General features: G+C 61.6%; 58 protein-coding genes (1 of these 58 running past the window's edge). 42 read left to right on the top strand and 16 right to left on the bottom strand.

Going from position 1 to position 55105, the window contains the following annotated elements:
• Positions 1–599 precede the first annotated feature (599 nt).
• The 3 genes from NKJ67_RS25570 to NKJ67_RS25560 are packed head-to-tail and all read left to right on the top strand — an operon-like array spanning position 600 to position 4800.
• Positions 600–4382, top strand: a complete 3783-nt coding sequence (locus NKJ67_RS25570) for a vitamin B12-dependent ribonucleotide reductase (RefSeq protein ID WP_352583868.1) — start codon at positions 600–602, stop codon at positions 4380–4382.
• A 6-nt stretch (positions 4383–4388) separates the two neighbouring features.
• The gene (locus NKJ67_RS25565; RefSeq protein ID WP_013532021.1) at positions 4389–4589 is read left to right on the top strand and encodes a type II toxin-antitoxin system HicA family toxin; all 201 of its coding nucleotides are present in this window, start codon (positions 4389–4391) and stop codon (positions 4587–4589) included.
• Between the two features lie 4 nt (positions 4590–4593).
• The gene (locus tag NKJ67_RS25560; RefSeq protein ID WP_027036892.1) at positions 4594–4800 is read left to right on the top strand and encodes a type II toxin-antitoxin system HicB family antitoxin; all 207 of its coding nucleotides are present in this window, start codon (positions 4594–4596) and stop codon (positions 4798–4800) included.
• Between the two features lie 329 nt (positions 4801–5129).
• Here NKJ67_RS25560 and fghA read toward each other — a convergent pair whose 3' ends face one another.
• The 6 genes from fghA to NKJ67_RS25530 form a co-directional block, all read right to left on the bottom strand.
• Complete coding sequence (fghA, locus tag NKJ67_RS25555; RefSeq protein WP_256748131.1) at positions 5130–5960, bottom strand: S-formylglutathione hydrolase; 831 nt, start codon at positions 5958–5960, stop codon at positions 5130–5132.
• Between the two features lie 102 nt (positions 5961–6062).
• The gene (locus NKJ67_RS25550) at positions 6063–6872 is read right to left on the bottom strand and encodes a formylmethanofuran dehydrogenase subunit C (protein WP_352583866.1); all 810 of its coding nucleotides are present in this window, start codon (positions 6870–6872) and stop codon (positions 6063–6065) included.
• Positions 6869–7777: a formylmethanofuran--tetrahydromethanopterin N-formyltransferase gene (fhcD, locus tag NKJ67_RS25545; RefSeq protein ID WP_352583864.1), complete on the bottom strand. Its 909-nt coding sequence runs from the start codon at positions 7775–7777 to the stop codon at positions 6869–6871. Before fhcD ends, NKJ67_RS25550 begins: the two co-directional genes overlap by 4 nt.
• Positions 7765–9396, bottom strand: coding sequence for a formylmethanofuran dehydrogenase subunit A (locus tag NKJ67_RS25540; protein WP_352583862.1), 1632 nt, complete (start codon positions 9394–9396; stop codon positions 7765–7767). Before NKJ67_RS25540 ends, fhcD begins: the two co-directional genes overlap by 13 nt.
• A complete protein-coding gene (locus NKJ67_RS25535) occupies positions 9390–10211 on the bottom strand; it encodes a tungsten formylmethanofuran dehydrogenase (RefSeq protein WP_352583860.1) in 822 nt (273 codons plus the stop codon). The genes NKJ67_RS25540 and NKJ67_RS25535 overlap by 7 nt, the downstream gene beginning before the upstream one ends.
• Before the next feature lie 385 nt (positions 10212–10596).
• A complete protein-coding gene (locus NKJ67_RS25530; RefSeq protein ID WP_027036898.1) occupies positions 10597–10977 on the bottom strand; it encodes a 4a-hydroxytetrahydrobiopterin dehydratase in 381 nt (126 codons plus the stop codon).
• A 156-nt stretch (positions 10978–11133) separates the two neighbouring features.
• Here NKJ67_RS25530 and NKJ67_RS25525 point away from each other — a divergent pair, with 156 nt between their 5' ends.
• The 7 genes from NKJ67_RS25525 to fae all read left to right on the top strand — a co-directional run bounded on the left by NKJ67_RS25525 (position 11134) and on the right by fae (position 17700).
• Positions 11134–12105: a beta-ribofuranosylaminobenzene 5'-phosphate synthase family protein gene (locus tag NKJ67_RS25525; RefSeq protein ID WP_292335070.1), complete on the top strand. Its 972-nt coding sequence runs from the start codon at positions 11134–11136 to the stop codon at positions 12103–12105.
• A gap of 29 nt (positions 12106–12134) precedes the next feature.
• Positions 12135–13028, top strand: a complete 894-nt coding sequence (locus NKJ67_RS25520) for an NAD(P)-dependent methylenetetrahydromethanopterin dehydrogenase (RefSeq protein ID WP_128369862.1) — start codon at positions 12135–12137, stop codon at positions 13026–13028.
• A gap of 13 nt (positions 13029–13041) precedes the next feature.
• A complete protein-coding gene (locus tag NKJ67_RS25515; RefSeq protein WP_352583857.1) occupies positions 13042–14136 on the top strand; it encodes an ATP-grasp domain-containing protein in 1095 nt (364 codons plus the stop codon).
• Positions 14133–15089 (top strand): methenyltetrahydromethanopterin cyclohydrolase, encoded by a 957-nt coding sequence (gene mch, locus NKJ67_RS25510; protein ID WP_352583855.1) that lies wholly within the window; start codon positions 14133–14135, stop codon positions 15087–15089. Before NKJ67_RS25515 ends, mch begins: the two co-directional genes overlap by 4 nt.
• Before the next feature lie 135 nt (positions 15090–15224).
• Entirely contained in the window at positions 15225–16172 is a 948-nt protein-coding gene (locus tag NKJ67_RS25505) for an ATP-grasp domain-containing protein (protein WP_352583853.1), read from the top strand.
• 11 nt (positions 16173–16183) lie between these two features.
• Entirely contained in the window at positions 16184–17044 is an 861-nt protein-coding gene (locus tag NKJ67_RS25500) for a triphosphoribosyl-dephospho-CoA synthase (protein ID WP_352583851.1), read from the top strand.
• Between the two features lie 149 nt (positions 17045–17193).
• A complete protein-coding gene (gene fae / locus NKJ67_RS25495) occupies positions 17194–17700 on the top strand; it encodes a formaldehyde-activating enzyme (protein ID WP_013532036.1) in 507 nt (168 codons plus the stop codon).
• Between the two features lie 137 nt (positions 17701–17837).
• Here the strand turns inward: fae and NKJ67_RS25490 are convergent, their stop codons facing one another.
• On the bottom strand, positions 17838–18536 hold the full coding sequence (locus NKJ67_RS25490) for a HisA/HisF-related TIM barrel protein (protein WP_164762571.1): 699 nt from the start codon (positions 18534–18536) through the stop codon (positions 17838–17840).
• A gap of 45 nt (positions 18537–18581) precedes the next feature.
• On the opposite strand from NKJ67_RS25490, the gene NKJ67_RS25485 reads away from it, so the two are divergent.
• Positions 18582–19619 carry a hydantoinase/oxoprolinase family protein gene (locus NKJ67_RS25485; protein ID WP_352583849.1) on the top strand — a complete coding sequence of 346 codons (1038 nt, stop codon included), beginning with the start codon at positions 18582–18584 and terminating at the stop codon, positions 19617–19619.
• Positions 19620–19638: 19 nt separating this feature from the next.
• Here NKJ67_RS25485 and NKJ67_RS25480 read toward each other — a convergent pair whose 3' ends face one another.
• The 4 genes from NKJ67_RS25480 to NKJ67_RS25465 are packed head-to-tail and all read right to left on the bottom strand — an operon-like array spanning position 19639 to position 24005.
• On the bottom strand, positions 19639–20229 hold the full coding sequence (locus tag NKJ67_RS25480; RefSeq protein WP_127268113.1) for a DUF447 domain-containing protein: 591 nt from the start codon (positions 20227–20229) through the stop codon (positions 19639–19641).
• Between the two features lie 4 nt (positions 20230–20233).
• Complete coding sequence (locus NKJ67_RS25475) at positions 20234–21628, bottom strand: DUF6513 domain-containing protein (protein WP_352583847.1); 1395 nt, start codon at positions 21626–21628, stop codon at positions 20234–20236.
• Positions 21621–22172, bottom strand: a complete 552-nt coding sequence (locus NKJ67_RS25470) for a flavoprotein (RefSeq protein ID WP_127412445.1) — start codon at positions 22170–22172, stop codon at positions 21621–21623. The genes NKJ67_RS25475 and NKJ67_RS25470 overlap by 8 nt, the downstream gene beginning before the upstream one ends.
• A 3-nt stretch (positions 22173–22175) precedes the next feature.
• Positions 22176–24005, bottom strand: coding sequence for a (5-formylfuran-3-yl)methyl phosphate synthase (locus NKJ67_RS25465; protein WP_256748118.1), 1830 nt, complete (start codon positions 24003–24005; stop codon positions 22176–22178).
• A 250-nt stretch (positions 24006–24255) separates the two neighbouring features.
• Here NKJ67_RS25465 and NKJ67_RS25460 point away from each other — a divergent pair, with 250 nt between their 5' ends.
• Genes NKJ67_RS25460 through NKJ67_RS25435 form a run of 6 tightly spaced genes read left to right on the top strand, consistent with a single transcriptional unit; the run spans position 24256 to position 29297 of the window.
• Positions 24256–25485, top strand: coding sequence for a lanthanide ABC transporter ABC transporter substrate-binding protein PedA1 (locus NKJ67_RS25460; RefSeq protein WP_127268108.1), 1230 nt, complete (start codon positions 24256–24258; stop codon positions 25483–25485).
• 21 nt (positions 25486–25506) lie between these two features.
• Positions 25507–26478, top strand: a complete 972-nt coding sequence (locus NKJ67_RS25455) for a YVTN family beta-propeller repeat protein (RefSeq protein ID WP_256748117.1) — start codon at positions 25507–25509, stop codon at positions 26476–26478.
• A 29-nt stretch (positions 26479–26507) separates the two neighbouring features.
• Positions 26508–26951, top strand: a complete 444-nt coding sequence (locus NKJ67_RS25450) for a hypothetical protein (RefSeq protein ID WP_127259695.1) — start codon at positions 26508–26510, stop codon at positions 26949–26951.
• Positions 26952–27007: 56 nt separating this feature from the next.
• On the top strand, positions 27008–27796 hold the full coding sequence (locus NKJ67_RS25445; RefSeq protein WP_352583843.1) for a lanthanide ABC transporter ATP-binding protein PedB/LutE: 789 nt from the start codon (positions 27008–27010) through the stop codon (positions 27794–27796).
• 35 nt (positions 27797–27831) lie between these two features.
• Positions 27832–28668, top strand: coding sequence for a lanthanide ABC transporter permease protein PedC (locus NKJ67_RS25440; RefSeq protein ID WP_050580490.1), 837 nt, complete (start codon positions 27832–27834; stop codon positions 28666–28668).
• Positions 28668–29297 (top strand): hypothetical protein, encoded by a 630-nt coding sequence (locus NKJ67_RS25435; protein WP_127269846.1) that lies wholly within the window; start codon positions 28668–28670, stop codon positions 29295–29297. The genes NKJ67_RS25440 and NKJ67_RS25435 overlap by 1 nt, the downstream gene beginning before the upstream one ends.
• Positions 29298–29313: 16 nt before the next feature.
• Here the strand turns inward: NKJ67_RS25435 and NKJ67_RS25430 are convergent, their stop codons facing one another.
• Together NKJ67_RS25430 and NKJ67_RS25425 are read right to left on the bottom strand one after the other, a co-directional pair.
• On the bottom strand, positions 29314–29514 hold the full coding sequence (locus NKJ67_RS25430; RefSeq protein WP_127269848.1) for a hypothetical protein: 201 nt from the start codon (positions 29512–29514) through the stop codon (positions 29314–29316).
• Between the two features lie 198 nt (positions 29515–29712).
• Positions 29713–30651, bottom strand: coding sequence for a LysR family transcriptional regulator (locus NKJ67_RS25425; protein WP_292679874.1), 939 nt, complete (start codon positions 30649–30651; stop codon positions 29713–29715).
• A gap of 124 nt (positions 30652–30775) precedes the next feature.
• Between NKJ67_RS25425 and NKJ67_RS25420 the strand changes: the two genes are divergently transcribed.
• Genes NKJ67_RS25420 through gph form a run of 10 tightly spaced genes read left to right on the top strand, consistent with a single transcriptional unit; the run spans position 30776 to position 40755 of the window.
• Entirely contained in the window at positions 30776–31822 is a 1047-nt protein-coding gene (locus NKJ67_RS25420; RefSeq protein ID WP_352583840.1) for a class 1 fructose-bisphosphatase, read from the top strand.
• 8 nt (positions 31823–31830) lie between these two features.
• Positions 31831–32703 carry a phosphoribulokinase gene (locus NKJ67_RS25415; RefSeq protein ID WP_027036917.1) on the top strand — a complete coding sequence of 291 codons (873 nt, stop codon included), beginning with the start codon at positions 31831–31833 and terminating at the stop codon, positions 32701–32703.
• Between the two features lie 10 nt (positions 32704–32713).
• Positions 32714–34726, top strand: coding sequence for a transketolase (gene tkt / locus NKJ67_RS25410; protein WP_352583838.1), 2013 nt, complete (start codon positions 32714–32716; stop codon positions 34724–34726).
• 11 nt (positions 34727–34737) lie between these two features.
• Complete coding sequence (fba, locus tag NKJ67_RS25405; protein ID WP_127267899.1) at positions 34738–35817, top strand: class II fructose-bisphosphate aldolase; 1080 nt, start codon at positions 34738–34740, stop codon at positions 35815–35817.
• A 21-nt stretch (positions 35818–35838) separates the two neighbouring features.
• Entirely contained in the window at positions 35839–37332 is a 1494-nt protein-coding gene (locus NKJ67_RS25400; RefSeq protein ID WP_013532056.1) for a ribulose-bisphosphate carboxylase large subunit, read from the top strand.
• Positions 37333–37350: 18 nt separating this feature from the next.
• Positions 37351–37785, top strand: a complete 435-nt coding sequence (locus NKJ67_RS25395; RefSeq protein WP_013532057.1) for a ribulose bisphosphate carboxylase small subunit — start codon at positions 37351–37353, stop codon at positions 37783–37785.
• Between the two features lie 7 nt (positions 37786–37792).
• Positions 37793–38731: a CbbX protein gene (gene cbbX / locus NKJ67_RS25390; protein ID WP_023810399.1), complete on the top strand. Its 939-nt coding sequence runs from the start codon at positions 37793–37795 to the stop codon at positions 38729–38731.
• Between the two features lie 60 nt (positions 38732–38791).
• Positions 38792–39478: a ribulose-phosphate 3-epimerase gene (gene rpe, locus NKJ67_RS25385; RefSeq protein ID WP_352583835.1), complete on the top strand. Its 687-nt coding sequence runs from the start codon at positions 38792–38794 to the stop codon at positions 39476–39478.
• Positions 39479–39499: 21 nt separating this feature from the next.
• Complete coding sequence (locus NKJ67_RS25380) at positions 39500–40057, top strand: thioredoxin family protein (RefSeq protein WP_352583833.1); 558 nt, start codon at positions 39500–39502, stop codon at positions 40055–40057.
• Entirely contained in the window at positions 40054–40755 is a 702-nt protein-coding gene (gene gph, locus NKJ67_RS25375; protein ID WP_352583831.1) for a phosphoglycolate phosphatase, read from the top strand. Before NKJ67_RS25380 ends, gph begins: the two co-directional genes overlap by 4 nt.
• Before the next feature lie 47 nt (positions 40756–40802).
• On the opposite strand, the gene NKJ67_RS25370 is transcribed toward gph, so the two are convergent.
• The gene (locus NKJ67_RS25370) at positions 40803–41183 is read right to left on the bottom strand and encodes a c-type cytochrome (RefSeq protein ID WP_127321093.1); all 381 of its coding nucleotides are present in this window, start codon (positions 41181–41183) and stop codon (positions 40803–40805) included.
• Positions 41184–41546: 363 nt separating this feature from the next.
• Here NKJ67_RS25370 and NKJ67_RS25365 point away from each other — a divergent pair, with 363 nt between their 5' ends.
• The 6 genes from NKJ67_RS25365 (at position 41547) to NKJ67_RS25340 (ending at position 46293) form a co-directional block, all read left to right on the top strand.
• Positions 41547–41756 (top strand): hypothetical protein, encoded by a 210-nt coding sequence (locus NKJ67_RS25365; RefSeq protein WP_127269602.1) that lies wholly within the window; start codon positions 41547–41549, stop codon positions 41754–41756.
• 33 nt (positions 41757–41789) lie between these two features.
• A complete protein-coding gene (locus NKJ67_RS25360) occupies positions 41790–42776 on the top strand; it encodes an ABC transporter substrate-binding protein (protein WP_352583829.1) in 987 nt (328 codons plus the stop codon).
• Complete coding sequence (locus NKJ67_RS25355; RefSeq protein ID WP_127269855.1) at positions 42773–43597, top strand: ABC transporter permease; 825 nt, start codon at positions 42773–42775, stop codon at positions 43595–43597. The genes NKJ67_RS25360 and NKJ67_RS25355 overlap by 4 nt, the downstream gene beginning before the upstream one ends.
• Positions 43566–44306, top strand: coding sequence for an ABC transporter ATP-binding protein (locus NKJ67_RS25350; RefSeq protein WP_032900692.1), 741 nt, complete (start codon positions 43566–43568; stop codon positions 44304–44306). Before NKJ67_RS25355 ends, NKJ67_RS25350 begins: the two co-directional genes overlap by 32 nt.
• Before the next feature lie 34 nt (positions 44307–44340).
• On the top strand, positions 44341–45312 hold the full coding sequence (locus tag NKJ67_RS25345) for a quinoprotein relay system zinc metallohydrolase 2 (protein WP_352583826.1): 972 nt from the start codon (positions 44341–44343) through the stop codon (positions 45310–45312).
• A 117-nt stretch (positions 45313–45429) separates the two neighbouring features.
• A complete protein-coding gene (locus NKJ67_RS25340) occupies positions 45430–46293 on the top strand; it encodes a quinoprotein dehydrogenase-associated SoxYZ-like carrier (protein ID WP_127269859.1) in 864 nt (287 codons plus the stop codon).
• A gap of 123 nt (positions 46294–46416) precedes the next feature.
• Here NKJ67_RS25340 and NKJ67_RS25335 read toward each other — a convergent pair whose 3' ends face one another.
• On the bottom strand, positions 46417–46770 hold the full coding sequence (locus tag NKJ67_RS25335; RefSeq protein WP_127269861.1) for a hypothetical protein: 354 nt from the start codon (positions 46768–46770) through the stop codon (positions 46417–46419).
• 686 nt (positions 46771–47456) lie between these two features.
• Between NKJ67_RS25335 and NKJ67_RS25330 the strand changes: the two genes are divergently transcribed.
• The 9 genes from NKJ67_RS25330 (at position 47457) to pqqE (ending at position 55000) form a co-directional block, all read left to right on the top strand.
• The gene (locus tag NKJ67_RS25330; RefSeq protein ID WP_127267400.1) at positions 47457–49358 is read left to right on the top strand and encodes a methanol/ethanol family PQQ-dependent dehydrogenase; all 1902 of its coding nucleotides are present in this window, start codon (positions 47457–47459) and stop codon (positions 49356–49358) included.
• Positions 49359–49534: 176 nt separating this feature from the next.
• The gene (locus NKJ67_RS25325) at positions 49535–50059 is read left to right on the top strand and encodes a c-type cytochrome, methanol metabolism-related (protein WP_127267401.1); all 525 of its coding nucleotides are present in this window, start codon (positions 49535–49537) and stop codon (positions 50057–50059) included.
• The gene (locus tag NKJ67_RS25320) at positions 50031–50924 is read left to right on the top strand and encodes a substrate-binding domain-containing protein (protein WP_352583823.1); all 894 of its coding nucleotides are present in this window, start codon (positions 50031–50033) and stop codon (positions 50922–50924) included. The genes NKJ67_RS25325 and NKJ67_RS25320 overlap by 29 nt, the downstream gene beginning before the upstream one ends.
• Positions 50921–51481 carry a PQQ-dependent catabolism-associated CXXCW motif protein gene (locus NKJ67_RS25315; protein ID WP_127267403.1) on the top strand — a complete coding sequence of 187 codons (561 nt, stop codon included), beginning with the start codon at positions 50921–50923 and terminating at the stop codon, positions 51479–51481. Before NKJ67_RS25320 ends, NKJ67_RS25315 begins: the two co-directional genes overlap by 4 nt.
• A gap of 166 nt (positions 51482–51647) precedes the next feature.
• Entirely contained in the window at positions 51648–51743 is a 96-nt protein-coding gene (locus NKJ67_RS35195; protein ID WP_013532074.1) for a coenzyme PQQ biosynthesis protein A, read from the top strand.
• Between the two features lie 152 nt (positions 51744–51895).
• Entirely contained in the window at positions 51896–52834 is a 939-nt protein-coding gene (pqqB, locus tag NKJ67_RS25310) for a pyrroloquinoline quinone biosynthesis protein PqqB (protein WP_352583820.1), read from the top strand.
• Positions 52831–53589 (top strand): pyrroloquinoline-quinone synthase PqqC, encoded by a 759-nt coding sequence (gene pqqC / locus NKJ67_RS25305; protein ID WP_127267405.1) that lies wholly within the window; start codon positions 52831–52833, stop codon positions 53587–53589. The genes pqqB and pqqC overlap by 4 nt, the downstream gene beginning before the upstream one ends.
• Positions 53586–53882, top strand: coding sequence for a pyrroloquinoline quinone biosynthesis peptide chaperone PqqD (gene pqqD / locus NKJ67_RS25300; RefSeq protein ID WP_352583818.1), 297 nt, complete (start codon positions 53586–53588; stop codon positions 53880–53882). The genes pqqC and pqqD overlap by 4 nt, the downstream gene beginning before the upstream one ends.
• Positions 53879–55000, top strand: coding sequence for a pyrroloquinoline quinone biosynthesis protein PqqE (gene pqqE, locus NKJ67_RS25295; RefSeq protein ID WP_352583816.1), 1122 nt, complete (start codon positions 53879–53881; stop codon positions 54998–55000). Before pqqD ends, pqqE begins: the two co-directional genes overlap by 4 nt.
• A 19-nt stretch (positions 55001–55019) precedes the next feature.
• Here the strand turns inward: pqqE and NKJ67_RS25290 are convergent, their stop codons facing one another.
• Positions 55020–55105, bottom strand: partial view of a hypothetical protein gene (locus tag NKJ67_RS25290; RefSeq protein ID WP_352583814.1) — the final stretch only. Its footprint extends 469 nt past the window's final position; the window shows 86 of its 555 coding nt (coding positions 470–555); the start codon falls outside the window, past its right edge; the stop codon is at positions 55020–55022.

The following is a 55105-nucleotide window of genomic DNA, read 5'->3' as shown; positions in this document are numbered from 1 at the left end:
GCCGGGGCAAGCTTGCGCGCGGAAAATCGTGATCCGCGCCTGCATTCTATCCCCGTTATCCACATATGTGACACACAAGATGTTGGGGTCACAAAAGCTACGCAAACGAATCCTTGACGGCGCAAAACGAGTCGCCTTTTATAGGCCATGTGCTCCTGTTGAGAGTGCGACCGGAAAGTTCTGAGCCCGGTCTTTTTCCCGGATTATGTGCGTTTTTGCTCGCATTTCCGCCCGTTTACGAGGCCGGCGGAAGCGTTGGGATTGTGGGGCGGTTGGGGACGATAGGGACAATTGTCGAGCTTGAATAAATTGTCTGTTAATACTATATTTAGTGTTTGCAGGTAGGTTCGACGCTAGATAGTGTGAATTTCCCTCGATCGGGGGAATCGGAAAAAAATCAGTTTTGAGGGACCCGCGGGTTCGTCGGCGCGTTGGACAGGTACTTCGCAAGGAGTTTGACCAGCAGGGCCGGCGGAGACCGCGAAAATGGAGAGCCGGCCGTTTTCGAACGCCCGGCAGACGGCGGACATGCGCGTTTCGCATCGGGGGCAGAAATCCCTGGAGGAAAGCGCTATATATAGACAAAAGGGACCGGACCAATGCGCATCGAGCGTCGTTTCACCAAGCCAGGACAATCTGCCTATGCGGAGATCGAATTCCGCAAGGCGCTTTCGGAGATCAAGAATCCGGATGGTTCGGTGGTGTTCCGCTTGGACAATATCGACGTGCCGGCGCAGTTCTCCCAGGTCGCAGCCGATATCCTGGCGCAGAAATATTTCCGCAAGGCCGGTGTGCCGGCGCGCCTGAAGAAGATCGAAGAGAACGACGTCCCCTCCTTCCTGTGGCGCTCCGTCGCCGATGAGGCGGAACTGGCGAAGCTGCCGGAAGCCGAGCGCTACGGTTCCGAGATCGACGCACGTCAGGTCTTCGACCGGCTTGCCGGCACCTGGACTTACTGGGGCTGGAAGGGCGGCTACTTCAAGGGGTCGGAGGAAGACGCGCGCGCCTTCCGCGACGAGCTTGCCTATATGCTGGCCACCCAGCGCGTCGCGCCGAACTCGCCGCAATGGTTCAACACCGGCCTGCACTGGGCCTATGGCATCGACGGCCCGAGCCAGGGCCACTTCTATGTCGACCCGTTCACCGGCAAGCTGACCAAGTCGAAATCCTCCTACGAGCATCCGCAGCCGCATGCCTGCTTCATCCAGGGCGTGCAGGACGATCTCGTCAACGAGGGCGGCATCATGGACCTGTGGGTGCGTGAAGCGCGCCTGTTCAAATACGGCTCCGGCACCGGCTCCAACTTCTCGCTGCTGCGCGGCGAAGGCGAAAAGCTGTCGGGCGGCGGCCGCTCGTCGGGCCTGATGAGCTTCCTCAAGATCGGCGACCGTGCGGCGGGCGCCATCAAGTCGGGCGGCACCACGCGCCGCGCCGCCAAAATGGTCATTGTCGACGCCGACCACCCCGATATCGAGGAATTCATCGACTGGAAGGTCAATGAAGAGCAGAAGGTTGCCTCGCTGGTGACCGGCTCGAAGATCGTCAAGAAACATCTCGAAGCGATCATGAAGGCCTGCGTCAACTGCGAAGGCAATGGCGACGACTGCTTCGACCCGGCCATCAACACCGCGCTGAAGCGCGAGATCAAGGCGGCCAAGAAGTCCGCCGTGCCGGAGAACTACATCTACCGCGTCATCCAGTTCGCCAAGCAGGGCTATAGCTCGATGTCGTTCAAGACCTACGACACAGACTGGGATTCGGATGCATACCTCACGGTTTCGGGCCAGAACTCCAACAATTCGGTGTCGCTGAAGGACAATTTCCTGCGCGCCGTCGAGGACGATGCCGACTGGCACCTGACCGCCCGCAAGGACGGCAAGGTGCTGAAGACGCTGAAGGCCAGGGATCTCTGGGAAAAGATCGGTTACGCCGCCTGGGCGTCGGCCGATCCGGGCCTGCATTTCAACACCACGATGAACGACTGGCACACCTGCGCATCGGCCGGTGCGATCCGGGCGTCCAACCCGTGCTCCGAATACATGTTCCTCGACGACACGGCCTGCAACCTCGCCTCGATCAATCTGTTGCCCTACCGCAACGCCGACGGCACGATCGACATCGCAGCCTACGAGCACACGGTGCGGCTGTGGACCATCGTTCTCGAAATCTCGGTGATGATGGCGCAGTTCCCGTCGAAGGAGATCGCCAAGCAGTCCTACGAATACCGCACGCTCGGCCTCGGCTATGCCAATATCGGCGGCCTGCTGATGACATCAGGCATTCCCTACGACTCCGATGAAGGCCGCGCCATCTGCGCCGCACTCACCGCAATCATGACCGGTGTCGCCTATGCCACCTCGGCCGAGATGGCCGGCGAACTCGGCGCCTTCGCCGACTACGACCGCAATGCGCAGAACATGCTGCGCGTCATGCGCAACCATCGCCGTGCCGCCTATGGCGAGAAGCAGGGCTACGAGAAGCTTGCCGTCAACCCGGTGCCGCTGGTCGCTTCCGACCTGAAGCAGCAGGACCTTGCGACCCACGCCAAGGCCGCCTGGGACCGCGCCATCGAGCTCGGCGAGGAGCATGGCTACCGCAACGCGCAGGCGACCGTGATCGCGCCGACCGGCACGATCGGCCTGGTCATGGATTGCGATACCACCGGCATCGAGCCCGACTTCGCGCTGGTGAAGTTCAAGAAGCTGGCCGGCGGCGGCTATTTCAAGATCATCAACCGCGCCGTGCCGGAAGCACTGCGCACGCTTGGCTACTCCGAAGCCCAGATCGCCGAGATGGAGGCCTATGCGGTCGGCCACGGCAACCTCAACCAGGCGCCGGCCATCAACCCCGGCGCGCTCAAGGCCAAGGGCTTCACCGACGACAAGATCGCCGCGCTCAACGCAGCCTTGAAATCGGCCTTCGACATCAAGTTCGTCTTCAACCAGTGGACGCTTGGCGCCGACTGGGTGAAGGAGAATTTCGGCTTCACCGACGAGCAGCTCAACGACTTCTCGTTCGAGATCCTGCCGGCGCTCGGCTTCTCCCGGAAAGATATCGAGGCCGCCAACATCCATGTCTGCGGTGCGATGACGCTGGAAGGCGCGCCGTTCCTCAAGGCCGAACACCTGGCGGTGTTCGACTGCGCCAGCCCGTGCGGCAAGATCGGCAAGCGTTCGCTTTCGATCAACAGCCACATCCAGATGATGGCGGCTGCACAGCCCTTCATTTCCGGCGCCATCTCCAAGACCATCAACATGCCCAACGATGCGACGGTGGAAGACGCCAAGGGCGCCTACATGCTGTCGTGGAAGCTGGCGCTGAAGGCCAACGCGCTCTACCGCGACGGCTCGAAGCTGTCGCAGCCGCTCAACTCCTCGCTGCTCGCCGATGGCGAGGACGATGAGGATGAAGCCATCGAGCAACTGCTCGCCGCACCTGCGGCAGCACGTGCCGCACAGATCACCGAGCGGATCGTCGAGCGCATCATCGAGCGCGTGTCGCGCGAGCAGGAAAAGCTGCCCGGCCGCCGCAAGGGCTACACCCAGAAAGCCAAGATCGGTGGCAACACCATCTTCCTGCGCACCGGCGAATATGACGATGGCCGTCTCGGCGAGATCTTCATCGACATGAACAAGGAAGGCGCGACCTTGCGTGGCCTTCTCAACAATTTCGCCATCGCAATCTCGCTGGGCCTGCAATATGGCGTGCCACTCGACGAATATGTGCACGCCTTCACCTTCACCAAGTTCGAGCCGGCCGGCATGGTGCAGGGCAACGATGCCATCAAGAGCGCAACATCGATCCTCGACTACGTGTTCCGCGAACTGGCGATCTCCTATCTCGGCCGCAACGACCTCGCCCATGTCGACCAGTCGGACTTTTCCAACACCGCACTTGGCCGTGGCATCAGCGAAGGCAAGACCGACGCGGTCTCCAAGGGCCTGACCCGTGGCGCCTCGCCGGTGAAGCTGGTGTCGCGCGTCAGCGGCAATGATCCGAAAGGCTTTGCGGCCCCCTCGGGCGCCCCTGCCCGCTCGGCACCGACCGCCTTCTCCGGCTCCAACGTGCTGGCGTTGAAGCCGGCCAGCGACGAAGCGGTCGCCTACAAGCGCGACTATGAGGAGCGGGCAAAGGAACTGGCCGAGGACATCGCCTTCGAGGAAGCGGCGGGTGTTGCTTCCGACGCCACGGCTGCGCTGTTCACCGACGCCGCGGCCATGGAGGCGGCGGAAGCCAAGAAACTCGCCAACGACCGCCGCGCAAGATCCCTGCTCCAGGGCTACACAGGCAATTCCTGCTCCGAGTGCCAGAATTTCACGATGGTGCGTAACGGGACCTGCGAGAAGTGCGACACGTGCGGCTCGACGAGCGGGTGCAGCTGAGGTCTAGTGCCACCTCGGCTTACAGTTCGCGAGATCATTCGCCTGCTGGAGGCCGACGGCTGGTATCTGGTTGCAACCAAGGGCAGCCATCGCCAATATAAGCATGAAGTCAAAGCCGGCCGCGTCACCGTGGCTGGCAAGCCGTCTGAAGAGGTTGCGCCAGGAACACTGAACAGCATCCTCAAGCAGTCAGGTTTGAAGGAGTGATGACATGCGTTACGCGGTGGTGATTGAAAAAGCAGGAAGTAATTTCTCTGCCTATGTGCCGGACCTACCCGGCTGCATCGCGACAGGTGCCACTGTGCCTGAAGTGGAAACCGAGATTCGCGACGCAATACGCTTTCACATCGAAGGTTTGCGAGCCGATGGGCTGGATGTGCCCAAGGGTGTCAGCCTCGCGGAATACATAGAGGCATAAAATTCCTGCAATCAGGATTCTCGGCATCTACCCCGCCGGCAACACCCGCAGCGTCTGCTCGTCAACGGCTCGTCCTGCCCCACGAATAGCAGCTTGCGCCCCTCACCCGCCGGCACCTCGAAATACTGGATCCCGTCAGGCATTTCGCCCCAGTCGCCGCACGGTGGCTCCGGGATTTCATCGAGGCTTGCTACCGCTTTCAGCTCTTTCGCATAGGCCGCGTTGGAGCTGAACGCTTAGTGCTTGACGGCGGCAGGCGCGGCGCCCTCGGTGTAAGGCGTCGGATTCAATAACTTGTTTGCATCTGGCCATGCCTTCGGCCTGCCAGATCAAAGCCTCTCAGCATGCCATCTCAGATGGTCGTCCATGAAGCTGGAGATGAAAAGATACGAGTGATCGTATCCATCCTGCATCCGCAGCTTCAGCGGAATACCTGCTTTGGCGCAGGCCGTCTCAAGCAGCCAAGGCCTCAGCCCGTCGTCAAGAAATCCATCCGACGTTCCCTGATCCACCAAAAATTCGGGGAAACGGTATCCGTCCTCGATGAGCGACGTCGCATCGCAGGTTCGCCACGAGGCCTCATCCTTACCCAGATACTTCTCAAAAGCCGGTCTCGACCAGCCGGCGGTGCTTGGCTGGGCGATCGGGGCGAACGCCGAGCAGCTCTTGAAACGCCGCGGAGTCTTCAAGGCAATCGTCAGCGCGCCATGCCCGCCCATCGAATGGCCAAAGATTGCCTGGCGCGCCATATCGGCTGGAAATTCAGCCGCGATGAGGGCCGGCAACTCCTCGGTGACATAGGAATACATGCGATAGTTCTTCGCATAAGGCTCTTGCGTCGCATCGAGATAGAAGCCGGCGCCGGAGCCGAACTGCCAGTTGTCTTTTTCATCCGGAATGTCGGCCCCGCGCGGGCTGGTGTCGGGACAAACGACGATCAGGCCAAGCTCGGCGGCCATGCGCCTGTACTCGCCCTTGTCCATTACATTGGCGTGGGTGCACGTCAGGCCTGAGAGATACCACAAAACGGGACAAGGCGTCTCCCGCGCCTGCGGAGGTATGAAAACGGCAAAAGTCATGTCGCAACGGCAACTCGTCGACAAATGGGAATAGACGCCCTGCACGCCGCCATGGGCCTTCGTTTGAGAGATGATTTTCATGTGTTCTCCACGTTGCGGGTCGGATGACGGTCGGCCCCACCACTGCCACCCAGCGGCAAGCACTTGCGTCCTGCCATCCTGTGGTTCTTGTGTCGACGGATCTCAGCGCGGAAAAAGAACCTCGCCCATTCCGAGCACTGCGTTATCCCCGCCATATTTGCGCGGTGCGCTCCCCAGAAGCGGCCGTTTCAAAATGCCCTCGGCGATCAGATGACGATCGATGATGGCGGCGAAAACGCTCTCGGGCGCGCCGCATTCGACGAAGCTCGGCGACATGCGTGCCGGCGCGCGATCGAGAAGGATCGAACCGCGACGCATCAGATAGCCGGGCATCTCACCGGTGCCACCGGCCACCACCAGGGTGCCGGCGATCATGCGGCTGCCGGCATGGTCGCCGGAGCCTTTCAGCACCGCGATCAGGCCGCGCCGCATGCGGTCCGCCGCGAAGGCGCCCGCCTTGCCCCTGACGATCAACAACCCGCCGTTCATGCCGGCCAGTTCCCCGACGAGCGGCGCACCGAGGTGGTCGCCGGCATTGCCTGTTATCTCAAGCCTGCCGCCGCGCATGCCGGAGCCGGCGTATGGACCCGCATTGCCTTCGATCGTGAGCTCCCCACCGCGCATGGCGCGCCCGGCCTGGGCGCCCGCATTGCCAACGAGGCGAACCGACCCACCCCGCATGCCTTGCGCCACAAGGTCAAGGCGCGTGCTTCCGCCTTCGAACACGATGTTTGTCGGATCGCTGCCGGCGACGCGAAAAATGTCGCCCACCTTCGATCCGTGTTTCGACATGCCGATCTGGATTCTTTCGACGTCGCGCCTTTCGATCCCGGCCAGCCGCTCCGGCGTCAGCGGCGATAGGTCAAGGCGCTCCGGCGGCTCGGCAACCAGGGTGAAGGTCAGCGCCTTCATGGCAGCATATCCTTCAGCGAGTAGATGAATTTCCCGAGCTTGCCGCCGTAATTGCCGGCGCTGATCCGAACCGCGCCTCTTTTCGGGCCGAGTTCTATGACAGCCTTGATGCCTGCCTTCATCGCGGCGGCAACTGCATCATTGGTTTCACCATCGATGACGATTTCCAGGACGGCGTTGATGTCGGGACCGAGCTCACTCGCGACGACACCGCGCAGCGTTGGCGCGTAGGCTTCGTTGGCCGAAGCGATCATGCCTTTGTATTTGCCACCTATCTTGGAACCCGAACGGGCAATGCCGCCCGGAAACGGCACGATGGCGCCAGGCACCATGCCGATCGCAGCGACCGCGGCCTCGGCAGCGGCCAAAGCGTTGGCGCTGTTTTGCGCCATGACAAAGAAATTGCCGCCACCGACAGCCTCCTTCGTCAGTCCGGTCGTTGCTTCGCACAGGAACTCGCCATCCATGACGGGAATACGCCAGAAATGCCTGTCGCCGATCTTCTTGGAGATTTGCCAGCCGTCGCCGAAATAACGCAGCGCCGAACCGAGCTTGAGCTCGGCGCTGCCTTGCAGCCCGGCAAAGCAGGCGGAACCCGGCGAGGTCAAAACGCACTGGCCGACACGATTGAGCAGTTGCTTCTGCAATTCGTCCGTTCCCATCGCGAAGATCATGACGCGGCAGCCCGGCCGGCCATCCGGTGTGGCCGAGGGCGGCAGGTCGAGATCGATTGCCGCTTCGCAGCCGCAACCGATCACCGAGGTGGCGAATCCGGTCATCGTGATCGCCGCCTGGCGAGCCCATTTCCGGCTCGGCGCGGTGATGACGATGGCGGTTGCGCGCATGCCGAAGGCTTCCGCGAAGGTATCGTCGATCGTCATCCCATTGACGCTCATGTTCGGCATGGCACCTCGCCGAATGGCTGTTCGCGCGCAATCGCGGAATCCGGAAAATTGAACCAGTCCAGCGACAGGCCGTAGCGCTGCTGGTGATAGTCCTCGAGCCGTCGCACCATTGCCTTGTCGACGGGCGGCTTGAGCCTCAATGCCTTGCCCCAGCGGTAATGGATGATTTCCCCGTCTTGCACGACGAGATCGCCATCCTTGAAAACATACGCCGCCTGTCCGAGCATTTTCGCGATACTGCGGTCCCTGCGATAGACAGCGATGTCGGCTGTTGCACCGGCGCCGAGATGGCCTCGATCCGTCAAGCCGAGCAGCTTGGCCGGCGCCGCGCGCGTCATGATGGCGATTTCCTCGAACGTGTATTCGCGGTCGATTGCGGCCAGGGTAGAGAGCGCCAGGGCGGATCGTGAAAGTCCAGCGGTCATTTCGGCGCGCGCTTCCCGGCTCATCAGCAGTTCGAACAGCGCCGGATAAGCCGTAAAAGGTGCACCGTTGGGATGATCGGTGGTGAAGAACACACGCCAGGGATCGTCGATCAGGAGAAAAAGCTCGAGCCCGATCGCCCACTGCATCGTGCCGTAGAAGTCCTTGCCATAGCTGTAGGGCACGATGCCGCCGCCATTGCCGTCACCATCATGAATGACGGTCTTTTTCGGGTGCGCGCTGCCACGCGCCGAAAACTGCCGCATGACGTCGGAGGAGACCGTGACCGTCTGGCCGAACATGACCTGGCCGATATCGATGGTGACTTCCGGCGTCGCGTTGACCAGTTCGGCAAGCCGTGCGGCGGCAGAGGAAAACCCGCGTTTTCCTTCCGTGCCATAGCCATAGAACTGGAGGTGGGCGAGATGCAGCGGCAGCCCATCCGCCACTGCGATCGTCGCAGCCGCCGTATCCGCCGATCCGGGGCTGCCCAGATTGTTGCAATGGACATGCAGGGGATGCGGCAGGCCAAGACTGTCGACGGCGGCCTGCAGCGTCTTGACGATCTTGCGCGAACTGACGCCATAGGAAGGCACGACATCGTCCAGCGAGAAGGTGCGGACGTTCTCCTTGAACGCGGCCGCCGCACCAGCGTTGATCACCTTGACCCCAAGCGCTCGCGTCGAAGCGACCGTCCAGGCGACATAGTCCTCGATCATCGTGGAGGGGGCGTCGTCGCGGATCATCGACAGAAGGAAATCGTCATTGCCGAGAATGGCGAGGGTTGCTTTGTCTATGATCGGGATGTCAGCCAGTTCGAGATGCGTGTGAAGCGCCGCTCCCGGCGACATCGCCGGCTCGACCACCGTCGTAAAGCCCATCTTTGCGTAGAGGCAGCCGGTCTGGAACGTCGACCAGCCGGCATTGGAGAGCGGCGTCATTGCTGGCCTCAGCTGATGGGCGGCATGCTGTTCGGGCAAGAGCAGCCGCGCGGTGTTCACATTGCCGCCACCGATGTGGGAGTGGATGTCGATGGCGCCAGCCATCACGATGCAGCCGCTGGCTTCTATGGTCCGGTCGGCCGCCCCTCCCGCCGGCGCCGGGACGATCTTGTCGTCCTTGATCCAGAGGTCGCCCTTGCCGAGACGGCCGTTGACGGGATCGATGATGTCGCCGCCGGCGATTTTCGTCAGCATGGCAGTGGCTCGGCGAAAGCGTGGGTAGCGATCAGGCGGATGATCGTCGCGGCGGAGGGCAATTGCGAGGCCGCTTGCGCCTCGGTCGACCTGAGCGAGCCCGTGCGGCTGGAGTAGACAACCGCATCGTGATCGACCCCAGCTTCGCCGATGGCGATGGTGACCGCGGCGCCGGCAACCGGCTCTTGCGTTTTAGTCAACGCAATCAGCGCCATGCGGCGCTTTTTTTCCTTCGGCTGGGCCGTTGCGGCGGAGATCCGCAGGTGCAGGTCGGCTTCGCCGGCAGCGATCATGCGCGCCACATCGCAGCGCCAGGGATCGAATTCCGGGAAGCCGCGCGCAAAGCCGGTGCGCAGCGGAAAACCTGTCATCCAGGCCGAGGCGAGCGTGCTACCCCAGCCGTTTTCGTTCGCCGGCAGATGAAGGCCGGATGCGCGCGAGTTGCGATTGAGATCGGCGATCAGTCCTTGCAGCATCTCCAATGCCAGGCCTTCGGCGGCGTGGCCTGAAAACAGGAACACGGGAAAACGCGCGGCCGCCAGAGCTTTGGCGAAATCATTGAAATTCGACACCGGTTGCGATGTACGCCGCCCTTTATACTGTGCTCTCAGTGCCGCCAGCGTGGCGGCGAGGCTAACTTGGCTACAGGAAAGTCGCGTTGCCTCGCGCCCGCCGTTCAGCGGCGGCACAGACATCCCGTTCGGGCCTACCACGAAGAACGCGCGCTGGTTCACGGTCGAGAGGTCGGGAACCGTCCCGGCGAGTTCGCCAACAAGACCATGATGGATCCGCGGGAGCTCGCCCACGATCACCACGACATCGGCACGCCGGCGCGTCTCACCGGGGGCGACGGTCATTGCCCCCTTGTCCGTAAAAAGCGCAGTCTCCCGGGCAAGTGCCGCGCCATCGGCATGGTCGTATGCCGCGCCAGCCCTCTCAGCCAGCGCGATCGCCGCCCTCGTGCCGTCTATATCCGTATCAAAGCTGAAAACCGGGCACCGACTTGACGACAGTAGCGACGCGGCATGCGCAGCCGCGCGCTCAATCAGCGCTTCCCGGTTGCCGATCCAAGCAACCGCCATTCGCTAAACTACTTTCTGGTGCCGCCACGATCCTAGACGAAACTGGATTGGCCGTGAACCCCACCTCGCAGCGGATCAGCGAATGTTTTCATACGCTATCAACAAATTCCGACCCTGCTTAGTCATATTTGACGTAAGCGAAGCGTTGATCGGTCAGCGGAGTGCCCTCCAGCGCCCCGCCTTCCTTGGCCGGCTGCCACTGGACAACATCCTCGATCTTTTTCGCCAACTCGAAATCCTTGTCGGTAATGCCTTTCGCCGCGTGGTTCATCAGGCGCACCTCGACCCAGGCATAGGAGGCGGTGATATCGGGATGGTGCCACGCCGCCTCGGCGAGATGGCCAACCGTGTTGATGACCATCAGCGTCGATTTCCAGCTGTGGGTCTTGTATTTGCGCCGGATCCAGCCGTTTTCGTAGCGCCATTTTGGCAGCTCCTTCTCAAGCCGCTCGGCGATCTCGGCTTCCGAATAGACCTTTTCCTTGACTGTCTCGTTCATCTCGACCTCCGCGAATTGCTCGGTCTGTCTACACGCCGGAGCCAGCAAACACGTGGATGCATTCTCTTTGGCTTGCCCCATCGACGAAAACAGTTATCATGGTACCGGGCACCTAAACTTCCATGATGCATCCATGATGCACCCATCGGGGGGCAGATGTCGAATTCTGTTACCATACGAGTGCCCGCTCGCCTGCACCTTGGCTTCCTTGATCTCAATGGCGATGCCGGACGGCGGTTCGGCAGCGTCGGGCTTCCATTGAGCGAACCCGAAACCGTCGTCACCCTGTCGCGGTCCGGCGAAACCATCGTCGAAGGCTCCGAGAGCACCCGCGCCAGCGAGCATCTGTCGACGCTCTGCAAGCATCTCGGCATTCGCGGCCAGCACCATCTGGTGGTCGAGCAGTCGATCCCCAGTCATGCGGGTCTGGGATCCGGCACGCAGATTGCCCTTGCCGTCGCCTCGGCGTTGCGCACTCTCCACAATTTGCCTCTGGACATCGCCGGCGATGCGAGCCTGCTCGAGCGGGGCGGCCGATCCGGCATCGGCATCGCAAGTTTCGAAGACGGCGGCGTCATAGTCGACGCCGGCAAGAACGACCGCGGCGGAACGCCTCCGGTCGTCGCGCGGCTGCCGTTTCCGGAAGAGTGGCGCGTCATCCTTATCCTCGACCATTCCGGGCATGGACTGCATGGCGCTGCCGAGGTCGCGGCGTTTCGTTCGCTGCCGCCATTCCCAACGGCAGGCAGTGGGGAGATCTGCCGGAGGGTGCTGATGGGCATTATGCCGGCTTTGGTCGAGCGGGACCTTCCGGCATTCGGCGCCGCCGTCACCGCGATACAGATGCTGATCGGCAGCCATTTCGCCCCGGCGCAGGGCGGCGTGTTCACCTCGAAGCGGGTCGAGACGGCGGCCCACCGTCTCAATGAAGCAGGCGCCGTCGGCATCGGCCAGAGTTCCTGGGGGCCGACAGGCTTTGCCTTCGCGCCATCGCATGATTCCGCACTCAAGTTCGTCGACGCGGTTCGGAAGACGACAATTGAGGACGGCCTTGAGATCAAGATCGTCAAGGGCAGGAACTCCGGCGCGAAGATCAGCTCAACCAGGCTGAATCTCGTCGGCAGCTGACGCTCCCGTTTCAGGCAGAAAGGCAAGAAATGGCCCGCAAACACATCCTGCACATGCTGACACCGTTGAAGCAGATGAGCCCATTCGACGTGAACATGGCCCTCGACGCCGGTTTCGACGCCGTCGTCCCCTATGTCGATGTAGGCCTCGCCGAAGTGACAGGCCTGGTCCAGGACGCGATCTTTTCACGCCCGCCGGATGCGGGTGTCGACACCGGCATCTTCATCGCCGGGAAGGATGCCTCGTTGGCGCTCGACATGTTCGACGCCGCGAAGAAGGCGATGGTGCCGCCTTTCCAGGTTTCGGTGTTTGCCGATCCGGCCGGCTCGTTCACCACGGCCGCGGCGATGGTGGCCAAGGTCGAAAAGGCGCTGGAGAAGAAATTCCAGCGTGCGCTCAGGGATACGAGGGTAGCTGTTTTCGGTGCCACCGGCGTCGTCGGCTTCTGCACCGCCGTCATCGCGGCAGGGGAAGGTGCCCGGGTCACACTTGTCGGCCATGACGGCATCGAGAGGGTCAAGCAGATCGCGGCCGAGATCGAAAGCAGATTCAACATCATCGTCGATGCCGCTGACGGATCGAGCGACGCACGCAAGACAAAGCTGGTCGAGGCAAACGAAATTATCCTGGCTTGCGCCAAAGCTGGCGTCCAGGTGGTCTCCAAAGCCCAGTTGAAAGGCAATGACCTGCTTATTGCGGCCGACGTCAATGCGGTTCCCCCGGCCGGTATCGAAGGATTGGCCGTCAATGCCAATGGTGATCCACTCGAAGCGGCAAAAGCTGTCGGCATTGGTCCGCTTGCCATTGGCAATGTCAAATATAAGGTCGAATTCGGTCTCTTCAAAAGAATGATCGAATCCGAAAAGACGATCACGCTCGATTTTCAGGAAGCGTTTTCCCTTGCACGCGAGATTGCCAAGTAACGCCGGATCTCTCTTGATCGCGGCAATTTCAGGCCGGGCGCTGGCCGCCGCCGCGCGCCGCGCCGGCTATCGTCCGCTGGTTGCCGATTTCTTTTGCGATACGGACACCGTCGCGCTCGCAGAACGTGCGACGATGCTGCCGGGCGACCTGCAGAGGGGCATCGACGGCGAGCGCATCGTCGACACGCTTCGGCGATTGGCTGGCGACGGCCAGCCGGTCGCCATTATCCTGGGCTCAGGGTTTGAGCGGATGCCCGAGGCCGTGGACGAGATCGCGCGACACTTTCCGCTCGCAGGCAATGGCGGCGCCGCAATCCGCAGGATCAAGGATCCGCAGTTGCTGGCCGATGATTGCGCCGAACTTGGCATCCCGCATCCGCAATTGCGATGGGACCAGCCGCCTGATCGGGAGAACTGGGTGGTCAAGACCGCGGGTGGCGCCGGCGGCGGGCACGTCAGACGAGCAGCCGGAGAAAGCCCGACCGCCGGCCGCTATTTCCAGCGCTTCGTTGCCGGACGCAGCATTTCGGCCCTGTTCGTCGGCAACGGGCAAACCGCGCACGTCGTGGGCTTCAGCCAACAATGGACGTCCCCCTCCCCGGCAGCGCCCTATCGCTACGGCGGCGCCGTGCGGTTGAGACGCTTCGCTCGCAGACAGGCGGCGGTGATCGGCGGTTGGCTCTCAAGTCTGACGCGGCGCGCCGGCCTGGTTGGATTGTGCAGCGCCGATCTTATCCGCGGGCCGGACGGCTACAAGTTCATCGAGATCAATCCGAGGCCAGGCGCCACCCTCGACATTTTCGACGATGTCGACGCGCCATTGATCGAAGCGCATCTGCGCGCCGCTACGGGTCAGGTCTTCCGCTTGCCGCGCTTCGTCGATTCGATGGCGTCGATGGTGACTTACGCCGCGACGCCAATCACTCACTTTCCGTCGATCGCCTGGCCTGAATGGACAGCGGACCAGCAGTCGGCTGGCACCCGTTTGATTGCCGGCGACCCTGTCTGCACGGTCTTCGCGCGCGGGCCGAGCGCCCAATCGACCAAGCGACTCATCAAGGGACAAGCCAGTCAATTGCAACTCCAATGGGAAGGAGACCGGACATGAAAGACGGTTCGGCATTCCTGAACGACAATGCACAGCGCATCGTTGACGGCATGATCGGCGACGCCGAACGCCTGCGCATCGTCGTTTCCAGGGGGCCATTGGGCGAGCGCCTGATCGATGCCGGCGCCAAGACCGTCGGCAGCGTCGAAGCCGGGCTGCGCATGGCTGAGGCCGCGATGGGCGGTCTCGGCAGCGTTTCGGTGTTCATGGATCGTGCGTCACAGCAATGGCCGTTCACCGTCGAAGCGCGATCTTCGCAGCCGGTGCTAGCCTGCCTGGGCAGCCAATATGCGGGCTGGAACCTGTCTGGCCAGGACTATTTCGCCATGGGATCTGGGCCGGCGCGGGCCCTCGCCCGGGTCGAACCGCTCTTCGAAACACTTTCCTATCGCGACATCGCATCGTCCGCGGTGCTTATCCTGGAGACGGCCGAACCGCCTCCCCGCGCGATCGTTGAGAAAGTGGGCAAGGCAACTGGACTGGCGGCGGAAAAGCTCACCTTCCTCTATGCGCCGACACAAAGTCTTGCCGGCGGCGTGCAGATCGTCGCGCGCGCGCTCGAGGTTGCCCTGCACAAGATCAACGATCTCAAATTCCCGCTGGAGAACGTAGTCGATGGCATCGGAACGGCTCCGATCCCCGCCCCCCATCCGGATTTCCTGACCGCCATGGGCCGAACCAACGATGCCATCATCTATGGCGGCAGCGTCCAGCTCTTCGTGAAAGGATCGGCGAAAGAAGCTGGCAAACTCGCGGAAAAACTTCCCAGCAGCGCCTCACGGGACTACGGCCAACCCTTCGCCGAGATCTTCGCGCGGTTCAAGGGCGATTTCTATGCCATCGACCCGCTGCTGTTCAGCCCGGCCGAAGTGATCGTGACAGCGATCGAAACCGGCGATACGTTTCGCGCCGGTCGGCGTGATCTGAAAATGCTCGAACGGAGTCTCGGCTAAGAGGATGGCGGTGCAAAGGGATTCGTCCGTCATTCGCCTGCCCGACGACTGCATTTCGTGCAGCCCCGTCGCGGACGCGGCCATTGGGGCGCGGAATCGCTCACGCCTCCTAGGTTCCCGCACCCGAGGCGCCACATGATCCCTCGCATCCTGATCGTCAGCGACAAAGTGGACACTGGTTCGAACGGCCTGGCGGCAGGACTTGGTCGGAGAGGCGCCGCCGTTGCAGCCGTGCCGCTGGCAGCGATCGCATTCGACACCAGCAGCCCGAGCGGACTTTCGATCCCCGGCTTCGGCGGCACGCTGCCCGACGCCGTGCTCGTTCGTTCCATCGCCGCCGGATCGTTCGAAGCGATTACCCGGCGCCTCGGCATGCTGCACGCGTTAAGCAGACTGTCGGTTCCCGTGTGGAATTCCGCGCAGGCGATCGAGCGCTGCGTCGACAAGTCGATGACGACATTCCTCTTGAAAAATGCCGGCCTGCCTACGCCACGCACCTTTGCCGTAGAAGGACTTGCCGTCGCCGAGGAGATCGCGGCGCAAGAGCTTCCGCGGGGACCGCTGGTGCTGAAACCCTTGTTCGGGGCGCAAGGCCGCGGGATAAAGCTGATCCGCACGCTGTCGGACCTGCCGGCCGCAGAAGAGGTGAACAGCGTCTATTACCTCCAGCAATATGTGTCGCGTGCCGGTCCGCCTTTCCGGGATTTTCGCGTCTTTGTCTGCGCCGGCGAGACCGTGGCGATGATGAGCCGCATCAGCGACGACTGGATCACGAACGTCAACCGGGGCGGCGTGCCGGAACAGGTTTCCGATCATGGCAAGGCGGAACTGGCCTCGCTGGCTGTCGCTGCGTCAGCCGCGGTCGGCGCGGATTTTGCCGGCGTGGACATCGTGCGGGCTGACGACGGCAATCTGTTCATACTCGAAGTGAACAGCATGCCCGCCTGGTCGGGATTGCAATCGGTGGTCGCCGTGAATATCGCCGAGGCAATCGCCGATGCCTTGCTGAAACTCCTGGCCGACCGTGCCGAAGCGGCCGCCGCGCCGCGGCCCTATCGTTTTACCGCGCCTGCGAATTCGTGAGGGCCAGTAGGATGGCGGTTTCGCGCGAACGCCTCCGGGCCAGTTACAAGGATGCCTGCAGGATGGAGATCGAAGCCCTCAAACCGGGCAACGTCCATCTGTTCGCCGACGGACACGGCATGTCCGCCGCCCAGTTCATGATGAGTGCGGAGGTTTCTTCCGGGCCGCTGACCGATCCTCGTCTGCCGGTCGGACAGCGCATGCTGGAGGCCGTGCGCGCGACCCGACTGGCGGTCGCAACCAATACCAATCTCGGAATCATCCTTCTGGCAGGGCCACTGATATGCGCCGCCGAAATGGGCGGTGACAGACTGCAGGACAATCTCGACTTGCTGCTTCGGGCTTTGAGCGTGCAGGATACCAAGGCGGTATTCGAGGCGATCGTCACGGCCGCGCCAGGCGGCCTGGGAGAAGCCGCCAACGATGTGCGGCAGGAGCCGAAGGTCCATTTGCTGGACGCGATGCGGGAGGCCGCCGACCGCGACATGATCGCCCGCCAGTACGGCAGCTGTTTCGGCGACGTGTTCGGGGTCGGGCTCGCCGCGCTGGATGGAGCGTTGGCACGTGGAGAAACCGGCATGTGGCCGACGGTATTCGTCTACATGGCGTTTCTCGCCGGCTTCCCCGACAGCCATGTGATGCGCAAGCACGGCGTTGACGTCGCAAATCAAGCGCGGCAGGAAGCCGTTGCCGTTCAGGCGGCGCTCCATGCCGAGGGCGACGAACCGTCGCGCATTCGCCTGCTCATGGAATTCGACCGTCGGTTAAAGACCGACAACATCAATCCCGGCACCTCGGCCGACCTCACCGTGGCTACTCTTTTAGTCCACACCCTCGCCCTCACCTTGCATAATCGCGGCGTTGGTGCTTGACTTCCAAAAGCGGAAGCTGTGCTTCCGCGGCTATCTAGCCAACCGGTCCGGGCAAATCCGGACGCTGCCAACAAGGATAGCTGTCCATCGAGCGCCTGCTCGGTTGCAGCGTCCGTGGACATCATAATTGTGTCTTGGAGGAAATTGGCATGGCAAAAATATCAAAGGTTATGGTCGGTGAATCGCTGGTGGGAGACGGCAACGAAGTCGCGCATGTCGACCTGCTCATCGGCCCGCGGGGGAGCGCGGTCGAAACGGCATTCTGCAACGCGCTTACCAACAACAAGGATGGCTTTACTTCGCTTTTGGCGGTGATCGCGCCTAATCTTCAATGCAAACCCAACACCGTGATGTTCAACAAGGTCACGATCAAGGGCGCCAAGCAGGCGGTCCAGATGTTCGGCCCGGCGCAGCACGCCGTGGCAAAGGCCGTGCAGGACAGCGTTGCGGACGGGACCATTCCGGCCAACGAAGCGGACGACGTGTTCATCTGCGTCGGGGTGTTTATCCATTGGGACGCGGCGGACGACGCCAAGATCCAGAAATACAATTACGAGGCGACAAAGGAAGCTATCCAGCGCGCCGTTGCAGGAACCCCGACCGCCGCCGAAGCAACGGCCCAGCGCGACAAGGTCAAGCATCCGTTCGCAGCCTAGACAAGAGACAGCCCCGCACAGGAAAAACCCTCTTCTGAGACGGATGGTCTGTTGCGCCGGCTGAAAAAAGTTCTGGGCTTTTGAAACGTCACCTCCCGAAGGGCGCACGTCCTTCGGGAGGTGACGAGCAACGATGATCAGGCGCCGAGTGACGCGAGGCGGCCGGGTGTGAGCGTAGCGTTGTGCAATGAGGTTGCTACCAGCGCCGCGGCGACACCCATTGCGGACAAGGCGCTGATGTCGGCCTCATCTCGGACGCCGCCGGCCGCGATGACGGCGCGATTTCCGGCCTTGGCCTTGACCTCCTGCAGCAGCCCGAAGTCAGGGCCGGCGGCCGCACCGACCTTGGCCAGCGTCATGACAATCACCTTTTGCGGCCAAAGCTCGGGCTCTTCGAGAAGAGAACGCGGTCCGCAAAAACTATCGCCGATGAAATCAAGGGACAGGATGAGATCGGGATGATCGCAAAAACGCCGCAGCAACATGTCGTCCCGCTGCGATTCAGAGCCCAGAACAGGAGACAGCGAGCGTTCGGCAAGCGCCGCCAAAAGTGTCTTTTCGTCGGCCACGCCGGCATCGACCCAAAGTTCCGGCGGCTCCGCCATCGTCCTCAGCCGGGCGAGTGCGTCGCTGTTTGGCGCTCCGCCTTCGATAGCGTCCAGATCTGCGATGTAGAAGGTCGAAAAAGGATAAAGCCCACGCAGTCCTTCAGCGACCGCGACGACATCGGGGCTTCGGCTGAGAGGCGTAACGATCGGCCTGTAGCGATCGCGTTTTCCCTGCTGGGCGCGAACCACCACGCCGTCTTTCAGGTCGAGAACCGGAATGATACGCAACGCTTTTCTCACCGACCGATTGCCCCCGTCATGAAAGCTTGAAGCGTGGAAAAAAGAAAGGGCATCATTGCCGGTTTCGACATTGGCGGCGCGCATCTGAAGGTGACCCGCGCACAAGACGGTCGCATCGTCGAGGCGGTAACGATCGCCACGCCGCTTTGGCAAGGCCTGCACAAGCTGGCTTCAGCCCTCGACGAAACGGCTCCGATCTACGCGGGTGCGGATCTCAACGCATTCACCATGACAGGCGAACTGTCGGACATCTTTCCGTCCCGCGATGTCGGCGTAGCGGCTCTGCTGGGTCAGATTTCCACCCATTTCCCCACAGACAAAAAGCTGGTCTATGCCGGACCATCCGGTTTCGTCGGGGTCGAGCAGGCAGCGCAGTTAGGCGCCGATGTGGCTTCTGCCAATTGGCACGCGACAGCCTTGTTGGTGGCAAAACTCGCCGGCGATGCCCTGTTCGTCGACATGGGCTCCACCACCACCGATATCATTGCCATCAAGAACGGCGCCGTGGCCAATGACGGCTACACCGATGCCGGACGGCTTCTAACCGGCGAATTGGTCTATACCGGCTTTACCAGGACATTCCTGTTCGGCGTAGCCTCGTCGGCTCCCGTCCATGGCAGGCTAACGCCGCTGATGAACGAGTATTTCGCCTCGATCGCCGACGCGCACCGCATCCTGGGCGTGCTCGACGAGGACGACGACAGGCACCCTCCCGCCGACGGCAAGGAAAAGACCGTGGACGGCTCGATCGCGCGGCTGGCGCGCATGGTGGGGCGCGACGCCACTGACCTGACCCCGCCGGAATGGGGTGAAGTCGCGCGCTGGTTCAGCGAGCAGCAACTGCGCAAAGTGCACGATGCAGCGTCTCTGGTTGCCGGGACCTTGCCGCGGGATGTCCCGATCGTCGGGGCCGGAATCGGTCGCTGGCAGATCAGGCGACTGGCCGAACGCATGGAACGCAGCTACGTCGATTTCGCCGACATCATCCCCGCCGATGACACCGTTCGCGGGCAAGCGAGCAGCGCGGCCCCCGCGTCCGCGGTAGCGCTTTTGGCGGGATATCCGTTGTAAGCAGGGTGCGGCGCTCGGCCTAACCCCGCGCGTCCTCGCTACCGGAACCTTTGGCGGTCAAGTGATCGCTGACACGCTGCATCAGCCAGCCCCAGGCCTCCTTTTCGCCCTCGCCTGCGGTCTTTTCGATGGCAATCGAAAGGTAGGCGATTTCCGCCTCGATCTTATCGCGCGGCAGCATGCCGAGCCGGCTGACCAGGATGGCCAGCTCAAGCACTGCCGCCTTGGCTCGGTTGAGGCCGGTGAACGGCGCGAGCGCTTCCTCCCGCACCACGCGGCAGAAATGGCGGGGGCGCACGCCATTGTCATCGACCGCCTGGACTTCGAGACCCGAATACGCCAGCGCCGCCTCGAGCCTCGGCACCGGAAACCCGTCAACCGGAACGGTTGGCCAATGCTTGCGGCCTGTCAGGCAGCCGGCAAAGACACGCACGTCGTCGGTATAATTGGCGATGGCGAACGGCACTTCGGCGAGATTGTCGAGCGTGACCGACGGCCGGAAGGGCGCAATCACCCAGCCGTCATTCTCGGCGATAATGCCGATCGGCGCGATGTGGACGTTGCCTGCCTTGTTGACCGTCGTGATGATCGATTCGCGAATGTAGGGCATGGTCCTAGCGCTCTTTCCTTGCGCGGAGCGTCTGGCCCGGCTCGGCAAGACGGGTACGGTCGGTTTCAGGAGCCGGCGCGGCAACGCCCCATGCGAGCGGTTCGTCCTGCACATAACGCTTGCCGAGGCGCCACGCGATCTCCGCTTTCATCAGTTCCGCGCCGAGATAAAAAGCGTGTGCGCCATCGGCGTTGACGTCCAGCCCGGCAAAAAGTTCGAACGCATCCGTGGCAACCGCATGCCCTTTGCTATTGAAAACATGGATGCCGTCCTCCGCTACCGCGATCCGGAAGTTGGCATCGCGCACCTGGGCCGCCAATGCCTCGATATCGTCGGTTGAGGCTGTGAAAGGCTTGCGATCGTGGACCTGCAACAGGCCTGGGTGATAGCCGCGCGGCAACGCGCCGTCCGTGCAAGCAGCCAACATGACGCGGCGGGCGATATCGTGCTCCTCGATCGTCCGCACCGTGTGTGGGCTGACATGGACCGCCAGCACGTTTCGGATCCGGAGTTCCGAGCAGAGTCCCGCTAGAACGGCCGTAACACCGGAACTGTCCGCGTCGGTCAATTCGGTGAGATTGCCGGTACCCATCAGCAATTCGACGTCCGGCCAGCGGCGCCGCGCCTCGATGAAGCGCCCGAGTGAAACGGCGAAGCCGAAATGGATCGGGTCGAGCACGGGATCGGCAATGAAGGCAACGCCGGCCTTTTGCGCGGCTTCGATGGCCCGGCCGAGCGAATCCAGATCGCCGGGCGTGGACGGTATCAACACTGCCGTAGCCCTATGGTCGAAGATCAACGGCAGCGTGTTCTCATCGAGGCTGAGAAGATAGTCCGCGCCGGCGCGTGCCCCGATCGTCAGTTCGTCCACGCTGGCCGAATCGACGCTGACCATAAATCCCCGTGCCTTGAGCGCTCGCACAGCCTCCGGCAGCAATGGAAACGGCGTCTCCGGCAGGCAGCCCAGATCGATGACATCGGCGCCGGCCGCGGCCAACATCGAGGCCCTCGCCATCAGCGCCTCGACCGACAGCATCGGCGCATCGACGATCTCGGCGAAGATGCGCATATCGTGACGCGTCAGATCCGGCGGTTTGCCCGCCCGGCCAAGGAAGGCCGGCAGGTCAGCGATCTCGTCGGGGCCGCGCACAAAGGGCACGCCGAAATGCTCCGACAGGTGCTCGATGTTGCCCCGATAGCGTCCGGGCAGGACGACGCGGTCGACGTCTCCTGTCAGAGTGAGCCGACGCTTCACAATGTCCTCGCTCATCAGCGCGGCGACCTTGACGCCGACGTCGACGATTTCCCACGCGAATTCGGTACTGCCCAGCCCGGCCAGCAGCCGTTCCAGCCGCGCCTTGGCCAGATGGCCGGTAAGAAAAACCAGCCGCTCAGCCATCGCTTGCGAGTTCGGCCTGGCGCCGTGTGAGCGAGGCTTCGAGATCAGCGAGCGACTCGACCACCTGGGTCCGCTCGAAACTCTTCAACTGCTTGGTATTTTCCAGGTCGATCCTGCGCGGATAGACCTTGACCAGCCCGTGCGGTGCCTGGGTTTCGAGTTCCGGCGCGGTGTCGCAAGCAAAGACGATAGCTGGCACACGGCACTTTCCCGCTTGGGCAAAGACATTGGTGGCGAGCGTGTCGGAAATGCCATGCACGCATTTGGCGACCGTGTTGGACGTGGCCGGCGCCACCACGACCGTGTGATAGACACCGTGGTAGAATTCGCCGACAGGGATCGCACTCGCGGTCTTGTCGTGCAGCACGCGCGTCGTCTCCGGGAAATCAAGTTTAAGCTTGTACATGCGCAACACTTCGTTGGCAGCCTTCGACACGAAGACATCGCAATGTTCGAGTTGGCGAACAAGTGCGAAGCTCTCCGTAAAAAAATGCCCGGAACCCGTCAAAACCCATGCCCAGCGCGGCACATGCAGCTTCACCATCGGCTATCCCGCCTTCTTTGCCGACGACCCTGTTGAAGCCACGATCCTGGTACCGGGCAGCTTGCCCAACGCGAGCATCGCGCCGGCCCCGGCAGCATCCTTCGGACCGGCGAGATGGAAATCGACGCCGTCGGGCAGCATGGCGGCAAAGCCGGGGTCGACAATGCCTCGGGTCCTCAGGCTGTCAGCGGTATCGCCATCGAAGAATGCACCGGTCTGCTTGATAAGCAACAGCGCGTTTGCGCCAAGCTTGCCGGCAAGCCAGGCGGCCAGAGAATCGGAGGTAATGTCCCACGAGGCCGGAACATCCAGCGCCGGCAGTGCCAGTGACGACGGCAGCCACACCGGAACCTTGCCCGCCTCCAACGCTCGCCCGATCTCGTCCAGCGACCGTGCCGGCGTCAGTCTTTCGTCCCGGTCGAGGATGACATGGCCGAACTGCTCCATGGCCAGGATCGCCATGGCATGCGCGGCGGCGTCGGAAAAATCCATGCGTGTCTGCGTCTCGCGCACATGGTCGGCAAAGAGGCCGCCGCCGGGCACGATGACGATCGGCAGCCTGGAACCCGCCAGCGCTGCGATCCAGCTCTTCATCTCCGCCGCATGGGCCGTGCTGCCGCCAAGCTTGACGATGGCCCGTCGGAGCATTTCGGGGCGTTCCTGGCGCGGCCGGAAAACAACGCTCCGGTCTTTTCGGCCGGCAGTGCCGGAGGCAGCGCCGCGTCCCGCCGATTGGCGCTTGCGTTCGATCTCGACGCCGACGCCGCCAGGGCCGAGCTCGAGCTTCTCCACCCTTACCGTGACACGCACGACACGCTGGTTCTCCAGGACGTGCGCTGCCACCTGCTCGGCCAAAGCCTCGCTGAGCTGGATATGTCCCCGCGCGACGATGGTGCGAATGCCGTCCATGATGATGTCATAAGAGAACACATGGCGCATGTCCTCGGGATGGTCGGTGATTTGCAGCACGTCGGCGGCCACATCAAAGCGCACTTTTTGAGTATGGCCATGCTCGAAGCTGTAGGCACCGATCTGGACCGGCAGAACAAAATCCCGCACAAAAATCCTGTCCGTGCCCAATGTCGGGTCGGTGTCCGGCGAATAGCCTCTCGCCGCCAACAGGCGATAGTCGATACTCGATTGACCGCCGGTCCCGGATTCCGCCGGGATCAACTCTCGAATCTGCGAGACCGCCTCGGCGCTGATCGAACTCGTGCGACCGGAATGGCCACACAGCGCCCCCCGAAAGCCGAGAAAATCGGGAGCGAAAGGCAATAGGCGCGGAATATCCGGAGCTTCCAGCGATCCACTCAGGCCGACCATCAGACCGAGCGATTTCGTTCGGTCGACGAATCCCGGAATACGCTCCGGCGGCAGATGATCGAGCAGCCGGCCCTTCCCCTTTTGCGCGGTATCGACCATCACGCCATGGAAGCGATGCCTGGCGAATATCGGCAGAAGCTCGAAGTCCGGCGCCAGATCGGCAAACAGCACGGCAATCAGCTTCGTTCGTGCGGCGAGCGGTTCGAGCGCCTGTGCGCAGGCAGAGATATTCGCCGAAGGAAAAAATCCGATCTTCACATAGTCGACGCCGGTCGCCGCGATCTCTTCGGCCTTGATGCGGATCGTTTCGGGTTCCATCGGCAGGTCGCCGCAGACCGCGCTGACCGGAGCCCGACCAGCGATGAACGAAATCGTTCGGCGCATGGTTTCCGTGGACACCGCGCCCAGAGCTCCCGCCTTCGGGTCCTTCAGGTCGACGATGTCGACACCTCCAGAAAGAGCGATCTCCGCCTCTTCGATGCCGGTGACGCTTGCCAGCATTCTGGTCATTTGAACAGTTTCTCCAGTTTGGAGGACAAGACGTTTTTATAGAGGCAGTCGATCCCCCTGCGCCACGTCTCGCCGGTGTTGCCATGCGAATCGACGCTGGCGACCTTCCGCACCGTTCTGGCAGGCGCGAAAAGTCTTCCGATAGGGTTTGATAAATTTTGCGGGTCGGCTAAGTTGATCATGGGCACCTTGACTTGGCGCGGGTCCGGCAACCGTCGAACCTTTGCGCAAGAATGGGTAATTACTATCGATGACGAGCGCGGTGCCAGGCACTCTCGCTGCCTTTTTGTGCTTTTTTTCCCTGACCGTCAACGTTTCCGACGCGACAGGCCAGGAAACGGTGGCGAAGCCGGAAAAAAAGACAACCGAAATCAAGATAGGCTATTTGCGGGCCTACGCACCGCAATTGACGCTTTCCATGCTCGACCTGCCGCCACGTGACGAAGGTGTCGCCGGCGCCGAGGTTGCGATCGGCGACAACAATACGACCGGAAAGTTCACCAACCAGAAATTCAGCCTCGACGTGACCGAGATCAAGCCCGACGGCGACGCGGTTCAGGCATTCGAAGGCATGATCGCCAAGGGCGACCGCTATGTGGTCGCCGATCTTTCAGCCAAACAATTGCTGTCGATCGCCGACATCGCCCGCGACAAAGGCGTGCTGATCTTCAACGTCGGCGCCACCGACGACAGCCTTCGCGAGGAGGACTGCCGCGTCAACGTTTTCCATGTCGCGCCGACGCGCAGCATGCTGGCCGATGCGCTGGCGCAGTATCTCATGGTGAAGAAGTGGCCGAATTGGGTGCTGCTCTATGGGTCGCATGAGCAGGATCGTCTCTACGCCGATGCGTTGCGCCGCGCGGCAACCCGCTTCGGCGGCCAGATCGTCGCCGAGAAGGAATTCAAGGATACCGGCACAGCCAGGCGCACCGACACCGGCGCCACGCAGATACAGCAGCAGATTTCCGTGTTTACGCAAGACCTCCCGGAGCATGACGTGGTGCTTGTCGCCGACGAAAGCGAGGTTTTCGGGACCTACGTGCCCTATCGCACCTGGACGCCGCGGCTGGTCGCCGGCACGGCCGGTCTGGTTGCATCGTCATGGCATCCCGCCAGCGAACAATGGGGCGGCATCCAGATGCAGAGCCGCTTCTTGAAGACGGCGAGCCGGCGGATGCTTTCAAAGGACATGTCGGCCTGGACGGCGGTGCGTGCCGTCGGCGAGGCCACCACGCGCACCAAGGGCGACGATGCGAAAAAGATCAGTGACTACATGCGCTCGGACGACTTTTCGGTTGCTGCTTTCAAGGGGCAGAAGCTGACCTTCCGCAAATGGAACCTCCAGCTTCGCCAGCCGATCTTGCTTGGCGATACCAAGTCCGTCGTCTCGACATCGCCACAAGAGGGCTATCTTCACCAAGTCTCCGAACTCGACACGCTCGGTGTCGATCAGCCGGAAACGAAATGCGCTCTCAAGTAGAGTCAATCGGGAGGAATTTGCGTGCAGAAACGAGCTTGCGCATTCACTATTCTCGCGGCCGGCCTGACGGCCAGTCCGGCATCGGCCTATACGGCCTACGTTTCCAACGAGAAGGACAACACGATGACCGTCGTCGACACGGCGACGATGCAGGTGGTGAAGACAGTTGAAGTCGGCCAGAGACCTCGCGGCATCACCATCTCGCATGACGGCAAGTTCGTCTACCTATGCGCCAGCGATGACGATACGGTCCAGATCATCGATACCGCGACGCTTGAAATCGTCGGTACGCTGCCATCCGGCCCCGATCCCGAATTGTTCGTGCTCTCGCCGGACGGCAAGACGCTTTATGTCGCCAATGAGGACGATAATCTCGTCACCGCCATCGACGTCGAAAGCAAGCAGGTCCTGGCCGAGATTCCGGTCGGCGTGGAACCGGAAGGCATGGGTGTCAGCCCCGATGGCAAGACCATGGTCAACACCTCGGAAACCACCAGCATGGCGCATTTCATCGACACCAGCACGCATGAGGTGACCGACAACGTGCTGGTCGACACGCGCCCGCGCTTCGCCGACTTCAAGCCCGACGGCTCGCAGGTCTGGGTCAGCGCCGAGGTCGGTGGCACTGTCAGCGTCATCGACAACGCCAAACGCGAAGTGGTGAAGAAGATCCAGTTCGCGATTCAGGGACTGCGGGCCGAAACCATCCAGCCGGTAGGCATCGCCATCACCGCCGATGGTAAGAAAGCCTATGTCGCGCTCGGCCCGGCGAACCATGTCGCGGTGATCAATACCGACACCTACGAGGTGGAGAAATACATCCTCGTCGGCCAGCGAGTCTGGCATCTGGCCTTCACGCCCGACCAGAAAACGCTGATCACCACGAATGGCAATTCCAACGACATCACCTTCATCGACACGGCCACCGACGAGCCGGTCCAATCGCTCACCGTGGGCCAGCAGCCCTGGGGTGTGGTCATTTCGCCCAAATAGCAGACATTGATCATCGGGAGGCTCAAGACATGAAACTTTGCCGCAGGTTTTTCTTCGCCGCACTCGCCGGATTTGTCCTTGCTCCGATCGGAGCAAACGCCGACGATGCAACGCCAAAACCGTCGCGTGCCAGCAAGAACCTGCCGGAATTGATTATCGGTTCGGCCGATTCCACCTATGCCGTCAATCAGAAGGACTTCGAGTTGATCGCCGGCCAGGGCTATCGCTGGAAGATCACCTCCAAAGGCGGTTTCGAATACAAGTTCGTGACCGACCTCTTCCGCAATGTCTGGATGGACCAGATCGTCATCAACGATTTGGAAGTGCATATGGACGGCGGACCAGCCTGGCTGGAATTCGACGATGCGGGAACGATCCAGGTACAGTTCCATACCGTTCGCCCGGGCGAATATACCTGGTCGGTTCCCGACCTCGCCGACAAGGGACTGAAGGGCAAGATTACGATCAAGTGAGACAAAAGGCGATCAGGGCGCCAGATAGCCAACGCGTCCTGAAGGAGCGGCCCGGCATGCAGCACATGAGGACAAGCGGTCCGGGAGAAGAGGTGGCGGCGCTCGATGTCGGTGCCGTCAGCCATTCCTATGGCCAGAAGCGGGCGCTCAACGACGTCTCCTTCTCGATCGCGCCGGCGACTTTCACCGTTCTGCTCGGCCTCAACGGGGCCGGCAAGACAACGCTGTTCTCACTGATAAGCCACCTCTACGACACGCGTCACGGATCGATCCGCATCTTCGGCCATGACATTCGCCGCGCATCCGGCGAAGCACTCAGACGCGTCGGCATCGTGTTCCAGGCACGCACCCTCGACCTCGACCTCAGCGTCTACCAGAATCTCTCATACCACGCCTCGCTGCATGGCATTGGCGGACGCGAAGCTCGCCAGCGCATTGCCGCGCTGCTTGAAACGGTCGACATGCAGGGCCGCCAGCATGACAAGGCACGCAGCCTCTCCGGCGGTCAGATGCGGCGCATCGAAATCGCCCGGGCGCTGTTGCACCGACCTTCCCTGCTCCTGCTTGACGAGGCGACCGTAGGCCTCGACATCGAGTCTCGCGCGGGCATCCTCGCCACCATCCGCAAGCTCGTCCAAGCCGAGGGCATCGGCGTGCTCTGGGCCACGCATCTGATCGACGAAGTCGAAGACGCCGACCATGTCGTCATACTGCGGCGGGGTGATCTGGTCGCGAGCGGCAAGGTGTCGGATGTGATCCGTGCGAATGGTGGAAGTTCGATTCGCGAAACCTTTTCGAAGCTCAGCCGCGTCGATGCGGCGGGCATGGCGGAGACGTCGCCATGAGCGCTCCTGCGATGCCTGGAAAGCTCGCCGGCATCATGCCAGTGCGGTCTGAGCCATTCGGCCTGCGCCACTATCTCATTTGCCTGAAAGGCGTCGTCCTGCGCGAGTGCCTGCGCTTCCTGCACCAGCGCGAACGCTTCATTTCCTCGCTGGTCCGGCCGCTCGTCTGGCTGTTCATCTTCGCCGCCGGCTTTCGCCAGGTGCTCGGCGTGTCGATCATCCCACCCTACAAGACCTATGTGCTCTACGAGGTCTATATCACGCCGGGCCTTTGCGGCATGATCCTGCTGTTTTCCGGCATGCAGTCTTCGCTGTCGATGGTCTACGACCGCGAGATGGGCAATATGCGCATCCTGCTGGTCAGCCCGTTTCCGCGCTGGTTCCTGCTGGTGTCGAAGATGCTCGCCGGCGTGGCCGTATCGATCGTGCAGGTCTACGCGTTCCTGATCGTTGCCTGGTTGTGGGGCGTCAAGGCGCCGCCACTCGGCTACCTCTATGTGCTGCCGGCACTGTTCCTGTCGGGCATGATGCTTTGCGCGCTCGGCATGCTTTTGTCTTCGCTGATCAAGCAGCTCGAAAACTTCGCCGGCATCATGAACTTCGTCATCTTTCCCGGCTATTTCGCGTCTCCGGCGCTGTATCCCTTGTGGCGCATCCAGGAGGCGAGCCCGCTGCTCTACAAAATCTGCCTCTGCAACCCGTTCACCTATGCCGTCGAACTGATCCGCTTTGCCTTCTACGGGCAGATCGAATGGCTGTCGCTGGGCGTCGTGGCCGGCTGCACGCTGCTGTTTCTGGGCGGCGCCATTATCGCATACGACCCTTCGCGCGGTTTGGTGATCCGCAAGCAGGACATGGGAGGAAACGCCTGATGGCGCGAATGAGACTTGTTCACACTCTCGTTGTGGTCGCCACGCTTGCCTTGATGGGAGGCGCCGGCGCGGCAAACACCGATCCCGACTGGCCTTGCATACAACGTAAGGTGCCACGGCTCTCGCTTGGCCAGATCTGGAATGGGCCGGAGCTTCCTGCGACCGCGAAAGATTGGGCGAAGGATGCCCGTGTGTCGGCGCTTGTCGAAGCGGTGGCGGCCCGGCGGACGCCGATTGCCGAAGCCCAAAAAGAGATCAAGGATTTCGCGACTTCCCTGCCGCCCGAGCAGGTCGCACCAAAAATGACGATGCTGGTGCAGGGAATGTTCGAGCATATGGACGCCGAGCGTTCGCACGTGATCTCCGGCATCTCCCGCTATGCGCACAAACAGCTCGAAATGGCGGCACAGTTGCGCAAGGAAGCATCCGAAGTCGACGCGCTGCGCGCCAAGGCCGATGCGGATCCGGACGAAGTCGAACGGCGAACCGACCAGCTGAATTTCGCGACGCGAATTTTCACCGAACGGGTCCAGTCGCTGACTTATGTCTGCGATGTGCCCACGATAATCGAGCAGCGGCTTTACCAGTTGTCGAAGACCGTCTCGGAAACGCTCGTCGTGAAGAAATAGAGCTTGGCTGCCTGTCTCATGACTCCCTGCCAGGCAGCACACGCCAACGCTGCACGAAATAACCGGGATGTGTTTCGATCCACCGAGCCACCAGCGGCTGCGCCTGCATGAAGGCAGTCCCGGGATTCATCGCCAGACCGTCCACCATTTGTTCGCGTTGTTCGCAGGTCCGCGGTATATCCGTCAGGCAGACCATCATAACGAGTGTGTAAAGCATTACCCCTTTTCCCCATCGAATTCCCGAACCCTACCCGGGAGATTTCCGAACAGTCTGCAGGGGTTGCACATACAGATCGCTTACGGGTGTGAAAGGACGTGGCCCCCGCTCTTTCGCACTGCAACATAACACATCGCTTATATAACACCAACGATCGCGGGCGTTCTCCACCGGACTTTCCGTCGCGTTCGTGCAATGTCATCCCGCCTTGTCTGGATACAGCTTTCCGAAAAGGGGCAGGTACATCGCGCCCTTGCGCATCAGGAAATCGTTGAACGTGGCCATGGCCGGCGAGATTGCGTGATCGGTTCGCATCACTGAGAACCATTGCCGGCGGATCGGCATGCCGACAACGTCGAGGATGACAAGCCGGCCTGCTTCGGTTTCCGCAGCGATGGTGTGGGCAGAGATGAAGGCGATGCCCAGGCCGGCCATCACCGCCTGCTTGATCGTTTCGTTCGACGCCATCTCGACACCGAGATCGTCGATGCGGCCAGGCACGTCGCTCAGGAATATTTCCAGCGAGATGCGGGTTCCGGAGCCGGGCTCGCGAATAAGGAAATGCTCCTCCGCGATCCGCTCCTTGGAGATATCTCGCGCCGCGACCAACGGATGGTCTGGCGGCGCGATGATGACCAGCGGGTGATCGCCGAAGACCGAAGCACGCACCGGAACCTCTTTCGCCGGGCGCCCCATCAGCGCGATGTCGATGTCGTGGTTCCTGAGGTTGTCGATCGTCTGGGCGCGGTTGCCGATGGCAAGCCGCATGTCGATGTCGGGATGGTCCTTCATGAACGCAGCCATCAGCCGCGGCGCGAAATATTTGGCGGTGGAAACGACGCCGAGCCTCAGGCTGCCGGTGCGTACGCCCTTGATGGCATCCATCTTGTCTTCGAGCAAACCGAGATGCTCCTCGATAACCTGCGCTGTCTCGACGAAAGCCCGACCTGCGGCAGTGGGACGCATGCCGTCCGACGTTCGGTCGAACAGAGCCAGCTGGAATTCTTCCTCCACTTGCCGCAACTGGATTGTCAGCGCTGGAGGAGACAGACCTAACATCTTGGCCGCGCTGACAATTTTGCCGCACTTGGTGATTGCCTGGACGGTCTTGAAATGCTTGAGCGTGAGGTTCCTCATGCCGCATACTAAATTATTTTTACTGGTTAAGTAAAGTTATTGAATTTTACTTATCTCGCGACGTTTGTTTCCATTCCTCCAGTCCAGCCGCTCCGAGGAGATGCGGCCGGACCGGGAGGTTACGATGCCAGCGGCAACGCTCGACGCTTTTCTGAACTCCTATCTCGGCCAGCCTGACGAATTCCGCTCGGCAGTTGTGACGACCGTCCGTCAGTTGACACAGGCCGCCATCAAGGTCCGCAACACCATCAACCAAGGGGTGCTCGGCGCCGCCTTTGCCGAAACCCGTGGCGCCAATGCCGACGGCGACGTCCAGAAGGATCTCGACGTCTTCTCCGACGACATCTTCCTCGACGCCATGCGCCGGGCGCCTGTCGCGCTTTACGCCTCCGAGGAACTGGAGCAGCCGGTCCTGCTCGACAGGCAAGCGCCACTAGCCATCGCGATCGACCCGCTCGACGGCTCTTCCAACATCGACACCAACGTCTCGATCGGAACGATCTTCTCGCTCCTGACCGCAACTGGCGCGCCGGACGCTGATCCGGCCGCCTCTTTCTTGCAGGCGGGCGTGAACCAGCTAGGCGCCGGTTTCTTCATCTATGGGCCGCAGCTGGCACTCGTCCTGTCGCTCGGCAGCGGCACCCATGTCTTCGTCTTCTCGACAAGGCTCGGCACCTTCGTCCAGGCCTATGAAAGCCGGATCATTCCGCAACGCACTCAGGAATTCGCCATCAACGCCGCCAACTACCGGCACTGGGACGAGGCCGTGCGGCTCTATGTCGACGACTGCCTGGAGGGCACCGAAGGACCGCGCGAGAAGGATTTCAACATGCGCTGGATCGCCTCTCTGGTTGCCGACTGTTACCGCATATTGATGCGCGGCGGCGTTTTTCTCTACCCCGGCGATCGGCGCAAGGGCTATGGTCAGGGACGGCTGCGCCTCGTCTACGAGGCCAACCCGATCGCCTATCTCATAGAACAGGCTGGTGGTGCCGCCACCGATGCGATCAACCGCGTCCTGGAAATCGAACCCGAGAGCCTGCATCAGCGCGTGCCGATGATCTTCGGGTCGGCGCGGGAAGTCGCGCGCATCACCCGTTACCACACAGAGCCGAGCAACATCGGTGAGCGTGCGCCGCTGTTCAGCCGCCGCGGCCTGTTCAGAGCCTGAGCAGCACCATGTCAGCCAAGCACCCCATCATCACCATCACCGGGTCGTCGGGCGCCGGCACGACCTCGGTCAAGCGCATCTTCGATCTGATTTTCCGGCGCGAGAACATCGAGGCCGCTTTCATCGAAGGCGACGCCTTCCACCGCTACGATCGCGCGGCGATGAAGGCAAAGGTGGCCGAGGAGGAAAAGGCCGGCAACCCGAACTTCACCCATTTCAATGCAGCGGCCAACGAACTCGGAATTCTCGAAGAGGTGTTCGCGGAATATGGCCGCCGCGGAACCGGCAAGACCCGCACTTACATTCATGATGAGGAAGAGGAAAAGCAGCACGGCACGCCACCGGGAACCTTCACCGAATGGCGCGAGTTCGCTCCCAGCGACCTGCTCTTCTACGAGGGGCTGCACGGCTGTGTCGTCACCGACACGATTAATCTAGCCAAGCATGCGGATCTCAAGATCGGGGTCGTGCCGGTCATCAATCTCGAATGGATCCAGAAGATCCATCGCGACCGTTCGACACGCGGCTATTCCACCGAGGCGGTGATGGACGTGATCCTGCGCCGGATGCCCGACTATGTCCGCTACATCGTCCCGCAATTCTCGCAGACCGCCATCAACTTCCAGCGCGTGCCGATCGTCGACACGTCCAACCCGTTCATCGCGCGCTGGATCCCGACGCCCGACGAATCGATGCTGGTTATCCGCTTCGCCAATCCGCGCGGCATCGATTTTCCGTATCTGCTGTCGATGATCCACGACTCGTTCATGTCGCGGCCAAATTCCATCGTGGTGCCAGGCAACAAGCTCGATCTTGCCATGCAGCTGATCCTGACGCCGCTCATCCTGCAATTGATTGAACGCAAGAGCCGTGTGTCGTGAGGAGGATGCAATGACCAGCCAAGCAGCACTGAAGCCCGTCACCACAACCGCTCCCGTCTCGGAGCGCGACATGGCGAACGCCATTCGAGCGCTGGCGATGGACAGCGTCCAAAAGGCGAATTCGGGTCACCCTGGCATGCCGATGGGCATGGCCGACGTCGCAACGGTGCTGTTCAACCGCTTCATCAATATCGATCCGTCGAGGCCGGACTGGCCCGACCGTGATCGTTTCGTGCTTTCAGCCGGCCACGGCTCGATGCTGCAATACGCGCTGCATCATCTGCTCGGCTACGAAGACATGCAGATCGAGGAATTGCAGCGATTTCGGCAGTTGGGCAGCCGCACCGCCGGACATCCGGAATACGGCCATGCGCTTGGCGTGGAGACCACCACCGGACCGCTCGGACAGGGCATTTCCACGGCGGTCGGCATGGCGCTGGCGGAACGTATGCTTGCCGCCCGCCACGGTGCCGATCTGGTCGATCATCATACCTATGTCGTTGCGGGCGACGGCTGCCTTCAGGAGGGCATCAGTCACGAGGCGATAGACCTCGCTGGTCACCTGAAGCTTTCCCGCCTGATTGTTTTCTGGGACGACAATGCGATTTCCATTGACGGGCCGACCTCCCTCTCCACGTCGATGGACCAGCCGGCGCGCTTCAAGGCCGCCGGCTGGGATGTCCAAAGCGTCGCCGGCCACGACATGGAGGCAGTCGCCGCGGCAATCGAGGCGGCGCGGCGATCGGATCGGCCATCGCTGATTGCCTGCCGCACAGTGATCGGCATGGGTGCCCCCAATCTCGGCGGTTCGGAAAAGACGCACGGCGCACCGCTGGGTGAAGCAGAGATCGCCGCGACACGCGAAAACATCGGCTGGGCGCACGCACCGTTCGATGTGCCGGATGATATCCTTTTCGCCTGGCGCGAGATTGCCGGTCGCGGCGAAGCGATGCGGCGCGCCTGGGAGCAGCGGCTTGCCGCCTCGCCGCGGCGCGAGGCTTTCGAGAGCGCCGTCGCCGCCGAACTGCCCGACACGGTCTTCGAAGCGCTCGACGCCTTTCGTCGCGAACATGTCGAGAAGGCAACCAAGGTGGCGACGCGAAAAGCCTCCGAAATGGCGCTGGAGGCCATCAACGGCGCAACGGAATTGACCGTCGGCGGCTCGGCCGATCTGACGCATTCGAATCTGACGATCACCAAGGGCATGAACCGCATTGCACCGGGTGCCTATGCCGGCCGCTACATTCACTACGGCATTCGTGAGCACGGCATGGCGGCCGCCATGAACGGCATCGCGCTGCATGGCGGTTTCGTGCCCTATGGCGGTACGTTCCTGTGCTTCGCCGATTATGCGCGCGGCGCGATGCGGCTCTCGGCGCTCATGGGCCAGCGCGTCATCTATGTGATGACACACGATTCCATCGGCCTCGGCGAGGACGGCCCGACGCACCAGCCGGTCGAGCACCTTGCGATGCTGCGTGCCACGCCTAATCTCAACGTCTTCCGCCCGGCGGATGTCATCGAAACGGCGGAGTGCTGGGAACTCGCGCTAAAGAGCAAGGATCGGCCGAGCGTCCTGGTGCTGTCGCGCCAGAACCTGCCGATGCTGCGTCGGTCGCACAGCGACGAGAACCGCTCCTGCCAGGGCGCTTACATCCTGCGGGAGCCGGCAAGGCACCGCGCCGTCACCCTGATCGCCACCGGCTCGGAAGTCGAGATCGCGGTTGCTGCCGCCGAAAGGCTGGAGACCGAGCATGGCGCCGCCGCCGCCGTCGTGTCGATGCCGTGCTGGGAGCTTTTCGAGGAGCAGGACAGCGCCACCCGCAAGGCCGTCCTCGGCTCGGCGCCGCGCGTCGCGGTCGAAGCGGCAGCCCGGCTGGGCTGGGACCGCTGGATCGGCGAGACCGGCGCTTTCGTCGGCATGACCGGCTTCGGCGCCAGCGCCCCTGCCCCCGACCTCTACCGGCATTTCAACATAACGTCCGAAGCGGTTGCTGCAGCGGCGCTGAAGCTCATCATCTAGGAGGATTCACAATGGCTCGCATCACCCTTCGCCAGCTTCTCGACCATGCCGCCGAGCACGGCTACGGCGTACCGGCATTCAACATCAACAACATGGAACAGGGCCTCGCCATCATGGAAGCGGCCAAGGCCTGCGACGCGCCTGTCATCATCCAGGCTTCGCGTGGCGCCCGATCCTATGCCAACGACATCATGCTGGCCAAGATGATGGAGGCGCTGACCGAAATCCACCCGACCATCCCGCTATGCATCCATCAAGACCACGGCAACAGCGAGGCCACCTGCCTTTCCGCGATCCGCCACGGCTTCACCTCGGTGATGATGGACGGATCCTTGATGGCGGACGCCAAGACGCCGGCCAGCTACGACTACAACGTCGCCATAACCGAACGCGTCGCACGCATGGCGCATTGGGTCGGCGCTTCCGTCGAAGGCGAACTGGGTGTGCTCGGCTCGCTGGAAACCGGTCAAAGCGAGGCAGAGGATGGCCACGGCGCCGAAGGCGCGCTTTCCCACGACCAGTTGTTGACCGATCCCGATCAGGCGGTCGACTTTGTGACCGCAACCCAGGTCGACGCGCTGGCGATCGCCTGCGGCACCTCGCACGGCGCCTACAAATTCACCCGCAAGCCGGACGGCGACATCCTGGCCATGCAGGTGATCGAGGCGATCCACGAAAAGCTGCCCAACACGCATCTGGTCATGCACGGCTCTTCCTCGGTGCCGCAGGAGTTGCAGGACATTATCAACAGATACGGCGGCGAGATGCCCCAGACCTTTGGCGTTCCGGTCGAGGAGATAGAGCGCGGCATCCGCTACGGCGTGCGCAAGGTCAACATCGACACCGATTGCCGCATGGCCATGGCCGGGCAGTTCCGCCGCGTCGCGACGGAAGACCCGCGCGAGTTCGATCCCCGTAAATTCCTGAAGCCAGCCATGGATGCCTTGCGCGACCTTTGCCGGGACCGGTTCGAGCGTTTCGGTACGGCGTCCAACGCCTCGAAGATCAAGGTCATCGCCATGGACGAGATGGCGAAACGTTACGCCGCGGGAAAGCTCGATCCCCATATCGCCACCGCGAAAGCCGCCTGAGCAACAAACAGGAGACCTGTCATGAACAAGATCGACATACTGCCAGCGGGAACGCTCAAGGAAGGCAAGGAACGCTACAAGTCAGGGGTCATCCCCTACAAGAAGATGGGCTACTGGGAGCCGGACTACAGGCCCAAGGAGACCGATCTGATCGCCATGTTCCGGATCACGCCGCAGCCGGGCGTCGACCACGAGGAGGCGGCGGCGGCCATCGCCGGTGAATCCTCCACCGCGACGTGGACCGTGGTGTGGACCGACCGACTGACGGCCTGCGAGCTCTATCGCGCCAAGGCGTTCAGATCCGAGCCGGTGCCGAACACCGGTCCCGGAACCAAGACCGAGCAACAGTACTTCGCCTACATCGCCTACGACCTCGACCTGTTCGAGCCGGGCTCGATCGCCAATCTGACCGCATCGATCATCGGCAATGTGTTCGGCTTCAAGGCAGTCAAGGCGCTGCGGCTGGAAGACATGCGTATCCCGGTGGCGTACCTCAAAACCTTCCAGGGGCCGGCGACCGGTATCGTGGTGGAGCGTGAGCGGCTCGACAAGTTCGGCCGGCCGCTGCTCGGCGCGACGACGAAGCCGAAGCTCGGCCTGTCGGGACGCAATTACGGGCGCGTCGTTTACGAAGCGCTGAAGGGCGGCCTCGACTTCGTCAAGGACGACGAGAACATTAACTCGCAGCCCTTCATGCACTGGCGCGACCGCTTCCTCTACTGCATGGAGGCCGTGAACAAGGCGTCGGCCGCCACCGGCGAGGTCAAAGGACATTATCTCAACGTCACCGCCGGCACGATGGAGGAGATGTACGAGCGCGCCGAATTCGCCAAGCAGCTTGGCTCCTGCATCGTCATGATCGACCTCGTCATCGGCTACACGGCGATCCAGTCGATGGCCAAGTGGGCGCGCCGCAACGACATGATCCTGCACCTGCACCGTGCCGGCAACTCGACCTATTCGCGCCAGAAGAACCACGGCATGAATTTCCGCGTCATCTGCAAATGGATGCGCATGGCCGGCGTCGACCACATCCATGCCGGCACGGTGGTCGGCAAGCTGGAAGGCGACCCGCTCATGATCAAGGGATTTTATGACACGCTGCGCGAGGAGCGCACGCCGCAGAACCTCGAAACCGGGCTGTTCTTCGATCAGGAATGGGCCTCGCTCAACAAGGTGATGCCCGTCGCCTCGGGCGGCATCCATGCCGGCCAGATGCACCAGTTGATCCACTATCTCGGCGAGGACGTCATCCTGCAGTTCGGCGGCGGCACGATCGGCCATCCGGACGGCATCCAGGCTGGCGCGACAGCCAATCGTGTCGCCTTGGAAGCGATGATCCTGGCCCGCAACGAGGGGCGCGATTATTTGCGCGAAGGGACCAAGATCCTCGAACAGGCGGCCAGATGGTGCACGCCGCTGAAGGCTGCCCTGGAGACCTGGAAGGACGTCACCTTCAACTACGAATCGACCGACACGGCCGACTTCGTGCCAACCGCAACGCCCAGCTTCTAGACGAAAGGAACCGTCGTCATGATGACCAATCCGGGAAACAAGGTCACGCAGGGACAGTTCTCGTTCCTGCCCGACCTGACCGATGAGCAGATTTCGGCGCAGATCAAATACGCGCTGAAGAACCATTGGGCGGTCAGCGTCGAGTACACGGACGATCCGCATCCGCGAAACACCTATTGGGAAATGTACGGCAACCCGATGTTCGACTTGAAAGATCCGGCGGGCATACTGCTCGAGGTCAACGCTTGCCGGAAAGCCTGTCCGAACATGTATGTGCGGGTAACCGCCTTCGATTCGACCAAGGGCTGGGAAGCCCCGCGCATGTCGTTCATTGTCAACCGGCCGCCCAGCGAACCCGGGTTCCGGCTGCTACGCCAGGAGCGCGACGGCCGCAGCCAGGGTTATTCGATCGTGCCTTATGCGACCGACAGGCCCGAGGGCGAGCGGAGCTAGCTGAACCATGCTGAACGCGATGACCAAGGACGCTGCCGCACAGGACGCGACGGTTGATCTGCAGGCCGAGTTCGAGGCGTCCAACATCGACGAGGTCATGGACAAGCTCGACCGTGAGCTCGTTGGCCTGAAGCCGGTCAAGACTCGCATCCGCGAGATCGCCGCTCTCCTCCTGGTCGACCGGCTTCGCCGCAAGTTCGGGCTGACTTCGGGCGCCCCGACGCTGCACATGAACTTTACGGGAAATCCCGGCACCGGAAAGACCACCGTGGCGCTGAGGATGGCCGAAATCCTGCATCGTCTGGGCTATGTCCGCGAAGGCCACATGGTCGCCGTGACGCGCGACGATCTCGTCGGCCAGTATGTGGGCCACACCGCGCCCAAGACCCGCGAGGTGATCAAGCGTGCCATGGGCGGCGTGCTTTTCATCGACGAGGCCTACTATCTCTACAAGCCCGAGAACGAACGCGACTACGGCCAGGAATCGATCGAAATCCTGCTGCAGTGCATGGAGAACAACCGTGACGATCTGGTTGTGATCCTTGCCGGCTACAAGAACAAGATGGACCGCTTCTTCGACAGCAATCCCGGCATGCGTTCGCGCATCGCCCATCACCTCGATTTCCCCGACTATGGCGTCAGCGAACTGAAATCGATCGCCGAGATTATGCTCGCGGAGCAGAATTATCGCCTCAGCGAGGCGGCGTCCCGTGCGCTCGAAGAGTATCTTCCGATCCGCATGAGGCTGCCGCATTTCTCCAACGCGCGTTCGGTCCGCAATGGGCTCGACCGGGCGCGGCTGCGGCAGGCCAACCGGCTTTTCGCATCGCGCAGCCGGGTGTTGACCAAAGCCGATCTTGTCACCATCGAGGAATCCGACATTCGCGGCAGCCGCGTGTTCGCGGAAGGGAAACTCGAAGGCGAACCGGAGACGAAGATGCGCTGACGGGATGGAGCCGGCTGGCGCAGCGACCAACACCCGCAGACAGAATTGGAGACGACGACCATGGTCACCAGGACAATCATCGCACCCTCCGTGCTTTCCGCGGATTTCTCGCGGCTCGGCGACGAGGTCGAAGCTGTCGTGCGGGCGGGTGCCGACTGGATCCATCTCGACGTGATGGACGGCCATTTCGTGCCCAACATCACCTTCGGTCCGCCGGTGATCAAGGCGATCCGCGACCGAACGGACAAAATCTTCGACTGCCATCTGATGATCGCGCCGGCCGACGCCTATCTGGCCGCCTTCGCCGACGCGGGCTGCGACATCATCACGGTGCATGCAGAGGCCGGGCCGCATCTCGATCGTTCCCTGCAGGCGATCAAAAATCTCGGCAAGAAGGCCGGCGTATCGCTGAATCCTTCGACGCCGGAGAGCGTCATAGAGTATGTGCTCGACAGGCTCGATCTGGTGCTTCTGATGACGGTCAATCCAGGCTTCGGCGGCCAGGCCTTCATTTCCGCGGTCATCGAGAAGATCAGGCGAATCAAGGCACTGGTTGGCCGCCGCCCGATTGACATCGAAATCGATGGCGGCGTCACGGCCGAAACCGCCCCGCTGGTCGCCGCGGCCGGCGCCAATGTGCTGGTCGCCGGGTCGGCCGTGTTCAAGGGGAGCACCGAGGCGGCTTATCACGCCAACATTGGAGCCATCCGACAGGCGGCCGACGGTGCGATCCGGAAAGCGGCGTAAACAATTCCATCGGAGGCAAGCATGGCGGCCGTCCCCCCTGTCTGCGATTTCGGCTGGCGCGCCATCGATGCCGTTTTGCCTGGCGTCGACGGGAGGTCGCATTTGATCTTCAGCCAGGCCGGCCCGAACGGTCTGGTCGTGGCCTTCATCTGCAATCACTGCCCTTATGTGAAGGCAGTGATTTCACGTATCGTGCGCGATGCCAACGACCTCAAGGCCGAAGGTATCGGCTTTGTCGCGATCAACTCAAACGATGCCGACACCTACCCGGAGGATTCCTTCGACCAAATGAAGCTCTTCGCCACGACGAACGGCTTTAGCTTCCCTTACCTGCACGACCACCGCCAAACTGTGGCGCGCGATTACGCAGCCGTGTGCACTCCCGATTTCTTCGGGTTCAACAGCGAGTTGGGACTGCAATATCGCGGTCGGCTGGACGCCTCGCGACGAGAAGCCGGAGCGCCCGGGCTGAGACGCGACCTGTTCGAGGCGATGAAGCAGGTTGCCCGAACCGGCGACGGGCCGCTGGACCAGATCGCCTCGATCGGCTGCTCGATCAAGTGGAAGGATGCCGCATGAACGTCGGTGCAGGTAGGCCGCTTCGATCGCCGAAGGCGATCCTGTTCGATCTCGACGGCACGCTGGTCGACTCGGCACCGGACATAGCGGCCGCCGTCAACGAACTGCTGGCCAGTCGCGGTCTGCCGCCGCTGCGCCTGGATCAGGTCACGGCCATGATCGGCGGCGGCGTCAGGAAATTGATCGAGCGAGCCTTCGCCGCGTCGGGAGCGCCACTGCTCGGCAACGCTCTCGATGAGGCCCATCGCGTCATGGCGCCTATCTACCGCCGGCATCTGACCGGCCTGACAAGGCTGATGCCTGGAGTCAGGGAGGCTCTCACCCACTTTCATTTGGGCGGAGTAAGCATGGGCGTGGCAACCAACAAACCGCAGTTGGCGACCCGCGAAATCCTGCTTCATTTCGGATTGACGGAATATTTCGGCGCAATCGTTGGCGGAGACGCGGTGACATTCCTGAAACCGGCGCCCGATGCCCTGCTGCTGGCGTTGGCACAGCTTGGGGTCGACGCCGGTGACGCGCTGCTGGTCGGAGACAGTGGCGCTGACCTGGGTGCCGCACGCGCCGCCGGCATGGCCGTCATTCTGTTGCGCGGCGGCTACAGCCACATTCCGGTGGAAGAGCTTGGCGCCGACCTCGTTTGCGACAATCTCTTCGATCTGCCTTCGGCCATGCAGAAGCTGCAAGCCGATGCGTGATCAAGGCGTCCGCCGGCCGAACGCAAATTCGAACGGCCGGCTGCGCTCTATTTCGAGAATTGCTTCAGATAGGCAATGACATTGGCGATGTCTTCGTCCTGCTTGAGGCCGACAAACGCCATCTTCGTTCCTTTGATCATGGCCTTGGGATCGTGAAGATAGGTCTTCAGCGAGGGCTCATCCCATTTGACGCCGGATTTGCCAGCCGCGACCATCGCCTGAGAATAGCTGAACCCCGGGTGTGTCCCAGCCGTTCGGCCTATGACGCCGTTCAACGACGGGCCGACCTTGTTCTTGTCCTGGTCGGCGGCATGGCAGACCTTGCATTTGGCGAAGACCTTCTCACCAGCCGCCGCATCCTGGGCCTGGGATTGGCTCGCGATGAAGGGCACAACGGACATGACTGCGAAAAATGCGATTGCGCGCATGGTATTTCCTCATTGATCGTCTGGGTGCCCTGGACGATTTGCGCATGCCGATCCTTTGATCCGTCTGCATGCGCCTTACGCGGTGGAGTGGAATATCCGCTTCTCCCGTGGAGCCGCGCCGCGTGGCTCAGAAGCTAATTGGCATGTTGTGAAAGTCAATCGTACAAAGGTTTAGAGGCCTGGGTGCTCAAGAGACCTGTCCATTCGTCTTTGTTGACGGCTATCCGGCGAGCGCGTAGCTTGACCTCATTCCGGTTTCTCCATTGGCACCTCGGGAAATCCGGCAAGCGGTGATTTTGTCCTCGCTCCTGGTTGGGCTGGGCTCGCCGATATGGGCGTTTGGGAACGCGCAAGAGGTGCTGAATGGACATGGTCGATCTCATATTGACGGTTTGCCTCAGCGCCAATCCGAGCAATTGCCGAGACGAACATCTCTATTTCGAGAGCCGCGGCACTCTGTTCCAATGCATGATCCTTGCCCCCAGCGAAATCGCGAAATGGTCTCAAGAACACCCGAACCTCAAGGTCATGCGCTGGAAATGCGCATTTCCGAGCAAGGAACGAGCCATCTGATTTGGCAGCGCGGAACCCTGGGGAGGAGGTGTCATGATGGTTTCACGGCGCATGACGCTGCGTCTGGCGGTTCTCGGGACAGCCGCTGTTCTTGCTACCAGGCCGGTCGTTGCGGCAGCCAGGATTCGCCTCGGTGTGCTGAAGTTTGGAACCGTGAGTTGGGAACTCGATACGCTAAGGCGGCACAAATTCGATGCCGCCAACGGGATCGATCTGGAGATCATCGACTTCGCCGGCGAGGATGCAACCAACGTCGCGATGCTGGCTGGCGCGATCGACATGATCGTCTCCGACTGGCTGTGGGTCTCGCGCCAGCGCTCCGAAGGCGGCGACCTCACATTGACCCCCTATTCGACCTCCGTGGGGGCGATCATGGTGAAGGAGGATTCGCCGATCCGGACGGTCGCCGATCTCGAGGACAAGAAAATCGGCGTCGCCGGCGGCCCGCTCGACAAGAGTTGGCTGCTTATACAAGCGCTGAGCAGACGCGATCTCGGCGTCGACCTGTCGGCAGCCAGCGACATCGTCTTCGGCGCGCCGCCGCTGATTTCGGAAAAGGCGATACAGGGCGAACTCGATGCGGTGCTGAATTTCTGGCATTTTTGCGCCCGTCTCGAGGCCAATGGCTTCCGTCGACTGATCGGCGTGAACGACGCGGCAAAGTCGCTCGGGGCTCTGGGACCCGTTTCGGCCCTCGGTTACGTCTTCCATGACCAATGGGCAAACGAGAACCCGGATGCAGTCAGGGGTTTCGTGAGGGCGTCCGCGCAAGCCAAGGACTTGCTGGCCAGATCCGATGACGAATGGCTGCGCCTGGCGCCGATCATTCGCGCGGAAGGCAAGGAACTGGAAAAGCTGCGCGATCGCTACCGCCAGGGCATTCCCAGACGGTCGGTCGCCGAGGAAGCGGCCGACGCCGGCAGGCTATACCATGTGCTGGCGGCGATCGGCGGCGCGAAACTTGTCGGCAGCGCGCCGGAAATGGCGCCCGGCACGTTCTGGCAGGATCCCCGGAAATGACCGCATTGGGAACCGACGGCACACGTGATGCTCCGCCGAGCATGTCCGGCCGACGCAGTCTGGCGACGGCACTCATGCCCGCGCTGACCGTAGCGGTCTCCCTGCTCGGGCTTTGCCTGCTGTGGAACCTTGCGGCAAGTGTCTGGCCAAGCCGTGCCTTTCCAGGGCCTCGGCAGGTCTGGCAGGTGCTTCTCAGGGAGGCTGCGAGCGGCGACCTCTTTTACCATCTCGGCGTGACTCTCGGCCGGGTCGCCGCGGCATATATCGTCGCCATGATCATCGGATCCGTCATCGGCGTTTTGCTCGGCAGCCATCGTCGCGTCGACCGTTTTTTCAACCCGTGGGTGATCCTGTTCCTCAACATCCCGGCGCTGGTGGTCATCGTCCTCGGCTACATCTGGTTCGGCCTCAACGAGGCGGCGGCGATCGGCGCGGTGGCGGTGAACAAGATCCCGAATGTCGTGGTGACGATGCGCGAAGGCGCCAGGGCGCTCGATCCAAGTTACGCCGAAATGGCCACCGTCTATCGCTTCGGCCGCCTTGAACGCATCCGCCATATCCTGCTGCCGCAATTGCAGCCCTATCTTGCCGCCGCGTCGCGATCCGGCATCGCCCTCATCTGGAAGATCGTCCTGGTCGTCGAACTGCTCGGCCGCTCGAACGGTGTCGGCTTCCAGATCCATCTCTATTTCCAGCTCTTCGATGTCGCCGCCATCCTTGCCTACACGCTGGCTTTCGTGGCGGTGATGCTTGTCATTGAACTCCTCCTGGTGCAGCCCGTTGAACGACATGCAACCCGTTGGCGCCGTCGTCCCGCTTAAGGTCGACATCGCCGAAAAGACCTTCAGGTCCGCGCGAGGCGTCTCGATCACCGCGCTTCAGGACCTTTCCTTCGAGGTCCGGCAAGGCGAATTCGCCTGCTTGCTGGGACCGTCGGGCTGCGGCAAAACCACGACGCTGCGTATCCTGCTTGGCTTGGACAAAGACTTTTCCGGCTCCTTTCAGTTGCCGCAAGGAGGTTCGAACCGCATCGCCGCCGTATTCCAGGAACCGACCCTGCTGCCGTGGCGAACGGTGGAACAGAATGTCAGGCTGGCGTTGCCGAAAAGCTTGAGAGCGAAAAATCTGGACGGGCTGTTCGACACGCTCGGCCTCGCCGGCATGCGCTCGCTCTATCCTGCCGAACTGTCGCTCGGCCTTGCGCGCAGGGCAGCACTTGCCAGGGCTTTCGCCACCGAGCCGGCGGTGCTTTTCCTGGACGAACCTTTTGTCTCGCTCGACGAACAGACCGCCGAGCGGCTTCGGCATCTGCTTTTGACCGTGTGGTCGGCACGGCCAACGACCGCCTTGATGGTGACGCACAATCTACGCGAGGCACTGATGCTGTCGGACCGCATCATCGTGCTCGCGCCACGGCCAACCCATGTGCTCGGCGTGTTCGACGTACGGTTGCCACGGCAACATCGCAATTCGCAGGTGATGAGCGACCTCCTGCGGTCGTTCCATCATAGATTTCCGGACGTCACCTGATCGCCTGCTGGCGAAATGCATATCGGAGGCCTTCATGTCGGTTGATCGGCTAAGACGCAGGCTTGTGAGTGGCTTCACCTGCACCGCTGCCAGCGCCGCCTTGCTGCCATGCTGCCTCGGACGAGCCGTTCTGGCCGCAGGCGGCAGCTTGCGGTTCTCGACCACGCAAATCGCCGACGGCGTCTTCGCCTTCCAGGGCGCGGATGAATTGATGACCGCCGCCAACAACGGTGCGATCTGCAATCTGGGCGCCGTCATCGGCACCGATGCGGTTGCCGTCATCGACAGCGGTGGCAGCCTGATCGAGGCGGAGGCCTTTCTCGCCGCGATCGGAAAGCTGACAGCAAAGCCGGTTCGCTTCCTGGTCAACACCCACATGCATCCCGACCACGTCTTCGGCAATGCGGCATTCCGGAAGATCGGCGCGACCATCGTCGGTCACCGCAATCTGCCGCGTGCTCTCGAGGCGCGTGGAGCGTTCTATCTGCACAACTATCGCGAACAGCTTGGCGAGGCGTTGATGGAGGGGATCGAGATCGTGCCGCCGACCATGCTGGTCGACGATCGCCTGCAACTCGACCTCGGCGGGCGCATGATTGAACTGCGGGCATGGAAGGCGGCGCACACCGACAACGACCTGACCGTATTCGATACCGCGACCAGAACGCTCTTTGCCGGCGATCTCGTGTTCATGGGCTGCTTGCCGACGCTCGACGGATCACTGCTTGGATGGCTCCGCCAGATGGATGCGCTCACCGCGATCGACGCCACGCGCGTCGTTCCAGGTCATGGTCCTGTAACGGCCGACTGGCCACAGGCGCTGGCGGGGGAGCGACGCTATTTCGAGATTCTGGCGCGCGATATCCGAAAGGCGGTCGCCGACGGAACGCCGCTGCGCGAAGCAGTCAAAACCGCTGGCGAAACCGAACGGGATAATTGGCACCTGTTCGACGACTACAACCAGCGCAACGCAACGGCCGCATTTGCCGAACTCGAGTGGGAATAGACGATGCCGACATGCGTCCAGCAGCTGTAAGGCACGGCGATTTGCCAAGGCGTCGCCAAAGGCTTATCCTCAACGCCAGCCTGGGCACCACCTCTCCGCATTGGTGGAGGCATCGAAATGCAAAATCACCCTTACTCGAGCCGGCAGCTCGCTTTGCCGCTCGCATCCGTTTTTGTCGCGATCATCTTGGCCATCGGCACGCTGCTCGGTTCCTCCGGAACCGCCAGCGCACAGCAAACAACCGCGTCCTCGGACAGAATCTGGCATGACTTGAAGGGCGACGTGTTCGGCGATCGGGCAATTCTGGTCGATACCGGCGTCGTCAGGATCGAAGCGCCGAAGCGGGCGCAGGATGCCGCCATCGTGCCCGTGGACATCTATCTCGATCCAGCCAAGGCGCCGGACGGCATCAAATCCGTTACCTTGATCATCGATGCCAACCCTGCACCGGTGGCGGCAACGTTCCAGCTCGGCAAGGATGCCGGCGTGACGCATCTGTCGACGCGCGTGCGCGTCAACGACTATTCCTATCTGCGTGCCATCGCTGAGACGCAGAGCGGCCAGCTCCATATGATGCAGACCTTCGTCAAGGCATCAGGCGGATGCTCCGCCCCTGCGGTCAAGAACCAAGACGAGGCCAACGCGACGATGGGTCAGATGAAGCTGCGCCAGTTCCCGCCCAAAGAGACGATGACCAAGACTGAGGAACTGCAGTTGATGATCCGGCATCCTAACAATTCGGGCCTGCAGCGGGATCCGCTGACCCAGTATTTCATACCGGCGCATTTTGTTCAGAAACTGTCGATCTCGCAAGCCGGCCGGCCGATCCTCTCCATGGAAGGTGGAATATCGATTTCGGAAGACCCCAATTTCCGGTTCGATTTCACCGTGCATGGCAACGGCGAAATCCAGGTGGAAGCGACCGACACGGATGGCAAAACATTCCGCAATCAGTGGCCCCTGGAGACAGCAGGTCTCTAAAGTATCCCTTTGCGCCGTAATGCCGGATGCTTGCCAGCTCGATCCCGGAAGTGAAGCTCATTTCGGGAGGATCATGTCCAGACAAAGGATGGAACTCCATCCGGCTTGCGGAGGGAGCAGGCTCTAAAAGCAGCGCACGTCGGCTTCCGACTGCGCACGCTTCAATTCGGTACGGGCGGCCTTCGCCGGTGCGCTTTCGCGAAACAGCCCCGCGTTTTCGCCTGTGGTCAAAGACATACTCTTGAAAGTCTCGGCCCTCTCATAGTGGTCGTACGGAAGGATCGAGGCGATGACGTCGATCGAGCAGGAACAGCTTTCCAGCGCCTTACGTGTCTGGCCGTTCGTCTGCATGCAGCCGAGCACGTAATCGGCAATCGTTGCTGTCGGGTAATCTCCCGCGGCGCCCGCCGGGTTTGCGAAGGCCAGCGGCGCGGCCAGGAGCAGCGGCAAGGTCGAAAATCCAACATATCTGATCATGGGAAAACCTCCGGTTAGCCTGGGCGCGATGTGCCAAGTCGGGATCACCGTGGCAGTTGGCAACGAGCCGCAGAGGCAGTCAAGCGCCCATGGCTTCCGTATACGACCAAAGGAGGAATGCGGTACTCATCGACCGTGGTTCCGCATGGCGGCCTGATGGCCCGCTCCACACCCCAACTCCAACGATCATCTCATGCTTGGCCCACTATCGATTCCCCATGCAGCACGTAGATGGCCAGGTCGGGACCTCGAAGTGAATACCGCTAAATAAAATCCTTGCTTAGGTGAAATGTAAAACTCAAAAAATAATCAAATTTTATGCGGCCAGCCGTTACTTAGCTAGTAGAAATACTTTATCTAACAAATACCGTCCTAGTTATTTCCTTATATTGCACCGCATCATTTACGATATTGCGGTGCAAAAAGACACCCAGGCTTTTTTGCTTGCCTAGCGTTTTGCGATGACATAGCCTCACCCTGTTTCCGGCTTCAAGGGCGTCACCGTCATTAGGGAGCGGCGACAGTCTTTCGTAGGCCAAGGTGAGGTGGGCAGTAACGGTGCCCTCTGCACATCTGGCTTAGGTCGTGACACGCTGCCGGAAATATTTCCCCCCCGTGAATCGCTTGGGCAAGCCCTTGTGGGCTCAGCAAATGATTCATCACTATGAACCTCGGGAGGAATTCGGATGCGTGTACTTACGAAAGCTACCTATATTCTAACCACTGCGGCGTTTCTGTCGCTCGGCGCGGCCTATACGGCGTCGGCTAACGAGGACCTTGCAAAGCTGGCTTCGGATTCGAAGAACTGGGCAATGCAGACGGGTGACTACGCCAACACCCGCTATTCCAAACTCAACCAGATTACTGCGGACAATGTGAAGAACCTGCAGGTCAAGTGGACCTTTTCCACCGGCGTGCTACGAGGCCACGAGGGTGGACCGCTTATCATCGGCGATGTGATGTATGTCCACACGCCTTTCCCGAACAATGTCTTTGCGCTCGACCTCAAGAATGACGGGAAGATCCTCTGGAAATACGAACCCAAGCAGGATCCCAACGTCATTCCGATCATGTGTTGCGATACGGTCAATCGCGGTGTTGCCTATGGTGACGGCAAGATCATTCTCAATCAGGCCGACACCACGGTCGTCGCCCTCGATGCGAAGACCGGCAAGGTCGTCTGGTCGGTCAAGAACGGTGACCAGACCGATGGCGGCAAAGGCGAATCCGGTACGGCTGCCCCCGTCGTCGTCAAGGACAAGGTGCTCATCGGCGTCTCCGGCGCCGAATTCGGCGTTCGCGGCTGGCTGGCCGCCTACAATCTGAAAGATGGCAAACTCGCCTGGAAAGCCTATTCGGAAGGTCCGGACGCAGACACCCTGATCGATCCCGAAAAGACCACGCATCTCGGCAAGCCGGTGGGCAAGGACTCCGGCACGAACACTTGGGAAGGCGAGCAGTGGAAGACAGGCGGAGGCACGACATGGGGATGGTATTCCTATGATCCCAAGCTGAACCTGGTCTACTATGGCACCGGCAATCCCTCGACGTGGAACCCCGTACAACGCCCCGGCGACAATCGCTGGTCGATGACGATCATGGCCCGCGATGCGGACACGGGTGTTGCCAAATGGCTCTACCAGATGACCCCGCATGACGAATGGGACTATGACGGCGTCAATGAGATGATCCTCGTCGACGGCATGGAGGTCAACGGCGCCAAGCACGATGTGCTGGTGCATTTCGACCGCAACGGCTTTGCCTACACCATGGATCGCGCCAGCGGCGACCTTCTCGTCGCCAAAAAATACGATCCGTCAGTGAACTGGGCGACGGAAGTCAACATGGATCCCAAGAGCGACCAGTATGGCCGCCCGCAGGTCGTGGCGAAATACTCGACTCAGCAGAACGGCGAAGACACCAACTCGACGGGCATCTGCCCGGCGGCGCTTGGAACGAAGGACCAGCAGCCGGCGGCCTATTCGCCGAAGACCGGGCTGTTCTATGTCCCGACCAACCATGTCTGCATGGACTATGAGCCTTACAAGGTAAGCTACACCGCCGGTCAGCCCTATGTTGGCGCCACCGTGTCGATGTACCCGGCCCCTGGCGGCGACGGCAGCATGGGCAACTTCATTGCCTGGGATGCAGCCAAGGGTGAGATCGTCTGGTCGAAGCCCGAGATGTTCTCGGTGTGGTCTGGCGCGTTGGCCACGGATGGCGACGTCGTCTTCTACGGCACGCTCGAAGGCTACATCAAGGCGGTCGATAAGGACGGCAAGGAACTCTACAAGTTCAAGACCCCGTCCGGCATCATCGGCAACATCACGACCTACGAGCAGGGCGGCAAGCAGTACATCGCCGTTCTGTCGGGTGTTGGCGGCTGGGCAGGTATTGGCCTGGCAGGCGGCCTGCTTTCGCCTGATAACGCCGCTGCCTGGCATGGCGCCGTCGATCAGGGCCGTGCCCAAGGCGATGAGGCCGCCGTCGTTGGCACCGCTGGTCTTGGTGCCGTCGGTGGCTACGCGGCACTTGCCGACTACACGACGCTGGGCGGTCAGCTCACCGTCTTCGGTCTCCCGGATTGATGCGCTGGGAACCTTGAGAACGCCTCAGGTCTTGTGAGACCAAAGGCTTGAAGAACGAGAGCCCGGATCATCCGGAAGCCATGGCCGGGCTCTCGATTCGGTTACGCACCCAAAACACCGATCAATGCCGGTCGCGCCAGCAAAACCGTGTCCATTGGCAAATGAAGGAAGTTTGAATGTCCGTTCGCATTGTAATTTCGGCTTTGGTCCTGGCTCTGCTGCCTCTGGCAAGCTCAGGCGTCGCCCAGGCCGACGACAGCATGGAAAAAGCCAAGGCGGTGAAGGAAGAAGGCGGCAAGTATTTGGATGCGGATGGAAATCCGACCTACAATATCGAAAACGGAACCGTCGATTGGTACACGTTCAGCGGCTACCGCCGGTATCACTCCGATTGCCATGTCTGCCACGGACAGGATGCAACAGGTTCGAGCTATGCGCCGGCTTTGGTCAACAGCCTGAAAAACATGGATTACGGCACGTTCCTCTCGATCGTCGCCGAGGGCCGCAAGAATGTCGGCGGCGGCAAGGAAAACGTCATGCCTGCCTTTGGCGACAACAAGAATGTCTATTGCTACATGGACGACCTCTACATCTACCTGCGCGCGCGCGCAGATGGCGCGGCGCCCCGCGGACGGCCGCCCAAGCACGAAGACAAGGCCCAGGCGGCGAAGGATGCCGAAGCATCCTGCATGGGTGGGTGACATGATTGGCCGCGATGCATTGAAGCTGCGCGTCGTTCTGCCGATCCTCGGCACGCTCGCCTTGCTGCCGTCGAATGCGCATGCGCAAAGCGCCGGCCTTGGTGCGGCGGGAGAACTGGTCGACCCCGACATCTTGCGCGTCTGCGCCGATCCCTCGAATATGCCCTTCACCGACAAGAGCGGCGAAGGATTCGAAAACAAGCTGGCAGAGCTGGTTGCCGCGAAAACCGGGCGCAAGTCCGTCTCCTACACCTGGTTTCCCACGATCACCGGCTTCGTGCGCAATACGTTGGGGGCCAACCGATGCGACATCATCATGGGCTATGCCCAGGGCGATGAGCTGGTGCAGAACACCAACGCCTACTATCGCTCCGCCTATGTGCTTGTGCATCCGAAACGCCACGATATGGAAGGCGTGGAAACGATCGAGGATCCCAGACTCAAGGGCAAGACGATCGGCGTCGTTGAAAGCACGCCGCCAACCGCCAACATGGCCGCCAACAAGCTCCTGCGGACCGCCAAGATCTATCCGCTTGCGGTGGATACGCGCGTCACCCCATCCATGGGGGAGGTCATGATCAAGGACATGCTGGCACACAAGATCGATGCGGCGGTGCTGTGGGGACCGATGGCAGGTTACTATGCCAAGGAACTCGGAGCTGATGTGACGATCGTTCCACTGGTGAAGGAAAAAACCGGCTCGCGCATGTCTTACCGCATTACCATGGGCGTACGTCCGTCCGACCAGGAATGGAAGCGGACGCTCAACCGGGTGATCAGGGAAAACCAGGCGGAGATCACCAGGATCCTGCTGAGCTATAACGTGCCGCTGATCGACGAACACGACAACCTGATTACCCAATGAATGGAAGGGAGACTATTTTCTTGCTGGTCGCCGCGAGCCTTCTGGGTCTGACCGAGCCGACATGGGCTGGCGATGTCGCCGAACCCAGCGGTTTCCGGATGGACGACTATCGGGCGCCGGTGCCGCGGACGCTGCAAGGCGCGAGGGTGGTGACGACGGTGGAAGCGGAAGCGCTGTGGCGGGCGAAAAAGGCGATCTTCTTCGACGTGATGCCGGACACGCCCAAACCGACCAATTTGCCGGCAGGAACCATATGGAGGGACAAGGTCAGAAAGGACATCCCCGGCAGCATATGGCTGGCCAATGTGGGATACGGCGCTATTTCGCAGGAGACCGCCAGCTATTTTCGCCAAGGCCTCGAGGCCAAGGCCGGGACGGACAAGTCGCGCGCGATTCTGTTCTACTGCATGACGAATTGCTGGATGTCGTGGAATGCGGCGAAACGGGCCGTCGAGTGGGGCTACAGTTCGGTAATCTGGTATCCGCTAGGCGCTGATGGGTGGGAAGATGCAAACCTTCCACTGGAGGAGAAAAAACCCTACACAACGAACAATTGAAGTAAGGACTGCAATTATTCTCGATAGTTTGTTTTCAACTTTTCAAAACCTATTGTTTCATTTGTCCATTTTGAGACTTGATGGACGAGCCATTGCGTCGGTGCCCTGCAATGGTTGGCTAACGACAGAATCGGTCCCTTCGGGCTGGTATAAGAGGAGAAATGTCATGAAGAAGAACTGGAAAAAACCGACCATGTGTCAGGTTGCCGCTGGCTTCGAAATTTCACGGTATCTGCCTGCTGAAATTACTCCCAAGAAGTAGGCCGCAGAGGTGCGCGTCCCTGGCGACAGGGGCGCGCATCCCCTCGCCCCATGGATTTTCGTGAAAGATTTTGACGCACGCAAAGCGCGCGAAGCGTTTTTTGTGACTGCAAATTGCCTGCAGGTCAGAGAAGCCGGCGCGCGGGCATTTTCATGCATTTGAGGATCATCGGATCGGCGGCGGGCGGCGGCTTTCCGCAATGGAACTGCAACTACCGTCTGAGTCGTGCGGCTCGCACCGGTATGGCCGGCGTGCATTCACGAACCCAGTCAAGTGTCGCCGCCTCGGCGGACGGGTTCGGCTGGGTTCTTTTCAATGCCTCGCCCGACATTCGCCAGCAAATCGCTGCAACACCTGAACTGCAGCCTACGGGCGATGCGCCGCTGCGCTCGACGCCTATTCGCGCGGTGGTGCTGACCAACGCCGATGTCGACCATATCGCCGGACTGCTCAGCCTGCGCGAGCGGCAGCCTTTCGCCATCTATGCAACGGCGCAGGTTCTGGCGACGCTGGAGGCGAATTCGATTTTCAACGTTCTCGATCCAGCGCTTGTGCCGCGGCGCATCCTGCCGCCGGCGAAAGAATTGGCCATCTGCGACGCAGAAGGCCGCGAGACCGGCTTATTGATCGAGCCCTTTCCCGTGCCCGGGAAGATAGCACTCTATCTGGAGGATAGAGACCATCCGGATGCCAATTTCAACTCCGACGCAGGTGATACGATCGGAGTCCGAATCGCCGGCATCGGCAGCCGCGACTCCGTCTTCTATATTCCGGGCTGCGCGCGCATCGATGCGGCCTTGCGCGCGCGTCTCGCCGATGCCGCCTGTCTTCTGTTCGACGGCACGGTCTATACCGACGACGAGATGATCGTCGCCGGCGTCGGTCAGAAAACCGGCGCGCGGATGGGGCATCTGGCGATCTCGGGAGAATCGGGTTCGATCGCAGGCTTGGCCGATGTGAGGGTCGGCCGTCGCGTCTTCGTCCACATCAACAACACCAACCCCATCCTTGACGAGAATTCCGCCGAGCACGCGGCGGTCAAGGCGGCCGGCTGGGAAATCGCAAGCGACGGTATGGAGATGGAATTTTGAGCGACTTCCGCGATGCAGCCAAAGGCGGACTCTCCAAGAGCGCTCTCGAAGCCGTGCTGAGGCAGGTTGGCGCCGAGCGCTATCACAATCGCCATCCCTTTCACCACAGGATGACCAGCGGCGCATTGTCGAAGGCCGAGATAAAGGCCTGGGCGCTGAACCGCTATTGCTATCAGGCGGTCATCCCGCGCAAGGATGCCATGATACTCGTGCATGCCGAGGATCCAGCGTTTCGCGCCGCGTGGCGCAAGCGGATCGAGGATCATGACGGCGAGGACGGCTGGAGCGGCGGCATCGCGCGCTGGCTGCATCTGGCAACTTCGCTCGGCCTGGACGCCGAGGCCGTGAAGAGCGAAAGGCTGGCACTGCCGGCGACGCGCTTCGCGGTGGGCGCTTACCTTTCCTTTTGCACAAACCGGACGTTGTTCGAGGCGGTCGCGTCCTCGCTGACCGAGATGTTCTCGCCACTCATCATCGGCGAGCGGGTGCCGGCAATGCTGGCCAAATACGACTACATCACCGAGGACACGCTGGCCTATTTCAGGCAACGGCCCGAACAGGCCTCGCGTGACGCCGACTTCGCCCTCGCCTACGTGCTCAGCCATGCCGATACGGCGGAGCGCCAGCAGCAGGCAATCGATGCACTGGTGTTCAAATGCGATATACTCTGGGCCATGCTTGATGCGCTTCAACACGCCTATGGCGAGCAAGGCAACATACCGCCTGGCGCCTTCCAGCCCGAGGCAGCCCAATGATGGCGCTGCGCGAAAGAGCCGTGGTGTCGTTGCGATCGGTCCCTTCGCTGCCGAAGCACGTGCGCATACAGTACGATTCCGTGCGGCAGGCATTCGCCGTGCTTTCACCCGAAAAGATATTCTGGCCGAACGATATCAGTCTCGACATATTGCGCCGCTGCGATGGACGGTCAACGGCAGGCGACATCATTGCCGGCCTTGCCGCGGATTACGAGGCCGAGCAGGAGGCCGTGGCGACCGACGTCATCGCCTTCCTGCAGGAATGGTCGGACAAGCTGCTGGTGAGGCTATGAGCACGCCCCTCCTCCCTCCAATCGGCATGCTGGCGGAACTGACGCATCGCTGCCCGCTGCAATGTCCTTATTGCTCCAATCCGCTCGAACTGCTGAAGGCCAATCGCGAACTCGACACAGAGACCTGGCTCGCTCTATTCTCGGAGGCCGCCGATCTCGGAGTGCTCCAGGTGCATCTGTCCGGTGGCGAGCCGACACTGCGCCGCGACCTCGAGCAATTGATCGCCGGGCTTGCGGGGCGCGGCGTCTACACCAATCTGATTACCGCGGGCGTCGGCATCGTCGAGGGCCGTATCGAGGCATTTGCAGAAGCCGGTCTCGACCATCTGCAACTGAGCTTTCAGGGCGCGCGGCCGGCAACCACCGATCGCATCGGCAACCACAAGGGCGCCCACGAAAAAAAGCTGGAGACGGCACGCCGCGCACGCGCAGCCGGCTTGCCTCTTACCATCAACGCGCCGATCCATCGCCATAACATCGAGGAAGTGCCGGAATTCATCGATCTCGCCCTTGCGCTGGGCGCGGAGAGGCTCGAGATCGCCAATGTGCAGTATGCCGGCTGGGCGTTGACCAATCGCGATCAACTGATGCCCGAGCGTGAAGCGGTCGACCGGCAGGCGGAGATCGTCGCGGAGGCACAGGAGCGGTTGGCCGGCATCATCAACATCGATTTTGTGACGCCGGACTATTTCGCGATCTATCCCAAACCGTGCATGGGCGGCTGGGCGCGTGACGCCTTCATGGTGACGCCTGACGGCACCGTACTGCCCTGCCATGCCGCACAGACGATACCGTCGCTCAGCTTCGAGCGTTTCGAACCACGCAGGCTGTCCTCGATCTGGGCCGATTCGCCGGCGTTCAATGCCTTTCGCGGCACGGACTGGATGCAGGAGCCGTGCCACAGTTGTGACCGGCGCGAGATCGACTGGGGCGGTTGCCGCTGTCAGGCGATGGCGATCGCCGGCGATGCCGCTGCAACGGACCCGGCTTGCGCGAAATCGCCGATCCATGCTCGCATGGCGATGCTGATCGACGAAGCTAAGCGCATTGCCACAGCTCCTTCCAGAGAAGAAGCATTCGTCTACCGGCGGATCGGCGCCGTGACCGAATCCGCCTGACTCGGTAAGAAAGCGCTTCTCACCCCCTCGGCAAGACGCGTAGCGTCTGCTCGTCAAACAATGGCTCGTCCTGGCCGATGCGCACAAACAGCAGCCTGTGCCCCT

It is taken from the genome of Mesorhizobium sp. M0088, from assembly GCF_040322895.1.
Lineage (GTDB): Bacteria > Pseudomonadota > Alphaproteobacteria > Rhizobiales > Rhizobiaceae > Mesorhizobium.
The sequence above is the reverse complement of the archived record's forward strand: the minus strand, read 5'-3'. Positions and strand labels throughout refer to the sequence as shown.

What these genes read in the sequence shown, in the direction of transcription:
- NKJ67_RS25470 (WP_127412445.1), bottom strand. Translation starts at nt 22,172, where the DNA reads ATGGTGAAGCTGCATGTGCCGCGCTGGGCATGGGTTTTGACGGGTTCC.
- NKJ67_RS25540 (WP_352583862.1), bottom strand. Translation starts at nt 9,396, where the DNA reads ATGCTGACGAAAATCGCCGGCGGCGACATCATCGATCCCGTCAACGGC.
- fghA (WP_256748131.1), bottom strand. Translation starts at nt 5,960, where the DNA reads ATGAAAATCATCTCTCAAACGAAGGCCCATGGCGGCGTGCAGGGCGTC.
- NKJ67_RS25525 (WP_292335070.1), top strand. Translation starts at nt 11,134, where the DNA reads ATGTCGAATTCTGTTACCATACGAGTGCCCGCTCGCCTGCACCTTGGC.
- NKJ67_RS25315 (WP_127267403.1), top strand. Translation starts at nt 50,921, where the DNA reads ATGAATGGAAGGGAGACTATTTTCTTGCTGGTCGCCGCGAGCCTTCTG.
- tkt (WP_352583838.1), top strand. Translation starts at nt 32,714, where the DNA reads ATGACCAGCCAAGCAGCACTGAAGCCCGTCACCACAACCGCTCCCGTC.
- mch (WP_352583855.1), top strand. Translation starts at nt 14,133, where the DNA reads ATGAAAGACGGTTCGGCATTCCTGAACGACAATGCACAGCGCATCGTT.
- NKJ67_RS25355 (WP_127269855.1), top strand. Translation starts at nt 42,773, where the DNA reads ATGACCGCATTGGGAACCGACGGCACACGTGATGCTCCGCCGAGCATG.
- NKJ67_RS25560 (WP_027036892.1), top strand. Translation starts at nt 4,594, where the DNA reads ATGCGTTACGCGGTGGTGATTGAAAAAGCAGGAAGTAATTTCTCTGCC.
- NKJ67_RS25350 (WP_032900692.1), top strand. Translation starts at nt 43,566, where the DNA reads ATGCAACCCGTTGGCGCCGTCGTCCCGCTTAAGGTCGACATCGCCGAA.
- NKJ67_RS25325 (WP_127267401.1), top strand. Translation starts at nt 49,535, where the DNA reads ATGTCCGTTCGCATTGTAATTTCGGCTTTGGTCCTGGCTCTGCTGCCT.
- NKJ67_RS25570 (WP_352583868.1), top strand. Translation starts at nt 600, where the DNA reads ATGCGCATCGAGCGTCGTTTCACCAAGCCAGGACAATCTGCCTATGCG.
- NKJ67_RS25345 (WP_352583826.1), top strand. Translation starts at nt 44,341, where the DNA reads ATGTCGGTTGATCGGCTAAGACGCAGGCTTGTGAGTGGCTTCACCTGC.
- NKJ67_RS25440 (WP_050580490.1), top strand. Translation starts at nt 27,832, where the DNA reads ATGCCAGTGCGGTCTGAGCCATTCGGCCTGCGCCACTATCTCATTTGC.
- NKJ67_RS25335 (WP_127269861.1), bottom strand. Translation starts at nt 46,770, where the DNA reads ATGATCAGATATGTTGGATTTTCGACCTTGCCGCTGCTCCTGGCCGCG.
- NKJ67_RS25380 (WP_352583833.1), top strand. Translation starts at nt 39,500, where the DNA reads ATGGCGGCCGTCCCCCCTGTCTGCGATTTCGGCTGGCGCGCCATCGAT.
- NKJ67_RS25420 (WP_352583840.1), top strand. Translation starts at nt 30,776, where the DNA reads ATGCCAGCGGCAACGCTCGACGCTTTTCTGAACTCCTATCTCGGCCAG.
- rpe (WP_352583835.1), top strand. Translation starts at nt 38,792, where the DNA reads ATGGTCACCAGGACAATCATCGCACCCTCCGTGCTTTCCGCGGATTTC.
- pqqE (WP_352583816.1), top strand. Translation starts at nt 53,879, where the DNA reads ATGAGCACGCCCCTCCTCCCTCCAATCGGCATGCTGGCGGAACTGACG.
- pqqB (WP_352583820.1), top strand. Translation starts at nt 51,896, where the DNA reads ATGCATTTGAGGATCATCGGATCGGCGGCGGGCGGCGGCTTTCCGCAA.
- NKJ67_RS25320 (WP_352583823.1), top strand. Translation starts at nt 50,031, where the DNA reads ATGCCGAAGCATCCTGCATGGGTGGGTGACATGATTGGCCGCGATGCA.
- fae (WP_013532036.1), top strand. Translation starts at nt 17,194, where the DNA reads ATGGCAAAAATATCAAAGGTTATGGTCGGTGAATCGCTGGTGGGAGAC.
- NKJ67_RS35195 (WP_013532074.1), top strand. Translation starts at nt 51,648, where the DNA reads ATGAAGAAGAACTGGAAAAAACCGACCATGTGTCAGGTTGCCGCTGGC.
- fba (WP_127267899.1), top strand. Translation starts at nt 34,738, where the DNA reads ATGGCTCGCATCACCCTTCGCCAGCTTCTCGACCATGCCGCCGAGCAC.
- NKJ67_RS25330 (WP_127267400.1), top strand. Translation starts at nt 47,457, where the DNA reads ATGCGTGTACTTACGAAAGCTACCTATATTCTAACCACTGCGGCGTTT.
- NKJ67_RS25360 (WP_352583829.1), top strand. Translation starts at nt 41,790, where the DNA reads ATGATGGTTTCACGGCGCATGACGCTGCGTCTGGCGGTTCTCGGGACA.
- NKJ67_RS25445 (WP_352583843.1), top strand. Translation starts at nt 27,008, where the DNA reads ATGCAGCACATGAGGACAAGCGGTCCGGGAGAAGAGGTGGCGGCGCTC.
- NKJ67_RS25530 (WP_027036898.1), bottom strand. Translation starts at nt 10,977, where the DNA reads ATGAACGAGACAGTCAAGGAAAAGGTCTATTCGGAAGCCGAGATCGCC.
- NKJ67_RS25480 (WP_127268113.1), bottom strand. Translation starts at nt 20,229, where the DNA reads ATGCCCTACATTCGCGAATCGATCATCACGACGGTCAACAAGGCAGGC.
- NKJ67_RS25435 (WP_127269846.1), top strand. Translation starts at nt 28,668, where the DNA reads ATGGCGCGAATGAGACTTGTTCACACTCTCGTTGTGGTCGCCACGCTT.
- NKJ67_RS25395 (WP_013532057.1), top strand. Translation starts at nt 37,351, where the DNA reads ATGATGACCAATCCGGGAAACAAGGTCACGCAGGGACAGTTCTCGTTC.
- NKJ67_RS25475 (WP_352583847.1), bottom strand. Translation starts at nt 21,628, where the DNA reads ATGGCTGAGCGGCTGGTTTTTCTTACCGGCCATCTGGCCAAGGCGCGG.
- fhcD (WP_352583864.1), bottom strand. Translation starts at nt 7,777, where the DNA reads ATGCCGAACATGAGCGTCAATGGGATGACGATCGACGATACCTTCGCG.
- cbbX (WP_023810399.1), top strand. Translation starts at nt 37,793, where the DNA reads ATGCTGAACGCGATGACCAAGGACGCTGCCGCACAGGACGCGACGGTT.
- NKJ67_RS25450 (WP_127259695.1), top strand. Translation starts at nt 26,508, where the DNA reads ATGAAACTTTGCCGCAGGTTTTTCTTCGCCGCACTCGCCGGATTTGTC.
- NKJ67_RS25520 (WP_128369862.1), top strand. Translation starts at nt 12,135, where the DNA reads ATGGCCCGCAAACACATCCTGCACATGCTGACACCGTTGAAGCAGATG.
- NKJ67_RS25460 (WP_127268108.1), top strand. Translation starts at nt 24,256, where the DNA reads ATGACGAGCGCGGTGCCAGGCACTCTCGCTGCCTTTTTGTGCTTTTTT.
- NKJ67_RS25400 (WP_013532056.1), top strand. Translation starts at nt 35,839, where the DNA reads ATGAACAAGATCGACATACTGCCAGCGGGAACGCTCAAGGAAGGCAAG.
- NKJ67_RS25340 (WP_127269859.1), top strand. Translation starts at nt 45,430, where the DNA reads ATGCAAAATCACCCTTACTCGAGCCGGCAGCTCGCTTTGCCGCTCGCA.
- NKJ67_RS25370 (WP_127321093.1), bottom strand. Translation starts at nt 41,183, where the DNA reads ATGCGCGCAATCGCATTTTTCGCAGTCATGTCCGTTGTGCCCTTCATC.
- NKJ67_RS25425 (WP_292679874.1), bottom strand. Translation starts at nt 30,651, where the DNA reads ATGAGGAACCTCACGCTCAAGCATTTCAAGACCGTCCAGGCAATCACC.
- NKJ67_RS25415 (WP_027036917.1), top strand. Translation starts at nt 31,831, where the DNA reads ATGTCAGCCAAGCACCCCATCATCACCATCACCGGGTCGTCGGGCGCC.
- gph (WP_352583831.1), top strand. Translation starts at nt 40,054, where the DNA reads ATGAACGTCGGTGCAGGTAGGCCGCTTCGATCGCCGAAGGCGATCCTG.
- NKJ67_RS25430 (WP_127269848.1), bottom strand. Translation starts at nt 29,514, where the DNA reads ATGCTTTACACACTCGTTATGATGGTCTGCCTGACGGATATACCGCGG.
- NKJ67_RS25365 (WP_127269602.1), top strand. Translation starts at nt 41,547, where the DNA reads ATGGACATGGTCGATCTCATATTGACGGTTTGCCTCAGCGCCAATCCG.
- NKJ67_RS25550 (WP_352583866.1), bottom strand. Translation starts at nt 6,872, where the DNA reads ATGAAGGCGCTGACCTTCACCCTGGTTGCCGAGCCGCCGGAGCGCCTT.
- NKJ67_RS25500 (WP_352583851.1), top strand. Translation starts at nt 16,184, where the DNA reads ATGGCGGTTTCGCGCGAACGCCTCCGGGCCAGTTACAAGGATGCCTGC.
- pqqD (WP_352583818.1), top strand. Translation starts at nt 53,586, where the DNA reads ATGATGGCGCTGCGCGAAAGAGCCGTGGTGTCGTTGCGATCGGTCCCT.
- NKJ67_RS25465 (WP_256748118.1), bottom strand. Translation starts at nt 24,005, where the DNA reads ATGACCAGAATGCTGGCAAGCGTCACCGGCATCGAAGAGGCGGAGATC.
- NKJ67_RS25505 (WP_352583853.1), top strand. Translation starts at nt 15,225, where the DNA reads ATGATCCCTCGCATCCTGATCGTCAGCGACAAAGTGGACACTGGTTCG.